Source organism: Segatella copri, from assembly GCF_009495355.1.
In the GTDB taxonomy this organism is placed as follows: domain Bacteria; phylum Bacteroidota; class Bacteroidia; order Bacteroidales; family Bacteroidaceae; genus Prevotella.
The window spans coordinates 1-57,671 of the sequence record NZ_VZAD01000018.1 but is presented as its reverse complement, the minus strand read 5'-3'; the positions used below and the strand labels follow the sequence as shown (position 1 = coordinate 57,671).

At 45.7% G+C, this 57,671-nt stretch carries 55 protein-coding genes, 2 tRNA genes and 3 pseudogenes (1 of these 60 running past the window's edge); 34 read left to right on the top strand and 26 right to left on the bottom strand.

Going from position 1 to position 57,671, the window contains the following annotated elements; translation table 11 throughout:
• Window positions 1-2,323, bottom strand: partial view of a substrate-binding domain-containing protein gene (locus tag F7D20_RS01900; protein ID WP_158462606.1) — the 5' portion only. It extends 422 nt beyond the left edge of the window; the window shows 2,323 of its 2,745 coding nt (coding positions 1-2,323); its start codon is at window positions 2,321-2,323; its stop codon lies off the left edge, out of view.
• Window positions 2,324-2,532: 209 nt separating this feature from the next.
• A tRNA-Met gene (locus F7D20_RS01895) sits at window positions 2,533-2,606 on the bottom strand.
• 671 nt (window positions 2,607-3,277) lie between these two features.
• Between F7D20_RS01895 and F7D20_RS01890 the strand changes: the two genes are divergently transcribed.
• The 9 genes from F7D20_RS01890 to F7D20_RS01850 all read left to right on the top strand — a co-directional run bounded on the left by F7D20_RS01890 (window position 3,278) and on the right by F7D20_RS01850 (window position 13,496).
• The gene (locus F7D20_RS01890; protein ID WP_158462604.1) at window positions 3,278-5,170 is read left to right on the top strand and encodes an LptF/LptG family permease; all 1,893 of its coding nucleotides are present in this window, start codon (window positions 3,278-3,280) and stop codon (window positions 5,168-5,170) included.
• A 30-nt stretch (window positions 5,171-5,200) separates the two neighbouring features.
• Window positions 5,201-6,412 (top strand): bifunctional 3,4-dihydroxy-2-butanone-4-phosphate synthase/GTP cyclohydrolase II, encoded by a 1,212-nt coding sequence (locus tag F7D20_RS01885; protein WP_158462602.1) that lies wholly within the window; start codon window positions 5,201-5,203, stop codon window positions 6,410-6,412.
• A gap of 114 nt (window positions 6,413-6,526) precedes the next feature.
• Window positions 6,527-7,720, top strand: coding sequence for a pyridoxal phosphate-dependent aminotransferase (locus F7D20_RS01880; RefSeq protein ID WP_022252350.1), 1,194 nt, complete (start codon window positions 6,527-6,529; stop codon window positions 7,718-7,720).
• Between the two features lie 273 nt (window positions 7,721-7,993).
• Window positions 7,994-8,830, top strand: a complete 837-nt coding sequence (locus F7D20_RS01875; protein ID WP_158462600.1) for a MotA/TolQ/ExbB proton channel family protein — start codon at window positions 7,994-7,996, stop codon at window positions 8,828-8,830.
• A 30-nt stretch (window positions 8,831-8,860) separates the two neighbouring features.
• Window positions 8,861-9,505, top strand: a complete 645-nt coding sequence (locus F7D20_RS01870; RefSeq protein ID WP_158462598.1) for an ExbD/TolR family protein — start codon at window positions 8,861-8,863, stop codon at window positions 9,503-9,505.
• Window positions 9,506-10,153 carry an ExbD/TolR family protein gene (locus F7D20_RS01865; RefSeq protein WP_158462597.1) on the top strand — a complete coding sequence of 216 codons (648 nt, stop codon included), beginning with the start codon at window positions 9,506-9,508 and terminating at the stop codon, window positions 10,151-10,153. It begins immediately after the preceding gene.
• 31 nt (window positions 10,154-10,184) lie between these two features.
• Window positions 10,185-11,033 carry an energy transducer TonB gene (locus tag F7D20_RS01860; protein ID WP_158462595.1) on the top strand — a complete coding sequence of 283 codons (849 nt, stop codon included), beginning with the start codon at window positions 10,185-10,187 and terminating at the stop codon, window positions 11,031-11,033.
• 4 nt (window positions 11,034-11,037) lie between these two features.
• A complete protein-coding gene (locus F7D20_RS01855; protein WP_158462593.1) occupies window positions 11,038-11,997 on the top strand; it encodes a PstS family phosphate ABC transporter substrate-binding protein in 960 nt (319 codons plus the stop codon).
• A gap of 77 nt (window positions 11,998-12,074) precedes the next feature.
• Window positions 12,075-13,496, top strand: coding sequence for a hypothetical protein (locus F7D20_RS01850; protein ID WP_158462591.1), 1,422 nt, complete (start codon window positions 12,075-12,077; stop codon window positions 13,494-13,496).
• 235 nt (window positions 13,497-13,731) lie between these two features.
• Here F7D20_RS01850 and F7D20_RS01845 read toward each other — a convergent pair whose 3' ends face one another.
• Window positions 13,732-13,899 (bottom strand): 4Fe-4S binding protein, encoded by a 168-nt coding sequence (locus tag F7D20_RS01845; RefSeq protein ID WP_022251564.1) that lies wholly within the window; start codon window positions 13,897-13,899, stop codon window positions 13,732-13,734.
• 184 nt (window positions 13,900-14,083) lie between these two features.
• Between F7D20_RS01845 and F7D20_RS01840 the strand changes: the two genes are divergently transcribed.
• A complete protein-coding gene (locus F7D20_RS01840) occupies window positions 14,084-14,833 on the top strand; it encodes a porin family protein (RefSeq protein WP_158462589.1) in 750 nt (249 codons plus the stop codon).
• Here the strand turns inward: F7D20_RS01840 and F7D20_RS01835 are convergent.
• Window positions 14,821-15,654 (bottom strand): bifunctional metallophosphatase/5'-nucleotidase, encoded by an 834-nt coding sequence (locus F7D20_RS01835; protein ID WP_158462617.1) that lies wholly within the window; start codon window positions 15,652-15,654, stop codon window positions 14,821-14,823. The genes F7D20_RS01840 and F7D20_RS01835 overlap by 13 nt on opposite strands.
• Window positions 15,655-15,662: 8 nt before the next feature.
• A complete protein-coding gene (locus F7D20_RS01830) occupies window positions 15,663-16,436 on the bottom strand; it encodes a 5'-nucleotidase C-terminal domain-containing protein (RefSeq protein WP_158462587.1) in 774 nt (257 codons plus the stop codon).
• Between the two features lie 220 nt (window positions 16,437-16,656).
• On the opposite strand from F7D20_RS01830, the gene rplS reads away from it, so the two are divergent.
• Complete coding sequence (rplS, locus tag F7D20_RS01825; RefSeq protein ID WP_022251568.1) at window positions 16,657-17,022, top strand: 50S ribosomal protein L19; 366 nt, start codon at window positions 16,657-16,659, stop codon at window positions 17,020-17,022.
• A 116-nt stretch (window positions 17,023-17,138) separates the two neighbouring features.
• Here rplS and F7D20_RS01820 read toward each other — a convergent pair whose 3' ends face one another.
• Window positions 17,139-17,468 (bottom strand): hypothetical protein, encoded by a 330-nt coding sequence (locus tag F7D20_RS01820; protein ID WP_022251569.1) that lies wholly within the window; start codon window positions 17,466-17,468, stop codon window positions 17,139-17,141.
• Between the two features lie 122 nt (window positions 17,469-17,590).
• Here F7D20_RS01820 and F7D20_RS01815 point away from each other — a divergent pair, with 122 nt between their 5' ends.
• Both F7D20_RS01815 and F7D20_RS01810 read left to right on the top strand, forming a co-directional pair.
• Window positions 17,591-18,775 carry a phosphoribosylaminoimidazolecarboxamide formyltransferase gene (locus F7D20_RS01815; RefSeq protein ID WP_158462585.1) on the top strand — a complete coding sequence of 395 codons (1,185 nt, stop codon included), beginning with the start codon at window positions 17,591-17,593 and terminating at the stop codon, window positions 18,773-18,775.
• A gap of 81 nt (window positions 18,776-18,856) precedes the next feature.
• Window positions 18,857-19,045: a hypothetical protein gene (locus F7D20_RS01810; RefSeq protein ID WP_022251571.1), complete on the top strand. Its 189-nt coding sequence runs from the start codon at window positions 18,857-18,859 to the stop codon at window positions 19,043-19,045.
• 122 nt (window positions 19,046-19,167) lie between these two features.
• Here the strand turns inward: F7D20_RS01810 and F7D20_RS01805 are convergent, their stop codons facing one another.
• The gene (locus tag F7D20_RS01805; RefSeq protein ID WP_158462583.1) at window positions 19,168-19,674 is read right to left on the bottom strand and encodes a hypothetical protein; all 507 of its coding nucleotides are present in this window, start codon (window positions 19,672-19,674) and stop codon (window positions 19,168-19,170) included.
• 467 nt (window positions 19,675-20,141) lie between these two features.
• On the opposite strand from F7D20_RS01805, the gene F7D20_RS01800 reads away from it, so the two are divergent.
• The 7 genes from F7D20_RS01800 (at window position 20,142) to tsaE (ending at window position 29,307) form a co-directional block, all read left to right on the top strand.
• The gene (locus tag F7D20_RS01800; RefSeq protein ID WP_158462581.1) at window positions 20,142-21,314 is read left to right on the top strand and encodes a zinc-dependent metalloproteinase lipoprotein; all 1,173 of its coding nucleotides are present in this window, start codon (window positions 20,142-20,144) and stop codon (window positions 21,312-21,314) included.
• 20 nt (window positions 21,315-21,334) lie between these two features.
• On the top strand, window positions 21,335-22,582 hold the full coding sequence (locus F7D20_RS01795; RefSeq protein ID WP_158462579.1) for a 3-phosphoshikimate 1-carboxyvinyltransferase: 1,248 nt from the start codon (window positions 21,335-21,337) through the stop codon (window positions 22,580-22,582).
• A 45-nt stretch (window positions 22,583-22,627) separates the two neighbouring features.
• Complete coding sequence (locus F7D20_RS01790) at window positions 22,628-23,026, top strand: hypothetical protein (RefSeq protein ID WP_022251576.1); 399 nt, start codon at window positions 22,628-22,630, stop codon at window positions 23,024-23,026.
• A complete protein-coding gene (locus F7D20_RS01785) occupies window positions 23,023-23,838 on the top strand; it encodes a metal ABC transporter permease (protein WP_158462577.1) in 816 nt (271 codons plus the stop codon). The genes F7D20_RS01790 and F7D20_RS01785 overlap by 4 nt, the downstream gene beginning before the upstream one ends.
• Before the next feature lie 31 nt (window positions 23,839-23,869).
• Window positions 23,870-27,208 carry a hypothetical protein gene (locus F7D20_RS01780; protein WP_367383902.1) on the top strand — a complete coding sequence of 1,113 codons (3,339 nt, stop codon included), beginning with the start codon at window positions 23,870-23,872 and terminating at the stop codon, window positions 27,206-27,208.
• A gap of 4 nt (window positions 27,209-27,212) precedes the next feature.
• A complete protein-coding gene (locus F7D20_RS01775) occupies window positions 27,213-28,781 on the top strand; it encodes a bifunctional response regulator/alkaline phosphatase family protein (RefSeq protein WP_158462575.1) in 1,569 nt (522 codons plus the stop codon).
• A gap of 115 nt (window positions 28,782-28,896) precedes the next feature.
• Window positions 28,897-29,307 carry a tRNA (adenosine(37)-N6)-threonylcarbamoyltransferase complex ATPase subunit type 1 TsaE gene (gene tsaE / locus F7D20_RS01770; protein ID WP_022251580.1) on the top strand — a complete coding sequence of 137 codons (411 nt, stop codon included), beginning with the start codon at window positions 28,897-28,899 and terminating at the stop codon, window positions 29,305-29,307.
• A 664-nt stretch (window positions 29,308-29,971) separates the two neighbouring features.
• On the opposite strand, the gene trxA is transcribed toward tsaE, so the two are convergent.
• Both trxA and dnaE read right to left on the bottom strand, forming a co-directional pair.
• Window positions 29,972-30,286, bottom strand: a complete 315-nt coding sequence (gene trxA / locus F7D20_RS01765; RefSeq protein WP_158462573.1) for a thioredoxin — start codon at window positions 30,284-30,286, stop codon at window positions 29,972-29,974.
• A 117-nt stretch (window positions 30,287-30,403) separates the two neighbouring features.
• Window positions 30,404-34,117, bottom strand: a complete 3,714-nt coding sequence (gene dnaE, locus F7D20_RS01760; protein ID WP_022252811.1) for a DNA polymerase III subunit alpha — start codon at window positions 34,115-34,117, stop codon at window positions 30,404-30,406.
• 134 nt (window positions 34,118-34,251) lie between these two features.
• Between dnaE and F7D20_RS01755 the strand changes: the two genes are divergently transcribed.
• Together F7D20_RS01755 and pssA are read left to right on the top strand one after the other, a co-directional pair.
• Entirely contained in the window at window positions 34,252-34,944 is a 693-nt protein-coding gene (locus tag F7D20_RS01755; RefSeq protein WP_022252810.1) for a phosphatidylserine decarboxylase family protein, read from the top strand.
• Complete coding sequence (gene pssA, locus F7D20_RS01750; RefSeq protein ID WP_158462571.1) at window positions 34,945-35,766, top strand: CDP-diacylglycerol--serine O-phosphatidyltransferase; 822 nt, start codon at window positions 34,945-34,947, stop codon at window positions 35,764-35,766.
• Between the two features lie 55 nt (window positions 35,767-35,821).
• Here pssA and pyrH read toward each other — a convergent pair whose 3' ends face one another.
• From pyrH to F7D20_RS01735, 3 genes are all read right to left on the bottom strand, one after another.
• The gene (gene pyrH / locus F7D20_RS01745; protein ID WP_158462569.1) at window positions 35,822-36,532 is read right to left on the bottom strand and encodes a UMP kinase; all 711 of its coding nucleotides are present in this window, start codon (window positions 36,530-36,532) and stop codon (window positions 35,822-35,824) included.
• Window positions 36,533-36,600: 68 nt separating this feature from the next.
• Complete coding sequence (locus tag F7D20_RS01740; protein WP_158462567.1) at window positions 36,601-37,332, bottom strand: biotin--[acetyl-CoA-carboxylase] ligase; 732 nt, start codon at window positions 37,330-37,332, stop codon at window positions 36,601-36,603.
• Between the two features lie 95 nt (window positions 37,333-37,427).
• A complete protein-coding gene (locus tag F7D20_RS01735; RefSeq protein WP_158462565.1) occupies window positions 37,428-37,805 on the bottom strand; it encodes a YraN family protein in 378 nt (125 codons plus the stop codon).
• Window positions 37,806-37,954: 149 nt separating this feature from the next.
• On the opposite strand from F7D20_RS01735, the gene F7D20_RS01730 reads away from it, so the two are divergent.
• Window positions 37,955-38,401: a nucleoside deaminase gene (locus tag F7D20_RS01730; protein ID WP_022252805.1), complete on the top strand. Its 447-nt coding sequence runs from the start codon at window positions 37,955-37,957 to the stop codon at window positions 38,399-38,401.
• Window positions 38,402-38,407: 6 nt separating this feature from the next.
• Here F7D20_RS01730 and F7D20_RS01725 read toward each other — a convergent pair whose 3' ends face one another.
• Window positions 38,408-39,259 (bottom strand): hypothetical protein, encoded by an 852-nt coding sequence (locus tag F7D20_RS01725; protein ID WP_022252804.1) that lies wholly within the window; start codon window positions 39,257-39,259, stop codon window positions 38,408-38,410.
• 2 nt (window positions 39,260-39,261) lie between these two features.
• Complete coding sequence (rsmI, locus tag F7D20_RS01720) at window positions 39,262-40,014, bottom strand: 16S rRNA (cytidine(1402)-2'-O)-methyltransferase (protein ID WP_158462563.1); 753 nt, start codon at window positions 40,012-40,014, stop codon at window positions 39,262-39,264.
• Between the two features lie 95 nt (window positions 40,015-40,109).
• Here rsmI and F7D20_RS01715 point away from each other — a divergent pair, with 95 nt between their 5' ends.
• From F7D20_RS01715 to F7D20_RS01700, 4 genes are all read left to right on the top strand, one after another.
• Window positions 40,110-40,721, top strand: coding sequence for a thymidine kinase (locus tag F7D20_RS01715; RefSeq protein ID WP_158462561.1), 612 nt, complete (start codon window positions 40,110-40,112; stop codon window positions 40,719-40,721).
• A gap of 48 nt (window positions 40,722-40,769) precedes the next feature.
• On the top strand, window positions 40,770-41,906 hold the full coding sequence (locus tag F7D20_RS01710; RefSeq protein WP_158462559.1) for an AI-2E family transporter: 1,137 nt from the start codon (window positions 40,770-40,772) through the stop codon (window positions 41,904-41,906).
• An 80-nt stretch (window positions 41,907-41,986) separates the two neighbouring features.
• A tRNA-Lys gene (locus F7D20_RS01705) sits at window positions 41,987-42,059 on the top strand.
• Between the two features lie 484 nt (window positions 42,060-42,543).
• Complete coding sequence (locus F7D20_RS01700) at window positions 42,544-43,269, top strand: DUF4595 domain-containing protein (protein WP_158462557.1); 726 nt, start codon at window positions 42,544-42,546, stop codon at window positions 43,267-43,269.
• Between the two features lie 127 nt (window positions 43,270-43,396).
• Here F7D20_RS01700 and F7D20_RS01695 read toward each other — a convergent pair whose 3' ends face one another.
• On the bottom strand, window positions 43,397-44,200 hold the full coding sequence (locus F7D20_RS01695) for an ATP-binding protein (protein ID WP_228114074.1): 804 nt from the start codon (window positions 44,198-44,200) through the stop codon (window positions 43,397-43,399).
• A gap of 656 nt (window positions 44,201-44,856) precedes the next feature.
• Window positions 44,857-45,048, bottom strand: coding sequence for a hypothetical protein (locus tag F7D20_RS01690; RefSeq protein WP_158462555.1), 192 nt, complete (start codon window positions 45,046-45,048; stop codon window positions 44,857-44,859).
• A 442-nt stretch (window positions 45,049-45,490) separates the two neighbouring features.
• Here F7D20_RS01690 and F7D20_RS01685 point away from each other — a divergent pair, with 442 nt between their 5' ends.
• Genes F7D20_RS01685 through F7D20_RS01670 form a run of 4 tightly spaced genes read left to right on the top strand, consistent with a single transcriptional unit; the run spans window position 45,491 to window position 47,681 of the window.
• Window positions 45,491-45,706 (top strand): hypothetical protein, encoded by a 216-nt coding sequence (locus F7D20_RS01685; protein WP_158462553.1) that lies wholly within the window; start codon window positions 45,491-45,493, stop codon window positions 45,704-45,706.
• A gap of 12 nt (window positions 45,707-45,718) precedes the next feature.
• Complete coding sequence (locus F7D20_RS01680; RefSeq protein WP_068856519.1) at window positions 45,719-45,958, top strand: DUF6926 domain-containing protein; 240 nt, start codon at window positions 45,719-45,721, stop codon at window positions 45,956-45,958.
• 23 nt (window positions 45,959-45,981) lie between these two features.
• Entirely contained in the window at window positions 45,982-46,407 is a 426-nt protein-coding gene (locus F7D20_RS01675; protein WP_004312216.1) for a PcfK-like family protein, read from the top strand.
• Window positions 46,404-47,681, top strand: a complete 1,278-nt coding sequence (locus tag F7D20_RS01670) for a PcfJ domain-containing protein (RefSeq protein WP_158462551.1) — start codon at window positions 46,404-46,406, stop codon at window positions 47,679-47,681. Before F7D20_RS01675 ends, F7D20_RS01670 begins: the two co-directional genes overlap by 4 nt.
• A gap of 318 nt (window positions 47,682-47,999) precedes the next feature.
• Here the strand turns inward: F7D20_RS01670 and F7D20_RS01665 are convergent, their stop codons facing one another.
• From F7D20_RS01665 to F7D20_RS01650, 5 genes are all read right to left on the bottom strand, one after another.
• A complete protein-coding gene (locus tag F7D20_RS01665) occupies window positions 48,000-48,497 on the bottom strand; it encodes a DUF3408 domain-containing protein (RefSeq protein ID WP_228114073.1) in 498 nt (165 codons plus the stop codon).
• A gap of 82 nt (window positions 48,498-48,579) precedes the next feature.
• The gene (locus tag F7D20_RS12880; protein WP_005823744.1) at window positions 48,580-48,747 is read right to left on the bottom strand and encodes a hypothetical protein; all 168 of its coding nucleotides are present in this window, start codon (window positions 48,745-48,747) and stop codon (window positions 48,580-48,582) included.
• Between the two features lie 19 nt (window positions 48,748-48,766).
• Window positions 48,767-49,411, bottom strand: coding sequence for a hypothetical protein (locus F7D20_RS01660; RefSeq protein WP_228114072.1), 645 nt, complete (start codon window positions 49,409-49,411; stop codon window positions 48,767-48,769).
• 21 nt (window positions 49,412-49,432) lie between these two features.
• Window positions 49,433-49,879, bottom strand: coding sequence for a DUF3408 domain-containing protein (locus F7D20_RS01655; RefSeq protein ID WP_120489994.1), 447 nt, complete (start codon window positions 49,877-49,879; stop codon window positions 49,433-49,435).
• Between the two features lie 4 nt (window positions 49,880-49,883).
• A complete protein-coding gene (locus F7D20_RS01650) occupies window positions 49,884-50,642 on the bottom strand; it encodes a ParA family protein (RefSeq protein ID WP_032856280.1) in 759 nt (252 codons plus the stop codon).
• A gap of 744 nt (window positions 50,643-51,386) precedes the next feature.
• Between F7D20_RS01650 and mobA the strand changes: the two genes are divergently transcribed.
• From mobA to F7D20_RS01635, 3 genes and pseudogenes are all read left to right on the top strand, one after another.
• Window positions 51,387-51,806, top strand: a complete 420-nt coding sequence (gene mobA / locus F7D20_RS01645) for a conjugal transfer protein MobA (RefSeq protein WP_158462549.1) — start codon at window positions 51,387-51,389, stop codon at window positions 51,804-51,806.
• Window positions 51,791-53,044: pseudogene (gene mobB / locus F7D20_RS01640) on the top strand (conjugal transfer protein MobB). Before mobA ends, mobB begins: the two are co-directional and overlap by 16 nt.
• A 37-nt stretch (window positions 53,045-53,081) precedes the next feature.
• Window positions 53,082-53,264: pseudogene (locus F7D20_RS01635) on the top strand (YWFCY domain-containing protein); the annotation flags it as partial.
• A gap of 48 nt (window positions 53,265-53,312) precedes the next feature.
• Here F7D20_RS01635 and F7D20_RS01630 read toward each other — a convergent pair.
• From F7D20_RS01630 to F7D20_RS12875, 5 genes and pseudogenes are all read right to left on the bottom strand, one after another.
• Entirely contained in the window at window positions 53,313-53,939 is a 627-nt protein-coding gene (locus F7D20_RS01630; RefSeq protein WP_153128636.1) for an endonuclease/exonuclease/phosphatase family protein, read from the bottom strand.
• A gap of 100 nt (window positions 53,940-54,039) precedes the next feature.
• The gene (locus tag F7D20_RS01625) at window positions 54,040-54,723 is read right to left on the bottom strand and encodes a DUF2589 domain-containing protein (RefSeq protein WP_118422901.1); all 684 of its coding nucleotides are present in this window, start codon (window positions 54,721-54,723) and stop codon (window positions 54,040-54,042) included.
• Between the two features lie 21 nt (window positions 54,724-54,744).
• Complete coding sequence (locus F7D20_RS01620; RefSeq protein WP_153128637.1) at window positions 54,745-55,242, bottom strand: DUF2589 domain-containing protein; 498 nt, start codon at window positions 55,240-55,242, stop codon at window positions 54,745-54,747.
• 227 nt (window positions 55,243-55,469) lie between these two features.
• Window positions 55,470-57,149: a fimbrillin family protein gene (locus F7D20_RS01615; protein WP_158462547.1), complete on the bottom strand. Its 1,680-nt coding sequence runs from the start codon at window positions 57,147-57,149 to the stop codon at window positions 55,470-55,472.
• Between the two features lie 63 nt (window positions 57,150-57,212).
• A pseudogene (locus tag F7D20_RS12875) lies at window positions 57,213-57,671 on the bottom strand (fimbrillin family protein); the annotation flags it as partial.

Below are 57,671 nucleotides of genomic sequence, written 5' to 3'. Positions count from 1 at the left end.
GAGCCAGAAGCACCTTGCTATGGAAAGGCTTGGTGATGTAAGAGTCGGCTCCCTGCTCATAACCTTCTGCACGATGCTCTTCCAGATTCTTTGCTGTGAGCATGATGACTGGAATGTGCGAGGTGGCGGTATTGGTCTTCAACTGCTGCGTAAACTCCAGTCCATCCATGACTGGCATCATCACATCGCATATCACCAGATCGGGCACTTCCTTGCGGGCTATCTCAAGTCCCTCCCTACCATCAGATGCCTCGAGCACAAAATAATAGTCCTGCAAGAGGGTTCGCTCATATTGTCGGATGTCGTTATTGTCGTCTATGATCAGTATGGTGGGCTTTTCGACATGCTCGCTGATAATTTGCTGCAATTTGCCGCCATGACGTTCTCCGTCGTCAATATACTGCAACGAGCCGTCATCGCTGAAAGAAGAAGACTTATCGGCAGCTTCCGACTGTGGTTCTTCCACAAAACCTTCTTGCTGTCGGGGCAGCAGGACGATAAAGCAAGTGCCTTTTCCTGGTTCACTCTCTACCCTCACCTCACCATGATGCAACTCTACGAACGACTTGACCAAAGCCAGTCCGATGCCCGTACCACTCGCCGCACCCTTGGCCTGGAAAAAGCGCTCGAACACCTTGGTGAGTTCTTCCTTGTCGATGCCTTTACCCGAATCCTTCACCTCTATGCGGAGCCGTTCTCCCTCATCCGCCAAAGACACATGAATAAAGCCACCTGCAGGGGTGTACTTCAAGGCATTGCTCAGAAGATTGAAGACTATACGGGCGAGTTTCTCCTCGTCGGCCACGACATCGGCAGAAGAGAAATGCGAGGTGTCCAAATGCATCTGTATCTTCTTACGCTGTGCGGTCATGGCAAAGTCGCCCGTCCACTGATGCAAGGCCTCTGGCAAATCGAAACGGCTCAAACTCAGTTCCATTTTGCCGTTCTGTATCTTACGGAAATCGAGTATAGAGCCTACCAACTGCTGCAACGACAAAGCATTGCGCTGCACCATCTGCAAAAGTTCCCTGCTCCTACCCTTGATGGAACGGTCGTCGAGCAACATCTCCACAGGGTCGGCAATAAGCGTCAAAGGTGTACGGAGTTCATGACTGATATTGGTGAAGAACACCAGTCGCGAATGTGTCAGTTCGAGCACCTCCTCGTTGAGTCGCTTCAACTCGTCATTGCTCTGGGCAAGCTGTTCGTTAAGACGGGTCTTGACAAGATAGCTGCGGAACATATAAATTGCCACTACTACGATGAGCACTACCAACAGAACAAGTCCCAAGGTAAAGAACCGCTGCACATGATAGGCCGAGTTGTATTGAGAAACCTTCCTGTGCAGCATGTCAAGACTGCTGCGCTGCCGTTCGCTGTCCTTCGCCTCCATCAGAATCAGTTCGGCATTATTCCGGGTTACAATCGATGTGGACAGATAGTTGTCGCGGGCAAATGGCTCATGACGCAAGATCTTCATAGCCAGAGCTATCACCTCGTCGCCCTTAGTAGGATAAAGCATGGAAGCCTCCAACACTCCTTGTCTTACCAACTCAAGTCCGCCATGCTTACCTGCCAAACCGTCTACGCCCACAAAACGACATTTGTCCTGCAAACCATGCTCACGGGCTACTTTATAGGCGCCATAAGCCATGCGGTCGTTCTGAGCAAACACATAATCGAAGTCCTGTGTCTTGGACAATACTCGTTTCATCACCTCCGAACCGCTCTGCTCCTTCCAGTCACCCGATTCAGAAGCCACAATCTGCAAATCGGGATAGGCATTCAAAGCATCCACAAAACCGCGATGACGGTCGATGGCTGGAGATGAAGCGTCGAGACCGCGTATCTCTACTATACGTCCCTTTCCTTTCAAGCGCTGGGCTATATAATTGCCTGCCAATTTACCCAACAGATAGTTGTTGCAACCGACAAAAGCTGTATACTTCTTCGATTGCGTCTTACGGTCAACAAGAATCACAGGAATGCCCTTCTGCTGTGCTCTTTCGAGGGCAGGCGAAATGGCATTCACCTGATTGGGAGAAACGATGAGCAGACTGACACCCTGGTCGATGAAGTAATTGATCTGCGACAGCTGGCTGGCATTGTCATCATCGGCAGAAGCCAGACGCACCTCTACAGAGTCGTTGAGATACTCGGCTGTCTTCAACTCGCTGTTCAGTTTTTCTCGCCAAGTATCCATAGAACATTGAGAAACGCCGATAATATACTTCTTGGGCTTGTTGCCACACGAGCAAAGCAGCAGACTGCATAATATAATAAGGTATAGAGAACCTATACGAAAGTTCCACTTAGTAGTCATATTTCTTAAGTTAATATAAGGTCATATTCGTTTTCATCCGCAAAAATACGAATATTTTTATGAAACTAAGGCATCTTTGCATTTTTTTAGATTTCCACAAAACAATCATGCAACAATTAGAAAGCCACAAGAAAGGCTTTCCTATTCTTCCTTTGACTTCCAAAAAACGAAGAAGCACTTGCGAACTACTGTTCACAAGTGCTTCTTCGTAGCGGGACCGGGCTACGATCCCGGGACCTCCGGATTATGAATCCGACGCTCTAACCAACTGAGCTATCCCGCCATCCGAGCAAACGTTTGCTTGTTTGCGGGTGCAAAGGTAATACAAAGTTTTGAACTGAGCAAATTATTTCGAAAGAATTTTGCAAAAAAGTAATATTTTTGCTTTTTATACTCTTCCAAAAGATACTACACCTTATTATATATAGCAGCATTATATATTCAACTTCCGCAAGTAAGCAACACACAACACGAAGGGACAGAAGCTCATAGACCAGGGCGTGCTACTTCCATATAAGCCTAAGACCTTCAGGGCGTGTGCTTCTGTAAACCTATGATCGTAAGTCTACGTGAATTATAAATAAGTAATAACTGAGTCAACTCATATTATCAATAACGAAAAAATAATTCGACCACAGGACAAATCTTCGTTCCATGATACGGAACGGCCGTTCCAAATCACGGAATGGCCGTTCCAAACTACGGAATGGCCATTCCGTATCACGGAACGGAGATTTTTGTTGCTAAAGCAAAACATTTATACAGCATAAGAGCAAGATTTCTCCAGTATGAAGCCAACATTTCATTGGGACTTAAGGCTGACAACACGAGTAAAGCAACTGAAACAATCAGTTCTCCCTATGGGTGCTGAGTAGCGGCAAACATGATTTAAATATATAAAAAAACAAAAAAAGAATGATTTTTGAGTTTTTTATGTTACTTTTGCAAGCTGAAATGAGAATCAAGAAATTAGATATATTCATCGCGAAGCAATTCGGACTGCTTTTCGTGGGAACATTCTTCATCTGCCAGTTTGTGCTGATGATGCAGTTCCTGTGGAGATACATCGACGAATTGATAGGTAAAGGTTTGTCGGTGGAAGTCATGGCGCAGTTCTTCTGGTACATGGGACTCATGCTTGTACCACAGGCCCTGCCTTTGGCCATCCTGCTCTCTTCGCTTATCACCTTCGGCAACCTGGGAGAAAGTTCTGAGCTGACAGCCATCAAGGCCGCAGGCATCTCGCTGATGCAGGCTTTCAGGTCGCTCATCATCATCACTGTCCTTGTGATGGTCAGCTCGTTCTACTTTCAGAACAACATCGGTCCCAGCTCCAACATGAAGCTGGCACAGCTTCTCATCTCGATGAAGCAAAAGAGTCCTGAGCTGGAAATCCCTGAGGGAATCTTCTATGACGGAATCCCCAACTGCAACCTCTACGTACAGAAGAAAGACCTCAAGACGGGTAAGCTGTATGGCATCATGATCTATCGCATGACCAACAGCTATGAGGATGCCGCCATTATCCTCGCCGACTCGGGTATGCTGCAGAGTACGGCCGAGAAGAAACACCTCGTACTGAGCCTGTACAGCGGAGAATGGTTTGAGAACATGCAGAGCAGCGAGCTTGCCAACAGCGCCGCAGTTCCCTACCGAAGAGAGACCTTCATCTCGAAGAAAATCGTGCTCGATTTCGACAACGACTTCAGCCTCACTGATGCCAGTTCGCTGTCAAACAATGCCAAGGCGAAGAGTCTTGCCAAAATAAGACACGACATCGACTCCATCAACCAGTCGTACGACTCGATAGGAAGAATGTACCTGGCTGATGCCAGAATAAGATACTATCACCAGCCATTCATGAGCAAGCAAGACTCGCTACAGGCTGTGAAAAAAGCTGCTGCAACAAAGGTGAATATCGACTCTCTGTTCGAGAAGATGCCTGCAGAGCGCAGGCTGTCGGTAGTAAACTACGCTTCATCCGACGTGCAGCAAGCCATGAACGACCTCGACTTCAAGAGTATGATCACCAATGTGGGCGACCGACTGATAAGAGACCACAAGATAGAGGCCATCAACAAGTTCACGCTGGCGTTGTCGTGCCTCATCTTCTTCTTCATCGGAGCACCTCTGGGTGCCATCATCCGAAAAGGAGGATTGGGATTCCCGGTCATCATCTCGGTACTGGTTTTCATCACATTCTTTATTCTCGACAACACAGGATACCGAATGAGCCGAAGCGGAATTTGGGCTATATGGTTTGGAAAAGGACTTGCCACTGCCGTACTGGGACCTTTAGCGGTATTCGTCACCTACAAGGCAACCAACGACTCGACGGTATTCAACATAGATATGTACAAAGAGTTTATATTCAAGCTTTTGGGAATACGACTCAAACGACATATCTTTGGCAAGGAGGTCATCATCAACGACCCAGCATACACTGAGGACGCCGTCAAGCTGAAACACATCAACGAAGATATCGAGGCATACAACAAGGAGCACAGACTCAAGAAATGGCCCAACTTCATCAATGTGTTCTTCAAATATCAGCCCGATCATGAGATAGAGCGCATCAGCAACGAATTGGAAGCAGTGATAGAAGACTTGTCGAATACAAAGAACAAATATATCCTGCACAACATCAACCAGTATCCCGTACTCTCGCCAAAGGCTCACACACGCCCATTCGAACGTAAATGGCTCAATATCCTGGCAGCCCTCATCGTTCCTTTAGGCACTGTGCTCTACCTTAGAATGTGGAGTTTCCGCCTGCGACTGTACAGAGACTTGAAAGTGGTGACGCAGGTGAGCAACGACATCATCATGAGAACTAAAGAAATGTAACTATATATATAATAAGGTATCAATTAGAAAATGGAAGACGTAAGATTGAATAGCATAGAAGAAGCCGTAGAAGACTTCAAAGAAGGAAAATTCGTTATCGTAGTAGACGATGAAGACCGAGAGAACGAGGGCGACCTCATCATAGCAGCAGAGAAGATTGATGCAGACAAGGTAAACTTCATGCTCAAGCATGCCCGCGGTGTACTCTGCGCACCTATCACCATCAGCAGATGCGATGAGCTGGATCTGCCCCACCAGGTTTCAGAGAACACATCCATGCTTGGAACTCCATTCACCGTCACCGTCGACAAACTCGAAGGATGCAGCACTGGAGTATCTGCACACGACAGAGCTGAGACCATCAAAGCCCTGGCCGACCCCAACTCCACATCCAAGACCTTTGGACGTCCAGGACATATCAACCCACTATATGCACAAGACAACGGAGTGCTGCGCAGAAGCGGACATACCGAGGCCGCCATCGACCTTTGCAAGATGGCAGGACTCTACCCTGCCGGCGCACTGATGGAAATCATGAACGAAGATGGCACCATGGCCCGCCTGCCACAACTCCTGAAGTTTGCTAAGGAATGGGGGTTGAAAGTCATCTCCATCAAAGACATGATAGAATACCGACTCAAGAAAGAGTCGCTGATAGAAATAGGTGAAGAGGTAGACCTGCCTACAGAATACGGTCACTTCCATCTCATTCCTTTCCGCCAGGCAAGCAACGGACTGGAGCACATGGCCCTCATCAAGGGAGAATGGAAAGAAGACGAGCCTATCCTCGTACGTGTTCACTCATCTTGCGCCACCGGCGACATCCTGGGAAGCAAGCGCTGCGACTGCGGCCAGCAGCTTCACAAAGCCATGGAGATGATCGAGAAAGAAGGCAAGGGAGTACTCATCTACATGCAGCAGGAAGGAAGAGGCATCGGTCTGATGAACAAGATTGCCGCCTATAAGCTTCAGGAAGAAGGCTACGACACCGTGGATGCCAACACCCATCTGGGTTTCAAACCCGATGAGCGCGACTATGGCTGTGGAGCACAGATGCTGCGCCATCTCGGTGTACACAAAATGCGCCTGATGACAAACAACCCAGTAAAACGTGTCGGACTGGAGGCCTACGGACTGGAAATCGTAGAGAATATCGCCATCGAGACCACTCCCAACAAATACAATGAGCGATACCTCAAAACTAAGAGAGACCGCATGGGACATGTGCTTCACCTGGGTTAAGCATGGCAGAATGTAACAATTTAGATACAAAAAGTTAAATAACAACATGTTTCTTTCCGCAAAAGAAATAAAATGATTACTTTTGCAGTCGAATTATAAACATTGATATAAATTATGGCACAATTATCAGATCGTCTTAACAGATTGGCACCATCAGCAACGCTGGCGATGTCGCAGAAAAGCAGTGAAATGAAGGCTCAGGGAATCGACGTGATCAACATGAGCGTGGGAGAACCCGATTTCAACACACCTGACAACATCAAAGAGGCAGCCAAAAAGGCTATCGACGAAAATTACTCTCGTTACTCTCCTGTTCCAGGATACCCTGACTTGAGAAAAGCAATTGTTGCCAAACTGAAAAACGAGAACAATCTCGACTATACTGCCAATGAGGTAATCGTAGGTACTGGCGGCAAGCAGTGCGTCTGCAACGCAGTTCTCGCCTTGGTAAATCCTGGTGATGAGGTCATCATCCCTGCACCTTACTGGGTAAGCTATCCACAGATGGTGAAACTGGCTGGCGGTGTACCTGTCATCGTAAACGCAGGTTTCGACCAGGACTTCAAAATGACAGCCGAGCAGTTGGAACAAGCCATCACTCCCAAGACCAAGATGCTCATCCTCTGCTCACCAAGCAACCCTACAGGTAGCGTCTATTCTAAGGAAGAGTTGGCAGCACTCGCTGATGTACTGAGAAGACACAAGGAAGTTTTCGTATTGGCTGATGAGATTTACGAACACATCAACTATATCGGCAAGCACCACAGCATCGCACAGGAACCTGACATGAAGGAACAGGTCATCATTGCCAACGGTGTATCAAAGGCTTATGCCATGACAGGTTGGCGTATCGGATTCCTCGCAGGTCCTGAGTGGATCATCAAGGGATGTAACAAACTGCAGGGACAGTACACCAGCGGTACATGTTCTGTGAGCCAGAAAGCAGCCGAGGCAGCCTACACACTCGACCAAAGTGCCGTAGAGAACATGCGTCAAGCTTTCGAACGCCGTCGCAACCTCATCGTAAAGTTGGCTAAAGAAGTACCAGGTCTTGAGGTGAACATGCCACAGGGAGCCTTCTATCTCTTCCCAAAATGCAGCAGCTTCTATGGCAAGAGCACAGGCAACCGTACCATCAACAATTCCACAGACCTGGCTATGTATCTCTTGGAAGAGGCTCACGTGGCCACAGTGGGAGGTGACGCTTTCGGAGACCCTGATTGTTTCCGTATGAGTTACGCCACAAGCGATGAGAATATCGTAGAGGCAATACGCCGAATCAAGGAGGCGTTGGGCAAGCTCAAGTAATCGAAAAGAAACAACAGCAAACGAATAAGAAATCGGTAAAAACGCACAATAAAAGTGTAGAAAACGACTTAAATAACGAGATATTGATTAAATACATTCAATATCTCGTTAAAACTTCTTAAATGCGTTTCGTGTTTTATTTTTAATTATTATCTTTGCCCTTAGTAACAGAAAAAAACCAAACTTTGTCTTGACACAAATAAGGTCTACAAAACATTAGAGAAAAAAACATTCAAATAATTTATTAACTAATAATTTAAAAAAAGTAAAATTATGGCAACTACAAAACAAGCAGCCCCTAAGAAAAAATCTGAGGGCTTTCAGGGAGTAAGAGGCGCATTCTGGATCATCGTGGTATGTGCTATCATCGCATTCACTTTGTTCTTCACATGGTTCGGAAACGACATGCACTTCCAGGATCCAGGTGTACAGGATCACCCAGCAGACATTTGGGGTACAATCTACAAAGGTGGTGTTATCGTACCTGTAATTCACACATTGTTGCTCACCGTATTGGCAATGACTATCGAGCGTTGGATGGCCCTCAAGACCGCTACTGGTAAAGGTGCTCTTCCTAAGTTCGTTGCAAACATCAAGGCAGCTTTGAACGCTAACGATTTCGCTAAGGCTGAGCAGCTCTGCAACAAGCAGCGCGGTACTGTAGCCAACGTTGTTATGGCTTCTTTGAACGCTTACAAGTCAATGGAGTCTGGCGCTAACGCTTCTTTGAAGAAGGCTCAGAAGGTAGCTAAGATCCAGCAGGCTCATGAGGAGGCTACTCAGTTGGAGATGCCTACTCTGACAATGAACTTGCCTATCATCGCTACAATCGTAACTCTTGGTACTCTTACTGGTCTTCTCGGTACTGTAACCGGTATGATCAAGTCATTCCAGGCCATGGGTGAAGGTGGTGGCGCTGACTCAGCAGCACTTTCTGTAGGTATTTCTGAGGCGTTGATCAACACCGCATTCGGTATTTTGACATCTTGGTGTGCTGTTGTATCTTACAACACATTCACCAACAAGGTTGATAAGTTGACATACGCACTCGACGAGGTAGGTTACTCAATTGCTCAGACATACGAAGCTAACCACGCAGAAGAGGCTTAATTTTTGCTAACCCTTTAAAATTTTATCGCTATGGGTAAAGTAAAAATTAAGAAGAGTGACATCTGGATCGATATGACACCTATGTCAGACGTTATGACCCTGTTGCTTACCTTCTTCATGCTCACCTCTACTTTCGTAAAGAATGAGCCTGTAAAGGTAAACACACCAGGTTCTGTGTCTGAAATCAAGGTGCCTGAGAACGGAGTCTTGACTATCTTGGTAAATCCTGAAAAGGACAAGGCTGGTAATCCTACCGGCGAGGGCCAAGTATTTATGAGTATTGATAATACTGATCAGCTGGGTGCTTCACTGAGCACTATGACTGGTGCTTTCGGTATTGAGCTGACACCTAAGATGATAGAGACATTCAAGAGTGAGGGTACGTTCGGTGTCCCAATGGGCGACCTGAAGACTTACTTGGCTATGAATGCTTCTAAGCGTCCACAGTATCTCCAGCAGAAAGGTATTCCTCTCGACAGTATTAATGGTGGTATGAGCGAGTTCCAGCAGTGGGTAAACGCTGCTCGCCAGACAAACGAGGACATCAAGATTGCCCTCAAGGCTGATGCTTCTACTCCATATAAGACAGTTAAGAGAGTGATGAACGAACTCCAGGATATGGACGAGAGTCATTACTATATGATTACACAGTTAAAACAACAGGGGGACGAATAAATGGCTAAGAAAGAAAGCAAACAAAAGAAAATGAATGTCCGCGTAGACTTTACGCCTATGGTGGATATGCTCATGCTTCTTATCACGTTCTTCATGCTGTGTACATCTTTGAGCAAACCTCAGACTATGGAGCTGACAATGCCAAGTAATGATGAGAACCAGAACGACGAGAACAAGAATGAGGCTAAAGCTTCTGAGACTGTGACACTCTATGTAACTGCAGACAACAAGATTTACTATGGTGCTGGTATCCCTAAGTACGACGATCCTACATGGATTAAGGAAACAACATGGGGCACCAATGGTATCCGTAAGGTCTTGAGAGAGCATGCTACAGAGAACGGTACACGTCCAGTAGAGAGAATCGCACTCGCTGTTAAGGAGTTAAACATGGAGCGTTCTAAGAATCCAAAACAATATCCTGACAGCATCTATCAGAAGAAATTGAGTGACTTGAAGGCAGGTAACTTGAAGGATGGTAAGATCCCAACCCTGACTATCGTCATCAAGCCTACTGACAATGCTTCGTACAAGAATATGGTTGACGCACTCGATGAAATGCAGATTTTGAACATTGGTACGTATGTCATCGACAAGATTAGCGCTGACGACGAGAAGCTTCTCAAGTCAAGAAACGTTAAGATGTAAGATGATTGCTAACAATTAAAACAAGAAAGAAATGGCAAAAATAGATCTATACGATCCTAAATGGGTCGAAATGGTTTTCGCCGGAAAGAACAAGGAGTATGGTGCTTACCAACTCCGTAAGGGTACTTCTGGCCGAAACATCAAGGCTCTTCTGATCTTGGTCATCGCTGCAGCTCTCGTAGGTGGATTCTTGGCTTGGAAGGTTATCGAACAGAAACAGGCCGAAGAACAGCAAGCATACATGGAAGCTATGCAGTTGGCTGAACTCCAGAAGCAAGCTAAGAAAGAAGAAAAGAAGAAAGAGCCAGCGAAGCCAAAGATTGAACCTAAAAAGGAGATACCTGTGGCTCGCGAGACTCAGAAGTTTACTGCACCTGTCATCAAGAAGGATGAACTCGTAAAAGAGGAAAACCAGGTAAAGCAAATGGATAAACTGGATGAGAAGGTGGCCGTAGGTACTGAGAACAAGGAAGGTACTAAAGACCGTCTGGCTGAAGCTGTAAGAAGCGATATCGCCGTAGCAGCTCCACCACCACCACCAGCTCCAAAGCCTGAGGTTTCTAACAAGGTGTTTGATGTTGTAGAAGAGATGCCTCACTTCCCTGGCGGCGCAGCTGCCTTGCAGGCTTTCCTCTCAAGCAACACAAAGTATCCTGTTGTCGCTCAGGAGAATGGTGTACAAGGTCGTGTAATCGTATCATTCGTTGTAGAGCGTGATGGCTCTATCACTGATGTAAGGGTTGTACGTTCTGTAGACCCATCACTCGACCGCGAGGCTTCTCGAGTTGTAAGAAGTATGCCAAGGTGGAGTCCAGGTAAGCAGAATGGTTCTGCCGTACGTGTGAAGTACACAGTTCCAGTTGTATTTAGATTGCAGTAATAGAATGAAAAAAACATCTTATATTTTTATAGGATTAATATCACTATCAATGGCTTTCTTCTCATCATGTGGTGAGAAGAAAGCCAAAGATGGTAGAACAGATACTCCTACGTCGGGCACTATTGAATTCTATGCAGACGAAAGTCTGAGCCCTATCATCGACGAGGAGAGAACACAGTTTGAGTTTGAATTTCCAAAGGCAAAACTCAAGCCTATTTATTCTGATGAAGTCACAGGACTTCAGATGCTCAAAGATTTCAAGACTACTCTTTTATTCACAACTCGTCATCTGAAAGATAGCGAGATTGCATACTTGAAATCGAAAAGCAATGTTATTCCTTCAGTCTTCCCTATCGGATACGATGGATTGGCTTTTATCGTCAACAAGAACAACCAAGATACTTGTATAACGGTAAACGACATCAAACGTGTCTTGACAGGAAAAGCCACAAAATGGAGCGACATTGTTCCTGGTTCTAAAAGAGGGGACATCGAAGTCATCTTCGACAACACTCGCTCGGCTACTACCAACTGGGTTGTTGACTCAGTATTGCATGGCGAAAAGATGGGTGCCAAAATCATGGCAGCCAAAACAAGCAAGCAGGTAATTGACTTCGTAGACGAGACTCCAGGCGCTATCGGTGTAATTGGTTCTAACTGGTTGAACGACCGTCGAGATTCCACCAACACCACCTTTAAGAAGAATATTCATGTCATGCGAGTGTCTATCAAAGACAATGCAACTCCATCGAACAGTTGGCAACCCTATCAGGCTTACCTTCTCGATGGAAGATATCCATTCGTAAGAACATTATATGCTATAGTAGTAGACCCACACAAGGCGCTCCCATGGAGCTTTGCCAACTACATCACGAACCCACGGGGACAGTTGATTGTATTCAAATCAGGTCTGCTTCCCTATAGAGGCGACATAACCTACAAGAAAGTAAATATTAAAAAATAAGAATCCGATTAAACTTTCTGAATGAAGGTGTCATCTAATGAATAAAAATAGTAATCACACAAATAAAAAATAAGATTATGAAAGCAATTAAATATTTAGTGGCTGCCGCATTGATGATGGGTTTGTCAATGCCAGCAATGGCTCAGGATGTCAACTATAAGGACATGCTGAAGTCGATAGAGGCAAACATCAAGTCTGGTAGAGCAACCTCAAAGGATTTCGATAAGTCCCTGAAGGAGTACCAGAAAGAGTTTAAGAAAGACCCGAAGGCTCTTGTAGCTTTGGGTAACATTCTTGCTATCAACAAGCAGTATGAAAAGGCTATGGCTGTAGCAGATGCTATCACCATGAAGTTTAAAAACTTTGGTGACGCCTATATCCTGAAAGGTGATATCTACGCATTGCAGGACAATGGTGGTGATGCTGCTGCAAGCTACAACGACTGTATAGTCATGGATCCTAAGAATCCTCAAGGATACATCAGCTATGCCAATGTATATCAAAAGATTGACCCTGCAAGAAGCGCAGAGACACTGAAGAAGCTGAAGGAAGTGAACCCAGAATATCCTTACGAGGCTATGGCTGGTTACACATTCTACAGCAATGGTAAGTACGACAAGGCTTACGATCTCTTCAAGCAGACCGATCCTAACAAGTTGGAGGAATATATCTATGTAGCTTACGCTATCACCGACTATATGGTCAACAAGAAGGATGAGGCATTGACACTCTCTGAAAGTGGATTGCAGAAGTTCCCTAAAGATCCTACCTTCCACAGAGTTGCTGTATGGTCTGCTGTAGATATCGAGAAATTCGATGTAGCTCTCCAGCATGCACAGGTCATCATGGGTACAGACTCTATCAAGAAGACATCAAGAGACTATACTTACTATGGTATGGCATTGGTAGGCAACAAACAGTACGATGAAGGTATCGCTCAGTATGAGAAGGCATTGCAGCTCAAGGCCGACGATCCTAAGCCATTGCAGTACATCTCTGAGGCATACAAGCAAAAGGGTGATGAGGACAAAGCGTTGGAATACAGCCAGCAGTATATGGACAAAAACCCAGATGCAGCTCCTACAGACTTCATGAAGTTGGCTGAAATCTATGTCAACAAGGCTAAGAAGAATGCAGAAACTAAAGTTCAGAACATAGAAAAAGCCATTAGTGTTTACGACAAACTTGCTGAGAAATATCCTTCATTGAAGGCATTCGCCAAACTACAGGAAGGTAACACTGCATTCCAAAGCGAGTTGGACGATATGGCTATCCCAGCATATGAGGAAGTAATCAAGGAGCTTGAGGCAAAGCAGTGTGACGCTGACGAAGTCGGCTACTTGAAGCAGGCTTATCAGTACATGGGCTTCATCTACAACTACGACAAGCAGGACTTTGAAAAGGCCAAACCATACTGGGAGAAGTTGCTCCAGTTGGATCCTGAAAACAAATATGCTAAGGATGCCATCGAAAAGGGCACAAAAGCTACAGCAGAATAATAAGAAACAAGAAATATTCAAGAGCGGAATTCCAGAAGGAGTTCCGCTTTTTTTATACTCGTTTGAGTGATAAGATTGAAGTGAAAATGTGTAATAATAAAATATACATCTACTTGTGAACCTTATAATAAAGGCAGGAATAAAAATTAGATTTCAAAACAAAAGAAACAAAAAAAGAGCGACTCAAAGAGCCGCTCAAGATGTTTTATGTAACTAAAGTATCTTTCCTTAATAATTAAGGAAGACTGATAGCCTCGTTAGGACAAACATCAGCGCAAGTGCCACACTCTGTGCAAGCATCTGGGTCGATAGAATACTTCTCGCCCTCAGAAATAGCACCTGATGGACACTCATCAATACATGTACCGCAAGCGATACAATCGTCACCAATTACGTAAGCCATAATAATAAAGTTTTAATATTAATAATGTTTTGTTCAATCTGTTTTAATCTATACCTATTAAGTATGGTGCAAAGATAACAATAATTTTTCAAATACCTACATGTAGGTATCATTTTTTTTGTAATTTATACTCTTTCGAAATAAGTTGAGGGCAATAAGAATCCATGTATTCCGTTATAAGAATATGAAAAAGAAGATATTTATCATCATATCCCTTATCGGATTAGTACTCTTCCAGGCACAGGCTCAGGAACGTACCGTAGAGAATCGTCCTTATACCGACCTTCGTACTTTCCACTTTGGTGTATTGGTAGGCACACACCTACAAGAATTAGAGTTGGTGAATACGGGTCATCTAACCTATATCAACGAGGAAGGTCAAGAAGTAGAATCATGCGTCACCGTCGATCAAGACAGATGGGATGCAGGATTCACCGTAGGCGTACTGGGTGAGCTTCGGCTCAACACCAACTTCCAACTACGAGTAGCTCCTGCCATGTATTTCGGCACCCGTCATCTTACCTATCGCAACCTGCTGGAGAAAGATGCCAACGACCGGCCTACCGAGAAGATGCAAGAGATGAAAACAGCCTATCTCTCTACAGCAGTAGACCTCATCTTTGCAGCTCCCCGCTTCAACAATCACCGACCATACATCATGGCGGGTATCAATCCGATGTTCAACCTGAACAACAGCAATGACGATTATATCAAACTAAAGAAAACAGACCTGTTCTTAGAAATCGGAGTAGGATGTGACTTATATCTTCCGTTCTTCAAATTAAGACCGGAACTGAAATTCATGTATGGAATCAGCAACACAGTTGACAAAGGGCACATTAATAATATAAAGGATAAAAATATGCTACCATATGCTATGGCTTCCCAGAAAGCACACAGCAAAATGATAGCATTGACATTTTATTTCGAGTAATCCAAGACTATCTTGCCCACCCAAATGGCATTCTTGCCATTTTGGTCGACAGGAACAAGCTTACCGTCCAAATCCTTCACATATCTCAATTCCTTGAAATAAGTATGTGAATGACCTCCCAATACCAAATCGATATAGCGAGTTCCGGGTATTGTCTGGACATCATCTGTATTCTCCACATTCCATCCCAAGTGCGAAATACAAATAATGATGTCGCATTTCTTCTTTTTCTTTAAGAAAGTAGCCGTTTCCAAAGCTGTTTTTATAGGGTCAAGATACTTAATCGGCCCATAATTGGCAGCAGTGACAAGTCCTTCCAACTGAGGTCCCAAACCAAAGACTCCGATTTTCACTCCCCCGCGTTTCAATACAACCCAAGGCTTAACAATGTCCTTCAAAGGCGTACCAGTGAAATCATAGTTGGAACAAACTATAGGAAACTTAGCCTTCTTGAAAAGCCGAACCATGTTATCAATACCAAAATCAAACTCATGATTACCTATCGTGGCAGCATCATATCCCATCTCATTCATCAGTCCCACCTCTACATCACCTTTAAAGAGTGTGTAATAAGGTGAACCTTGTGAGAAATCACCACTATCGAAAAGCAGAAGGTCTGGATTCTTCTGTCTTTCCTGCTTCACCATGTTCACCCTACGAAGGAAACCACCTCTGTCTGCAATAGCCGTATCAGCCAAATTAGGATTCAGAGGCATCACACAACTATGTGTATCATTCGTATGCAGCACCACCAACTGTTTCTGTGCCCAAGAACTGAAAGTAATGCAACACATTACCACAGCAAAAAAATATTTCTTCATCATAGATATTATTTGATAACTATACGACCTTCCATTTTAGATTCCACACACATTCCCTGTGCAGCCTGTTCACGAAAATAATTCATGATAATGAAGCGCACATTGTTCTCTCTCTGTTTGGGCGCAAAGACATCCGTTCCTTTCTTAAAGGCAGTCAACTGGTCGTTGCCTTCAGCCAGATAATCAAGCGTTGCCACCCGGTAAGAAGCCTTCTCGTCTATAGGTTGTCCGTTGAGTGTAGCATCCAAAAGCTTCCCATCTTTCGAGATATCCATTTTTACAGCATGACTTACACCCTCACCACCACGCATGGCAATCTGAGAAAAAAGTTCAAGCACATCCTTACCCGTCAAAGTAAGGAAACATATCTTGTTCTCGAAAGGAGCCATATCATTGACATCTCCAACCGTTTGTTTTCCCTTAGCCAAAGCTGCACGAATACCACCCATATTATAAACGGAGAACACAGGCTTCTCTTCGAAATCCTTACCAGCCCATACCAAAATATCACAAAGCAGGTTGCTCAATTCACTCTCTGGACGACCAGCAGCCATATAGTGAGCTGTCTCACCCACAACAGGACTCATAATACTGTCCACCTTATGCTTATAAGGCGCTATAAAGACAGCAGCCTGAGCATCAGGATTCTGATCAAATCTCTTATCCACCAAAATACGGGAACGCTGCACCTTTGTAACCTTGTACTTCTGAGCCACGCAAGGAGTAGATATACCCCAAGTAGCCAAAAGAAATGCAGTAATAACTAAACATTTATTTCTCATGATTCAACTTGTTTTATTTATTATTGCAAAGATACACTAAAAAAACAAGAAGAACAAAAAAAATATCATATAAAAAAGAAGAAAGTCTCTGAAAATTTTGAAGAAACAAGAAAAAGTTGTAACTTTGCACCCGCTTTTCGGCGTAACCGCTGGCATGGGCTGACGAGTGGCTCGACTATGTTGCGTTGGAACGACAAACAATATTTAATTATAAAACAAAATGGATTTAATTAAAGTTGCTGAAGAAGCATTTGCAACCGGCAAGAAGTTCCCTGAGTTCAAGGCAGGTGATACTATCACAGTCGCTTACAAAATCGTCGAGGGTTCTAAGGAGCGTATCCAGCTCTACCGTGGTGTAGTTATCAAGATTTCCGGCCATGGCGACAAGAAGCGTTTCACCGTTCGTAAGATGTCAGGTACAGTAGGTGTTGAGCGTATCTTCCCTATCGAGTCACCTGCTATCGATTCTATCGAGGTGAACAAGCATGGTAAAGTACGTCGTGCTAAGTTGTACTACCTCCGTGCCCTTACAGGTAAGAAGGCTCGTATCGCTGAGAAGAAGACTATTCAGAAGAACGCTGAATAATTTTACTCCGCTTACAATCCTAAGTAAAAAGATAAAGGAGACTCACAATACACATTGTCGAGTCTCCTTTATCTATATCCATACCTGCAAAGGTTTTTCTTCGGTAACATTCTGACTTAAATATCATCATAGTTGGAGGGATCCGATTTCTTCTCCTCCTCCACTTCGTAATTGAGATTTCCGTCATCATCTCCATGCAGAGCCTCATGGAAATCATCCCAACTCTGATACCCCACAAAAAGCGCCAACTTGTTCAGTGTTTTCTTGGTTGGTTTTTCCTTTCCACTCACATAGTTCCACACCTTATGAAGCGCATCAGCATTCAGTTTGATGTGATGCTTGATAGCAAAGAAAGAGGCCAATTTCTCAAAATCAGCTCCAACCGGAATCTTCTTACCAACCTTCTTTTCGATTTCACTTGTGAGATGAGTCAAATCATTTTTCATAACCTAACGTGTTTGAAATTCTCTATTTTGGTTGCAAAAGTACAAAAAAGTTCTTATGAATGGTACAAAAAGAGAGATTTTTTGTAACTTTGCAGCAAATTCTTAACAAACAGAACTTTGCAATGAAAGAATTAGCATTAAAGTACGGTTGTAATCCAAACCAAAAGCCATCTCGAATCTACATGGAGGATGGCAGTGAACTTCCCCTCGAAGTTATTAATGGCCGCCCTGGCTACATCAATTTTCTCGATGCTCTCAATTCATGGCAGCTCGTCAAAGAACTGAAGGCAGCTACAGGCATTCCAGCAGCAGCAAGTTTCAAACACGTTTCTCCTGCAGGAGCAGCCATTGGTCTTCCACTGAGCGACACACTGAAGAAAATCTATTTTGTCGATGACGTCAACATCGAACTGTCACCATTGGCTTGTGCCTATGCACGTGCACGCGGTGCCGACCGTATGTGTTCTTACGGCGACTTTGTTGCTTTGAGTGACACATGCGATGCTGCCACAGCCACCCTCATCAAACGAGAGGTTAGCGATGGCGTGATAGCTCCAGACTATACTCCTGAGGCAATAGAAATTCTGAAGGCAAAGCGCAAGGGCACGTACAATGTCATCAAGATAGACCCCGACTTTGTGCCAGCACCTATAGAGCACAAGCAGGTATTCGGCATTACCTTCGAGCAGGGCCGCAACGAGGTGAAACTCGACGATCCTGCCTTGTTTGAGGACATCCCTACCAAAAACAAGACATTCACAGCAGAGGCAAAGCGCGACCTCATCATCTCGCTCATCACGTTGAAATACACACAGAGCAACTCTGTATGCTATGTGAAAGACGGTCAGGCCATCGGTATCGGTGCTGGTCAGCAGAGCCGCATCCACTGCACACGTCTGGCAGGTTCCAAGGCAGACGAATGGTGGTTGCGTCAATGTCCCAAGGTGATGAATCTTCCTTTCAAAGAGGGAATCCGCCGTGCCGACCGCGACAACACCATCAACGTATATATCAGCGATGAATGGGAAGACGTGCTACAGGATGGTGTATGGCAGAACTTCTTCAGCGAGAAGCCAGAGCCATTGACCCGTGAGGAAAAGAAAGCATGGATTGCCCAGAACACAGGTGTATCTGTAGGCAGTGACGCCTTCTTCCCATTTGGTGACAATATCGAACGTGCCCACAAGAGTGGAGTAGAATATATTGCCCAGGCTGGTGGCAGTATCCGAGATGATAATGTTATCGAGACCTGCGACAAGTATGGCATAGCCATGGCATTCACCCACGTACGACTCTTCCACCACTAATCAGTGGTGGGAGTCTGTAACTACCGAGAGAAGAAAAGATTTTTAAAAAACAACATCAACACCATTTAAAGACAAAAGAATATGAATGATATTGATGATATTATCATGGGTGGCATGGTATTCAAAGCCGGAGGAGGCCCCAAGAAGGAGGACGACGGCAAGGTAAAGACCAAGGCCAAGAAAAAGAAATATATCACTGGCGCCCACGGTAGCGGATCTGCACGACAGAAAGCTAAGTATCGCCAGCAGCGAGCCAATCGCCACAAGTAGAATTTCTTCTTGAGATAAGACCAAAGAGAGAGGGCTACCTTCCTCACGGAGGATAGCCCTCATATAGGTCATATCAACATAAAATTATAATTTATATAAGAGAGATTCTATTTGATTCATCTTTACAACAAACCCTTGATTTCAGAAAGAGGTTTCTTTTCCATGTTACCGTCCTGATAAGTTACTGTAAAGAAGTCATGTACTGACTTACCTCCCTTAAACTGTACCACGGCTACACCGCCATCGCGAAGCTGCAATGTAAAGTAACCCTCACGTTTGCCATTGACATACTTTCCGTGCCACTTTTCCTTACCATTCTTGTAGTAAGAAATAACTTCTCCGTTGAAAACGGTGTTACGGTCATCACCCAAGTCGATGAAGCTATATCCGCCCTCGGCTCTGAGGTTTCCATTCATATAAAAGTCCTGGAAGACATTTTTCTTGGTGATACCACTTCCTGTTGTCATCAAAATACGATAATAAGCAGCCTGATCAGCATTTGCCACATTACTCATATTCTCAGCATAAAAAATGGTGTCAGCAACTACTGTTGCATTTTCCACGTGCTTACGACCAAAACTTGCGATGGTCACGAGCATCATAACTGACAAAAATATAATTCGTTTCATTGTTACTACGTTTTAAAGGTTTATATCTTTTTTCTGATGCTAAGATAGTAATAATTTGAGTAAGTTGTATTTTTCCTTAACGCAATTTTATCATATTTTTTGAGGCTATTTTATTTTGCAATTTGTAACGCACACAAAGTGAGAATTCAAAAGTTTTTCCACGTTTTACTTACACTTTGTCAATTACGGCTCCACACATTCATCTTTACACCCCCTATTTACTAACATTTTGTAAACATCAATTAATCCTCCAGCAAAAATCAAGCAGGAAGATTACAAGCAGCATAAACAAAACAGAAATGATAAGCGAGTAAGTCCCCAGCCATATATTATACTGCGGAGCCTGCACTTATCTGCATCAAGCAGGATACGCCCTTACTGTTTTTAGAAAAATATATCCTCTTTTATGTATGAATCTACGATATTTTTTGTAATTTTGCAACATTATAATAAATAAGTACGCACGCATGAAACATTATATATATAGCATCCTGTTATGCATAATAGGCGCCACCCTCACTTGCTGTAACAGCAGCACAGAAGAATTCTATGCTGATATAGAGCAAGACCGCGACAACGATGAGATAACAAGCGACGACTATGAATACCAGATACCCGTGATATTCCACGTACTCTATCAAGACCGTCAGGACAGGAAACAGTATGTAGACTATACCAGAATCAAAGAACTCGTTGCCCATGTCAATGAGCTCTATCAAGGCGACGTCTATACATATCAGGAATACGACAACAGCGAGAATATCCACATCCGTTTTGTCCTTGCCGAGAAGAACGAGCAAAATCAAACCTTAGCACAACCAGGAGTTGAATATATCAAATGGACTGGCACCTACCCCATTGACTGCGAAAAGTTCATGGGCGACAACTCACGCCGATACACCAAATATGTATGGGATCCCAACGAATACATCAACGTGATGGTATACCCCTTCAACCAGACAAAAGACGAATCTTCTATCACTTTGGGCATCAGCGTGATGCCCTATCAGGGAGCAGGCTATCCCCAGATAGAAGGTCTCAATAACACCAAGCGTACCAAACTGTCCAAGAGTAATCTGAAATACGCTCACTGCCTCTGCATCAACAGTAAGTACATCTACTATGAGAGCAACCGATACAAAGGCATAACTTCTGAATCCGAGAACACCGAAAATCTCATCTACGATGCCAATGCCACACTTGCCCACGAGTTAGGACATTATCTTGGTCTGCATCATGTCTTTGCTGAAAAATACAACAAACCCATCGAGTCGTATGCCGATACCGATTATTGCACCGACACAAAGAGTTATAACCGACCAGCCTACAACACGTGGCTTTCCCAATATATAGAAAACAAACGACAAGAAGCCGAGTCGGCAGGTAAAGATGTCATCGTCCTCCTGTCTGATATGATTTCTCGTCAAAACGACACAGGCGATACTTGGAGTTCCATCAACCTGATGGACTATTCCATGAGCCTGAACTATCAGTTCACAGCCCAACAGCGTGAGCGCATACGCCAGGTACTCTACTACAGTCCCCTCATTCCTGGCCCCAAAAAAGAGCGTCCTAACACTCGCTCCACAGAGACAGCTACCGATGAGCCTCTCGACTTACCAGTAATCATCGTCAAATAACGCAGAAAACAAAACATAACATGACATATATCATTCAAGCACCCCAACAGATCAACAGTACTATCCAGTTGCCAGCCTCCAAGAGTATCTGCAACCGCGCCCTTGTCATCCATGCTATGGCAGGCTGCACCTTTCCTCTTAGCCATCTGAGCGACTGCGATGATACAGAAGTAATAGTAGCCGCACTTCGTGACATGCCCGAGACCATCAACATCAAGGCAGCAGGCACCGCCATGCGTTTTATGACCGCCTATCTGGCAAGCACACCAGGCTCGCATACCATCACGGGAACCGAGCGCATGAAGAACCGTCCTATAGCCATTCTTGTAGATGCACTCCGCCGTTTGGGAGCCGACATCGAGTATGTAGAGAAAGAAGGCTTTCCCCCACTCCGCATCGAAGGCAAACCTCTCGAGGGTGGCCAGATAGAGGTAGTAGGCAGTATCAGCTCGCAGTATATCTCTGCCCTGCTGATGATAGGTCCGGTGTTGCAGAAAGGTCTCGAGCTGAAACTCACAGGCGAGATAGCCTCCCGTCCTTATATAGACCTTACCCTGTGGACCATGCGTCAGTTTGGTGCCGATGCCAAATGGACTGATATCGACACCATTACCATAGCACCCCAACCCTATGCCAAGATAGAAGACTACACTATAGAGAGCGACTGGAGTGCATCGTCCTACTGGTACGAGATCATGGCCCTCAATGCCAATCGTGACTCGGAACTGCAGTTGGATGGTCTGTCAGACTGCACCAAGCAGGGCGACTCTGTGGTGAAATACATCTTCAGCCTGTTGGGAGTGAAGAGCGATTTTGAGTTACGCGACCGTATAGCCCCACTCAAGCTGAAGGCCCACCGCTGTACATTACCACGCCTTGACTACGATTTCACGGGTTCTCCAGACCTGGCACAAACCATCGTAGTAGCCTGTTGTGCGATGGGAGTACATTTCCGTTTCACCGGTCTTGCCACATTGAAGATCAAAGAGACCGACCGTATAGAGGCATTGAAGCGAGAGCTCAGAAAAGTGGGTTATGTCATTCGCGACGAGAATGACAACACCCTCATCTGGGAAGGCGAGACCTGCGAGCCTACCCATGAGCCTATCGACACCTATGAAGACCATCGCATGGCAATGGCCTTCGCACCTCTGGCATTCAAGTTTCCACAGTTGCAGATCAATCATCCCGAGGTCGTCACCAAGTCATATCCCCACTTCTGGGAAGATCTCCGCTCTGTAGGTTTCATTATCACCGAGAAGGCATAATTCCCTTGTCTTCTCACAAACAGTAAGAATCTATCCGTACATCCCATGCTATATCTCATCATATCCCTCGTGGTCTTGGGCATCATCTCTGCTCTATTAGGCATCTTGAGCCATCGCAATGGTCCCGAATCACCTATTCAGGAAGGAGTTTCCTGCAACACCTGCAATGGCGATAATGCCAAATGCGAGCAAGAATGCCTGATGGAAGCATCGGTCAAAGAAATCGAATATTTCGACGATGAGGAGTTGGACCGTTTTCGAGGTCGCGAGTCCCATGACTATACACCCCAGGAAGTAGAAGAATTCTCCGAAGTCCTCTATACCATGCATCCCGAGGAAGTGGCAGCCTGGAACAGAAGCCTCATTCTCCGGGGCATCAACCTTCCCGACACGCTGAAGGACGAAGTCATAGCATTTATACAGGAAAGCCACGTAGCCTCATGAACATACTCGAATATACATTTTTCCAGAACGCCCTTGCAGGAGCTTTTCTGGCAAGCATCCTTTGCGGTTTCATAGGAACCTACATCGTAACCCGCCGCCTTGTCTTTATCAGTGGCGGTATCACCCATGCCTCGTTTGGAGGCATAGGCATAGGAGTGTTTGCCGGCATCAACCCCATCCTGTCTGCAATGATATTTGCCATACTCAGCGCTTTCGGCGTACAATGGACTTCCTCACGCAAGGACATACGTCAGGACTCCGCCATTGCCATGTTCTGGACTCTGGGCATGAGTGTGGGTATCATCTGCTGTTTCCTTACTCCAGGTTTCATGCCCGACCTGCCCTCTTTTCTCTTCGGCAGCATTCTCACCATCGGCACAGGCGATCTCTGGCTGTTGGGCATTCTCACGGCATTTGTCTGCATACTCTTTACTCTTTTTCTACGACCCATCCAAAGTGTGGCATTCGACCGCACCTTTTCTCTTTCGCAGCATCTTCCCGTCGCCCTGATAGAATATACGATGATGGCACTCATCGCCATGACCATCGTCGCCACCCTCAAGATGGTGGGTATAGTCCTTGCCATCAGTCTGCTTACCATTCCACAGATGACGGCCAGTATCTTCACCTACAGTTACAGGCGGCTTATCCTCTACAGCATCATCGTGGGCTGGTTCGACTGCCTCATCGGGCTCCTCGTCAGCTATCAGTTCAATGTTCCCTCAGGAGCCACCATCATCTTTGTAAGTATCCTCACTTTTGCCCTCTGCAAGACAATAAAAGCAGGCATATCTCAGTTTTATAAGAAATAAAAAACATTTATAAGAAACAAAAGCCATCAACGTGAAACAGCATTCTGCCCTTCATATTATCCTCATCCTCGTCATAGCCCTCATCGCCGTGACAGGTTGTTCTACGCAGAAAAATACTGCGCGCAACAGATGGCTGCATGCCTTCCACTCCAAGTACAATATATACTATAATGGCACCTTGGCTTATATCGATGCCTCGCTCGAGAAAGAGCAGGGCAACAAGGACAACTATACCGAAATCATCCCCCTTTATACCGTAGGCAACAAGAACAGCCGCGAATTGGGCAAGGGCAACTACGACCGTGCCATCGAGAAATGTCAGAAAGCCATCCAGCGCCACAGCATCAAGCAGCGCCCCGAATGGAACAAGAGTCGCCGAAAGACAGCCAAGGACATCGAGTGGCTCAACCGCAGAGAGTACAATCCCTTCATCTGGAAGGCTTGGATGCTGATGGGCCGTTCGCAGTTCTATCAAGGCGACTTCGAGAATGCCGCTTCCACCTTTGCCTATATGAGCCGGCTCTTCGAGACCCAACCTGCCATCTACGGCCGTGCAAAGGCATGGTTGGCTAAATGCTATATCGAACAGAACTGGATGTACGATGCCGAAGACATCATCCGCAATATGCAGCGCGACTCCATCCACTGGCGTGCCCAGAAAGAATGGGACTACACCTATACGGATTATTACATCCACACCCAGCAGTTCGACAAGGCCATCCCCTACCTGCGCAAAGTCATCAAGCATGAGATGCGCCGCAAACAGAAAGCCCGCGAGTGGTATCTCATGGGCCAGCTGCAGGCTGCATTGGGTCGTAAGACCGAAGCCTACAAGGCCTTCAAACACGTGATACGCCTCAACCCACCCTACGAGTTAGAGTTCAATGCCCGCATCTCTATGAGCGAGGTGATGGCATCCACCAATACCAAGCAGGTTCTTTCCCGTCTGCGCCGAATGGCTGCCTCCGATAAGAATAAGGAGTATCTCGACCAACTCTATTATGCCATGGGTAATATCTACCTGCTGAAACGTGACACCCTCAATGCTATCTCCTCTTACGAGAAAGGCAACACAAAGTCAACACGCAACGGTATAGAGAAAGGTGTACTGCTCCTCCACTTGGGCGACCTATATTGGACCAAGGAACTCTATTCAGATGCACGCCGCTGTTATGGTGAGGCCATCGGCCTGTTGGACAAAGACCGCAAGGACTACAAACAACTGTCCGAGCGTTCCAAAGTACTCGACGAACTCGTACCCTATACCGAGGCTGTCCACTTGCAGGATTCTCTCCAGCAACTTGCCACCATGAGTGAGTCCGACCGCAATGCCGCCATCGACCGAGTGATAACCCTTCTGAAGAAGAAGGAAAAAGAAGAACGCAACCAGCAGGCCGAAGAGAATGCCCAGCGCCAGTTGGCTCAGAATGGAGGAATGGGCAATACCTCTGCCAACAAACGTCCGTCACAAACATCATCGCCAGCAGCATCGAAGGCCAACAGTGCCTGGTATTTCTACAACCCCATAGCTGTAAGTCAGGGTAAGACATCCTTCCAGCGTCAGTGGGGCAAGCGCGAGAATGTAGACAACTGGCAGCGTATCAACAAGACCGTTGTAGCCTCAGCTCAGGGAGCAGAGGAGATGACCGACGAGATGCGCGACTCCTTGGCGCAGGCATCCATACAGGAAGACTCCATCAAGCAGATAGCCGACAGTGCCCAGAACGATCCTCACAAACGCGAATACTATCTGGCACAAATCCCCTTCACCGCTGAACAGTTGCAGGCAAGCAACGCCTTGCTCACCGATGGTCTGTATCACTCTGGAGTCATCTTCAAGGACAAGCTCGACAACCTGCCACTGAGCGAGAAAGCCCTGCGACGCATTGAGGAACATTTCAAGGATTATGAACACATGGACGATGTGCTCTATCATCTCTATCTGCTCTACTCACGCAAGCACATGCCTTCTACAGCCAACACCTATGTAGAGCGACTCAAGCAGGAATACCCAGAGAGTAAGTGGACCACACTTCTTACCGACCCCTACTATGCCGACAATGCCAAGTTTGGTGTCCACATAGAAGACTCGCTCTATGCTGCGTCCTACGAGGCTTTCAAACTGGGGAAATACCAGACGGTACTGTCCAACTCAGATATATCATCCACCCGTTTCCCCATGGGCGCCAACCGTGACAAGTTTATCTTTATCAGCGCTCTGAGCAAGTTGAACCAGGGCGATGCGCAAGGATGCGTGGCAGATATGAAGACCCTGGTCGAGAAATATCCTGAGGGAAGACTCAGCGAGATGGCTGGTATGATAGTCAATGGAGTCAATGCCGGGAAACGTCTCCATGGCGGCAAGTTCGACCTGGAGAACGTATGGGAGCGACGCAGCACCGTACTCAATGAGAACGAGCGGACTGCACAGAAGGCCTTCAGCCCAGAGCGACAGACCGACTTCGTGTTCCTCTTTGCCTATCAACCCGACTCTGTCAACGAGAACCAACTGCTCTTCGAGATGGCGAAGTTCAACTTCACAACCTATCTTGTCCGCAACTTTGATATCAACATCGAAGAACGCGACGGCATCCATCTCATGCAGATCACAGGTTTCCGTAACTACGACGAGGCACGCCTCTATGCCCACGACGTACTGCATCAGACACAAATTGTGCGCCTTCTGAGTAAGTCGCGCACCTATCTCATCAGCCAAGAGAACCTCTCGCTGTTGGGCACCCAGTATGCCTATAGCGACTACGACAAGTTCTATCTGAAGCACTTCGCCCCAGTGAAGCCTATCCAGACAGACTTGCTGGACGAGCCGGCAGAGATCATCACCGAAAAGGAAGAGTCCTCAGCATCCTCTGACGAAAAGGAAACCGATGAGAACCCAGAACTGGAAGAGCCGAACACCTCGACAACCATCGTCGTTACAGAGGAGAAGACTGACAACCAGGCACCTTCCGATAATACGATGACTATACCCGAAGAGCCTCAGCAACAACAGAATGCTCAGGGCACAACCATCATCAAGGAGGAAACGCAGCCTGCCCAAAACAGCAATATCATCAAGGAGAAAGCGCAGCCTGCCCAGCCTGCTTCAGGCACTACTGTCATCAAGGAGGAACCCCAACCTGTCAATACAGCAAAGACGAATCAGCCTGCAAAGACAAGCCAACCTGCAAAGACTGGCAAGACTGCAAAGACAGACAAGACTGCCCCGTCAAAGGCAGCCAATAAGAACACAGCAGCCCCCAAGGCTAAAGACAACAAGACAGAAGAAAAGAAAAATCAGAAAGACAACAAGGAGAAAAAAGAAGACTCCTATGATCTGGAAGACGAATATTTTGAATTAGAAGGATTTTAGAAATATGAACAACGGACTATTATTATGGGTAGATGATGAGGTGGAACTTCTCAAGGCCCACATCATCTTCCTCGAGAAAAAAGGTTACCAAGTTGTCACAGTAAGCAACGGAGCCGACGCCATCGAGCAGTGCCGCCAGCAGACCTTCGACCTCATCTTGCTCGACGAGATGATGCCAGGACTCAGCGGTCTGGAGACCCTACAGCAAATCAAGGACATACAACCTGCCACACCTGTGGTAATGTGTACCAAGAGCGAGGAAGAAGACATCATGAACCAGGCCATCGGCTCCAAGATAGCCGACTATCTCATCAAGCCCGTCAACCCCAACCAGATTCTCCTGTCGCTCAAGAAGAACATCCATCAGCGCGAGATTGTCAGCGAGGTAACCCAAAGCAGCTACCAGCAAGAGTACCAGCAGTTGGCAATGCAGATCATGGACAGCCGCACCTGGAAAGACTGGATGGATATCTACCGTCGACTCGTGAAGTGGGAACTGGAGCTCAGCAGCACGAACAGCCCGATGACCGAGATGCTGCAGATGCAGAAGGAAGAGGCCAACTTAGGCTTTGCCAAGTATGTTTCCAAGAACTATCTCGACTGGATGCAGCAGCTCGCATCCCTCAACCAGAACGAAGAACGCCCCTGCATGAGTCCCGATGTCTTCAAGACCAAGATATTCCCTCAACTCAACCAGGGCGAGAAAGTTTTCCTCATCGTTATCGACAATTTCCGCTACGACCAGTGGAAAGTGTTGGCACATGACATCGGTGACCTCTTCGACATCGAGGAAGATATGTATATGAGCATTCTCCCCACTGCCACCCAGTATGCACGCAATGCCATCTTCAGTGGACTGATGCCAGACAAGATAGCCCAGATGTTTCCAGACCTGTGGGTAGACGAGGAAGAGGAAGAAGGCAAGAACCTCAACGAGGCACCCCTCATACAGACTCAGTTCGACCGATATCGTCGTCACAACACCTTCAGCTATCATAAGATCAACGACTCCATGGGAGCCGACAAATTTCTTGACAAGTATAATGAGCTGAAAAACTACGACCTGAATGTGGTAGTCATCAACTTCATAGACATGCTCTCCCATGCCCGCACCGAGTCGAAGATGGTCCGCGAGTTAGCCAACAACGAGTCTGCCTATCGCAGCATTACTCAGAGCTGGCTTCACCACTCTGTGCTGTCCGAACTCTTCAAGCTCCTGTCGCAAAGCAATTATAAAGTCATTATCACCACCGACCATGGCAGCATAAGAGCCACCAAGCCTCTGAAGATAGTAGGCGACCGCAACACCAACACAAACCTGCGCTACAAGTTAGGCAAGAACCTTGCCTATAGTGCCAAGGACGTATTTGTCATCAAAGACCCACACAAGGCACTGCTTCCTGCGCCCAACATCAGCACCTCGTATGTGTTTGCCTATGGCGATTCCTTCTTCGCCTATCCGAACAATTACAACTATTACGTTTCCTACTATAAGGACACCTTCCAGCATGGAGGCATCTCCATGGAAGAGATGCTCATCCCTATGATTACCCTCTCACCCCGAAAGCGATAGATGACAGAAGGTTTCATGACCATCGGTCAAGGAGAGAACTCAAGAACAGAACAAATAACACAAAGCCCAACAAGACATAGTCCAAAGGGCACAACTTAATAAAAAATATAGCAATATGGAAATAAAAATCAACTCATTAGAGAACATACACAACGCTGCAAAGGCGTTTATCTCGAACATGGGTGACAGCAAAGTCTTCGCCTTTTACGGCAAGATGGGAGCTGGCAAAACTACCTTCATCAAGGCATTGTGTGAAGAATTAGGAGTAGAAGACGTCATCACCTCCCCCACCTTTGCACTCGTCAACGAATACACCTCAGGCAATGGCGACCCTATATATCACTTCGACTTCTACCGCATCAAGAAGATAGACGAAGTGTACGACATGGGCTACGAAGACTACTTCTATGGTGGCAACCTCTGCTTTTTAGAGTGGCCAGAACTCATAGAGTCCCTTCTACCAGAAGATGTCACCAAAGTTCACATCACCACAGAAGCAGACGGCTCCCGCACCATCTCCTTCTAACCCTGCACAAAAGCAGGAAAACCAATCGCATATATAATATTTATGCTCACGTTCGCACGCGTACATTATATTATATATGCGTTTTTTCATTTTGCAACATCTCAAGGATGATGTATTCCTCACATTCTGTTCTTCTGACTTTCTCCAGCACCCATAGCCTTATACTTGCTACGAGTGACATAAGTAATTAACTATAAGTATGACTAAAATATAAGTAAGTCAACGTGAATTAATAATAAGCAATTACGGAGTCAACTCATAGTATCAATAACACTTAGAGTGGTCAACTAAAATCGTTAAACCACTGCGAAAGTTTCGTTGAACCACAGTATATTCTCCGTTCAAAGGCTCTGAACGCACATTCAAAGGCTTTGAACGGACATTCAAAGGCTCTGAACGGACATTCAAAGGCTCTGAACGGACATTCGAAGGCTCTGAACAGAACTTTCATAGGCTAAAAAAAAGAGTTTTATAGTATAAGAGCAAGATTTCTCTCAGTATGAAGTGAAAGTATTATTGGAATTCAAGGGCGATAACTCAAGTATCGCATTCGTTATTCATCTATCGTTAATGGGAATGTGAGAGGAGATTTTAGCACAATTTCTATCATAGTCAAAAAAAAAGCATGGCGGAAAGCCATGCTTTTGTATGAAGCGATTAGGGATTAGAGGAGTGCCTGGAACTTCTCGACAAGGGCTGGCTTTTTAGCAGAACCAACAAACTTGTCAACGAGCTTACCATCCTTGAAGAAGAGAAGGGTAGGGATATTACGAACACCAAACTCCATGGCGATATCCTCGTTCTCTTCCACATCACATTTACCAACTACTATCTTGCCATCATACTCTGAAGCAAGCTCAGACACGATGGGTGCCAACATACGGCAAGGACCGCACCATGTTGCCCAAAGGTCAACTACCAAAGGCAGCGAACCATTCTTATAACTCTCGAAATTCTCGGTTGTAATTGTAACTTCCATTTTTTCTTATTTTTAATTGTTTGTATTGTTCATATAATTACTGCAAATAATATGCCAAAGCTCATATCCCATACAGCAGTTGAGACAACACCCAAAAGGCTATGACTTTTCGAGACATCAGTTAATGCTATACGACATTTTGGGATTGTCCTCGATGAACTGGATGAGGTTCTTGTCTACATTCACCGTCTTGTCTTGGGCCCTCATAAGGATGTAGTCGTTGCTCTCCACTTCGTGTATGCGGAGGAAGAGCTGGGTACGACTTTCCTCATTGTCGCGGGCAAGGAGTGTGCTCAAGTCGCTCACCAACGTATCGTTGATGATATCACTATCTATCGTGATGGTGAGTTTGTCCAACTTTTTCTCCTTTACCGTCTGGAGATACTCCACACTCGAAACCTTGAAGTCGAGATACTGGTCGTTGCCATAACGTGACTGACACTTCGCTGTAACAAAAACGGTACAGCCCTCGGTGAACATACCCTTCCACTGTCCCCAGTCCTCACCAAAGAGAGCCAACTCGCCGGAGCCTTCGAAATCTTCTATCGTGACGAAGCCGCAGGGATTTCCCTTCTTGGTGAACTTCGACTTCACTCCGGTGATGATGCCGCCAAAGACTATATTCTCTTTCTTGGCAAGCGAGGGCTTGTCGCCTAACTCAGCGCAATGGGTGTTGCACATAGAGTTCAGCACCACACTATAGTCGTCCAAAGGATGAGCCGAGAGATAAATACCCACCAAGTCGCGCTCCTTGTTCAGTCGTTCGATGGTACTCCATCCTTCGGCATGAGGAATGGGAGGTGTGGCTATCTCTATGGCGTCGAGTCCTCCAAAGAGAGAGGTGACAGCCTCGTGCTGCTCGCGCTGATAAAGCTGACCATATCTTACCAAGGTGTCGAGGAACATCTCGTTCTTGTTATTGACACCAAAGAAGTTCTCGCGGGGTATTCCGAAACTGTCGAAGCCACCACTCAGCGCCAGGCTTTCGAATGCCTTTCGGTTGACATTGCTGAAGTCGACACGCTGGGCAAAATCAAAGATATCTTTGTAAGGTCCGTTCTTCTCGCGTTCTGCCACAATGGCATCGGCTGCAGGAGTTCCCATACCCTTGATGGCAGAAAGACCAAAACGTATCTCGCCATGCTCGTTCACACCGAATGCACGATAACTCTCATTGACATCAGGTCCCAGGGTCTTGATATTCATCGACTGGCACTCCTCCATGAGTTTGGTAATCTCGGTAATCTGAGAGAAGCGGCGGGTCATCAGCGCAGCCATGTATTCGGCAGGATAATGTGCCTTGAGATAGGCTGTCTGATAAGCTACCCATGAATAGCAGGTGGCATGCGACTTGTTGAAGGCATAGGAGGCGAACTTTTCCCAATCGCCCCATATCTTCTCGAGCACCTTAGGGTCGTGGCCGTTCTCCTGTCCCTGCTTGATGAACTTAGGTTTCATCGCGTCTACAATGTCCTTCTTCTTCTTACCCATCGCCTTACGAAGGGCATCACTCTCACCTCGGGTGAAGTTTGCCAACTGGCGTGAGAGAAGCATCACCTGCTCCTGATATACAGTAATGCCATACGTGTCCTTGAGGTATTTCTCCATGCAGGGGATATCGTACTCGATAGGTTCCTTTCCGTTCTTACGGGCAATGAACGAGGGGATATAGTCCATAGGACCCGGACGGTAGAGAGCATTCATGGCGATGAGGTCCTCGAAGACGGTAGGCTTCAGCTCACGGAGATACTTCTGCATACCGGGCGACTCAAACTGGAAGGTTCCGATGGTCTGTCCCCGCTGATAAAGCTGATAGGTCAGTTCATCATCGATGGGCAACGTATCAAGATCGATGACATCACCAGTGGTCTGCTTGATAACCTTGCAAGCCTCCTTCATCTCTGACAGGGTCTTAAGACCCAGGAAGTCCATCTTGATAAGTCCCGTGGTCTCGATGACATGGCCATCATACTGGGTCACGGCTGTCTTCAGACCAGGGAAGTCTGGGTCGTCGGCAGTAGATACCGGTACCCAGTTGCTGATAGGGTCACGACAAATAATGAAGCCACAGGCATGAATACCTGTTCCTCGCACAGTACCCTCGAGCATCTTGGCATATTTGATGGTGTTGCTCTCGCGTATATCAGAAGAGAATTCTGCCTGCTGCAGTTCGGGGGTGTACTTGATGGCATTGGTCAGATTCATCTTCGCTCCATCAGGCAGTCGGTCAGGAATCGCCTTACAAAGGGCATTCGCCCTGTCGAGTGGCAGTTTCTCCACACGCGCCACATCCTTGATGGAGTTCTTGGTGGCCATACTGCCATAGGTGATGATATGGGCACAATTCTCGTGTCCATACTTATCCATCACCCATCGCAGCACCTTGCCTCGACCATCGTCATCGAAGTCGGTATCAATATCAGGCAGGTTGACACGGTCAGGATTCAAGAAACGCTCAAACAGCAAGTCATATTTCAAAGGGTCAATCTTGGTAATGCCCAAGCAATAAGCCACGACAGAACCTGCCGCCGAACCACGGCCAGGACCTACCATGACACCCAACTCCTCGCGGGCAGCCCTGATAAAGTCGGACACGATGAGGAAGTAGCCAGGGAAACCCATGGTCTTCATCACATGAAGCTCGAAGTTGACATGCTCGTCGACATTGGCAGGAAGCGGGTCGCCATAGAGTTTCTTGGCTCCCTCGTAAGCAAGGTAGCGCAGGTACTCTGCCTCAAACTTGATGCGGTATATTTTGTCGTAGCCTCCCAGACGGTCGATTACTTTCTGTCCTTCCTCGGGCGAGAGTGGATTCTGCCCATTCTCATCGGTGGTGAACTCATGATAGAGTTCCTCCTCGGAAACTCGCTCACGCAACTGCTCCTCGGTACCGAAGCTCTCCGGAATGGGGAAGAAAGGCATAATGGGGCCATGGTCGATGCTATAGACCTCCACCTTGTCGAGCACCTCCAAGGTATTGGAAAGTGCCTCGGGAACATCAGAGAAGATGGCGTTCATCTCCTCACGGGTCTTGAACCACTCCTGCTTGGAGTAGCGCATACGGTTAGGATCATCAAGGTCCTTGCCCGTTGCCAGACAGAGCAGATGGTCGTGAGCCTCTGCTGTCTCCTTGTCCTCGAAGTGGCAGTCGTTGGTACAAACCAACTTGATGCCATACTCCTTTGACATCTCTATAAGTACCTTGTTGGCCCGTTGCTGCATGGGGAAGGCCTCGCGGTTGGCAAGGACAGAAGGGTCGGTCACCTCGTGGCGTTGCAACTCCAGATAATAATCATCGCCAAAGACACGATGATACCACTCGCATGCCTCACGGGCTCCTTCGATATCGCCGTTCAGTATCTTGCGTGGCACTTCTCCTGCGATACAGGCCGAACAGACAATGAGGTCTTCATGATACTTTTCCAAATCAGCACGGTCGGTACGTGGACGCATATAATATCCGTCCACCCACGAGTTGCTCACCAGCTTGATGAGGTTCTTATATCCATTATAATTCTTTGCCAGCACGATGAGGTGATAACCACTCATATCGCCTTTATCCTTCTCACGGTCTTCCTTGCGGCGATGGGCTACATACATCTCACAGCCTATGATGGGCTTGAAAGGTTCCAATCCCTCTTTCTTTCTGCCTTTGTTCACCTTGGCGCAATAGTCGCAAAGCTCCTTGATGCCGAACATCACGCCATGGTCGGTAATGGCCATACCCTTCATGCCATCAGCAATAGCCTTGTCCACAAGACGGGGAATCCTGGACTGACCATCGAGAATGGAATACTGGGTATGAACATGTAAATGAATGAAATCTTCCATTTTTATGCGTAAAACTCAAAATTTGAGTTCAAAGTTACGGGTAAAAGTTGACATAACCAAAAGAAAAAGGAGAAAAATTTGCAAAAACGACAAAAATGGTGTACCTTTGCAGCATAAAAACTCAATCCTACCTTATGGGACAAAGAATAAAGAAACTAAAGAAAATTAGATTACACCGTGAAGGTACAGACCAACTCGTGTATGGGATGATAGCAATAGTAGCAATCGCCGCAATCTTATGGAGCACCATTGACAACAAGATTCCTTTCTGGATTTTCGTAGTAGTCTTTGGTACGGTATATGGTATCGTACTCAACTTCTACAGATGTCCAATAAGATACTTGAATATCGAAGACACCGACAACTTGGTGGTGGCACCGGCAGATGGCAAGATCGTAGTTATTGAAGAGGTGGACAATGCGCCCTACTTCAACGACCGCCGACTGATGATTTCCATCTTCATGAGTCTTTGGAACGTACACGCCAACTGGTTCCCCGTTGACGGAAAGGTGAAATTCGTGAAGCACGTAGACGGCAACTACCACAAAGCCTGGTTGCCAAAGGCAAGCGAGGAGAACGAGCATGCCGACACAATGATTACCACACCCAAGGGGGTGGATGTGTTGTGCCGACAGATTGCTGGTGCCGTAGCACGCCGTATCGTAACCTATGCCAAGGAGGGCGAGGAGTGCTATATTGATGAGCACCTGGGATTCATCAAGTTGGGCTCACGTGTGGATGTATACTTGCCTTTGGGCTCTGAGGTATGCGTAAAGATGGGACAATCAACTACTGGTGATCAGACAATCATCGCAAAACTGAAATAAATGAGTATTAAGAAACATATTCCAAACACGATAACTTGCTGCAACCTGATTTCGGGCTGCATCGCGACATCGTTTGCCTTTGGCGGTTCACCAAAGCTGGCTTTATTGTGGATTATCATTGGTGCCATGTTCGATTTCTTCGACGGCATGAGCGCCCGACTGCTGCATGTATCATCGCCTATCGGCAAGGAGCTGGATAGCTTGGCGGATGACGTGACGTTTGGTGTGGCACCAGCCACCATCGTCTTCTCACAACTCTTCGTGATGAACTACCCTAGCTTCCTAGAGCCATTGCGAGAATACTTGCCATACGCCGCTTTCATCATTGCGGCATTCTCGGCATTGAGATTGGCGAAGTTCAACTTGGACGAACGCCAGACCACTTCCTTCATTGGTGTTCCGACACCAGCCAATGCCCTCTTCTGGGGGTCGCTGATTGTCTTCGACCCATTCTGGCTCAGTGGTTATACTTGGTCTATATGGGTAGTATTGGCACTTATCCTCGTCACCAGCTATCTCTTGGTATGCGAGATGCCGCTCTTCGCATTGAAGTTTAAGCAATGGACATACAAGGGAAATGAAATCAAATGGTGGTTCGCCGCCTTTGCCTTGGCAGTGATAGTAGTTTCTATCATTGAGGACGGTTTGATGGGATTCCTCGAGGGATGGTGGATTGTCATCGTGGCATATGTGCTCACCTCTGTCATCAAGTACTTGGTGGAGAACAAAAAGGGGACATCCCTAAAGAGAAATGAAAAAGCAGACACTACGACGTGGTTACACATTGATATTAAATACTTCAAAAGGCGTATCAACAAGTGATACGCCTTTTTATTGTTTACAATCTTCTATAGGGAAGATGAATAGAGGAAAATGATTAGTTGTGAACGAGCGTTCCAATCTCCTCGCCTTCCATCACTTTCTTCAGATTACCCACTACATCCATATTGAACACGTAGATAGGGAGATTGTTCTCCTTGCACATAGTGGTGGCGGTGAGATCCATCACCTTCAAGCCCTTTGTGTAGATTTCGTCGTAGGTAATCTCACTAAACTTCGTGGCAGTTGGGTCTTTCTCCGGATCGGCGGTATAGATGCCGTCTACTCGGGTTCCCTTGAGCATCACGTCGGCCTCGATCTCGATGCCACGCAATGAAGAACCAGTATCTGTGGTGAAATATGGACTGCCGGTACCTGCAGAGAAGATACAGATATAGCCAGCCTCCATTGCCTCGATGGCTTTCCACTTGCTATAGAACTCGCCAATTGGCTCCATACGAATGGCTGTAAGCACTTTGTTCTTTACGCCAATAGCGCCTAAGGCACTACTCAGAGCCAAGGAATTGATGACGGTAGCGCACATTCCCATCTGGTCGCCCTTTACACGGTCGAAACCCTTCTGACTTCCGCTGAGTCCTCTGAATATGTTGCCTCCGCCTATCACGATACCAATCTGTACACCCATCTCGTGCACTTCCTTGATTTGGCGTGCATAGTCGCTCAATCGTTCCGGGTCGATGCCATAGCTCTGGCTTCCCATCAAACTTTCTCCACTCAACTTCAGGAGAATTCTCTTAAATTTTGCCATATTCGTTGAATATTTTAATTAATAATGTTTTCTTTTTTTGTGTGGACAGAAATAATCTCTTGCCCTGCTTACAACTTGATCTTGATTTCGCCAAAAGAATAGGAGCGGATGTGGCCTTGCTTATCGTGCAGAATGAGATGTCCATCATCCTCTACCTCTACGATGGCACCCTCGAACTCACCATCCTTGTCCTCATACCAATGATAACCCTTACGGCGATAAAGCGACTGATGGTAAATACCGGAAACATCCATATAGTCAGCACGACGCAGAAATTCGTAATAACCGGCAAAGGCATCCAAGATCTTCTGCAACAATTCTTCGCGGTCTACATCATGTCCCAAAATCTGACGCAGCGACACAGGATTGGGAGCATCACTCACAAACTCTTCTTGGTTCACATTGAGTCCTATGCCAAAGACGCATCGCTTGATGCCCTGCGAACATATCGAAGTCTCTATCAGCGTTCCACTTATCTTTTTGTCATACCAGTATACGTCGTTGGGCCATTTCAAGGTAATGCCCTCGGTATAGGTATCAAGAACATCTTTCAAGGCTATGGCTCCTGCCATAGACAAAAGAAACTGACGGGTTACCGGCACCCACACCGGACGCACCAAGATACTGAAGAGGAGGTTCTTTCCGCGTTCACTCTCCCATGCATGTGTGCCTTGACCGCGACCAGCAGTCTGGTAGTCGGCTACAGCGACCACCATCTCCTCTTCATCTGAAGGAGAATAGTTCTTCAAATATGTATTGGTAGAGTCTGTCTCCTCTAACTTGATTATCTTTGTATTCATTATAATAATATGTATATATAAGTTTCAAAAATCACTCAGTTCAGCCAGCAACAGGGAAGCCCCCTGTCAAAAAGGAACTGACTGTTCACCCACTGCTATAAGACCAGTAATGGATTGAAGGCATCAACCAGATGGTCGATGCGCTCTATCTTAGAGGGAGAGCCCACAATAGAGATGATGTCGAAACGCAACTCCTGTGCTACTGCATGTCCCTTGACATAAGCATTGGCTGCCACGGCAAGATTACGCATTTTACGTATATCAACAGCCTCTTCGGGAGCCCTCATATCATCAGAGGCACGAGTCTTCACCTCTACGACCACCATGGTGCAAGCATCCTCCGAAAGAGCTACGATATCCAGGTCGCGCTTGCCGAAATGCCAGTCACGATCCAATATCGCATAGCCCTTCGACTCTAAGTATCGCGAAGCCTCAGCCTCGCCCCACTTCCCCAAATCGTTATGTTCCGCCATGCTGTCCTAACTTCTTCACCGCCTTTTGTGCCTGCGGCTATCTTGTGCAAAAATAACACTTTTATCTCTAAACTCAAACTTTTTCATCCATATTTTCTTTTCACTCTCATTTTTTTATAGTACTTTTGTACCAAAGCAATAAAGATACAATGAACGAGACAGAAAAGAAAGACGAAGAGTTTATGCGGAAAGCGCTGGCAGAGGCCCAGGCTGCATTCGACGAGGACGAGATACCTGTGGGAGCCGTCATCGTATGTCAGGGAAGAATCATATCAAGAGCTCACAACCTGACGGAGATGCTGCACGATGTTACCGCCCATGCAGAGATGCAGGCCATCACAGCTGGTGCCAATATGTTGGGAGGAAAATATCTGAAAGACTGTACACTCTATGTCACCGTAGAGCCATGCACCATGTGTGCCGGAGCCATAGGATGGGCACAGATAAGCAGGGTGGTTTATGGAGCAGGCGACGAGAAGAGGGGATATACAAAATATGCGCCCGAAGCACTGCATCCTAAGACTACAGTCACTTCGGGCGTATTGGAAGATGAGTGCCGGGCACTCATGATAAACTTCTTTGAGCGTAAAAGATAGACCGGATTACTTGACGAGTACTACCAAATACTTGCTGGTGCTCCAGAATATCTGTGGATTGGTGATGCGCAAAACATACTGCTTGCTGGCATCATGAGTAAGCGAATAGCTGCTTGCAGGATGTGCTGTGAGCAACTTGGCAGACTTGGAATAGAGCTTGATCTCTGTAGTGTTGCGAATATCAACCTTGGTAAAATAGTTCTTATTGAAGTTGCCATTCATCACCTTGCCACCTTCCAGGATATGCTGACCCTTAAGTTCCTTCTTGGTACCAAAAACATACCATGCAGTATTGAGTTGCTTATCTTGAGCGTTGATGGTCTCTGCCTTCTGCTGATTGTCGGCAGAAAGATTACTTACATTAGTATTCAAGTTGCCAATAGTTTCATCGAGTTCTGAGATATGGATATCTTTTTTGTCCAACTCCTCACGCAAAGCCAGCAACTGCTTGTCTTTTTCTTCCAACTGAGCAGTGAGGTTATCGATGGTCTTCTTGAGTTGTCCACCCTTCAAGGTACTGCTTTCCAACTGTTTCTGCAACTTGGCAATCAGCTCTCTGTTCTGCTTCATGCGCTCGGCAATAAACTGGATGTTTTCCTTGAGATTCTGTTTTTTGCTTGTACCCTCGCCATTCTTCAACAAGGCGACACGATTTTCTGCCTCATTAATCAAGCGGAATCCTTCTTCGATGTCATTCAGCGTGCCCATCATTTCATTGATTTCACTGTCTTTCTGAGCGATGACATCGTTCAGCGAGTCTGTCTGTTGAACACTCGCCAGTCCGGGAGCATTCTTGCCGTCCTTACAACCTGTCATCAACAAGGCTGCGCAGCAAACCATAAAAAATAACTTTTTCATAATTATTCTCCTTTATCACTTTGTTTATAATGCTTTTTCTTTTCCTCGCGCTTGCGCTCTTTCATTTCCTCCTTCAGCTGCTTGGGATCCTTGCCTGCCAAGACAATGACAAACTCGCCACGCGGCTCCGTCTCCATGAAATGAGAGATGACTTCCGACAAAGTGCCACGTACACTCTCCTCGTGAAGCTTGGAAATCTCACGACAACAACTCACCTGGCGGTCTTCACCGAAAACCTCAGCAAACTGCTGCAAGGTCTTCACCACACGGTAAGGCGACTCATAGAATATCATCGTGCGAGTCTCGTCCTTGAGTGACTCCATATAGGTTTGGCGTCCTTTCTTCTGTGGCAGGAAGCCCTCGAAACAGAAACGGTCACAGGGCAGTCCTGACGACACGATAGCAGGGATGCAAGCTGTGGCTCCCGGTAAAGTCTGCACGGTGACGCCTGCCTGAGCAGCCTCACGGGCCAGATAGAAACCAGGGTCGCTGATACCTGGCGTACCAGCATCGCTGATGAGTGCGATGGTCTCGCCTGCTTTCAACCGGTCGACTATGGCAGCCGTTGTTCCATGTTCATTAAACTTATGATGCGCCATCAAGCGATTGCGGATATCGAAATGCTTCAGCAGGACACTCGATGTACGAGTGTCCTCCGCAAGCACCAAATCAGCTTCTTTCAGAACTCTGATGGCTCGCATTGTCATGTCCTCCATATTACCTACTGGAGTCGGTACTATATATAATGTGCCCATACAGCGTACAAATGTAGTTAATAAATCTTTCTTAGCAAAAAAAAAAGGATTTTCTTTGCAATTTTTAAAACCTTATTGTTAATTTTGTCACCGAAATGACAGAATACCTAATTGGGGAGACACACCGCCCCGGAAGAATTGAAGTGGTGTGCGGGTCGATGTTCTCTGGAAAAACAGAGGAACTCATCCGTAGAATGAAGCGAGCTAAGTTCGCCAAGCAGAAGGTTGAGATCTTCAAGCCTTCGCTCGACACACGCTATTCGGAAGAAGATGTAGTGAGCCACGACAAGAATACAATCAGGTCGACTCCTATTGATTCTTCTGGAGCCATCCTCCTGTTGGCTTCCGACATCGACGTAGTGGGTATCGACGAGGCGCAGTTTTTCGACGATGGACTGGTTGAGGTTTGTAATCAACTGGCAAATAATGGTGTACGAGTCATCGTGGCAGGACTCGACATGGACTACAAGGGAATTCCCTTCGGACCCATACCTGCCCTGTGCGCCATTGCCGACGAAGTGACAAAGGTGCACGCCATCTGTGTCAAGTGCGGCGCATTGGCTTATGTGAGCCACCGACTTATCCACAACGACAAGCGTGTGCTGCTTGGAGAGAAAGACGAATATGAACCTCTCTGCAGGGAATGCTACCAAAGAAGTATCGACATAGAGATGAAGGCTGAAGCAGCTGAGAATCTCAAACTATAATTTACTCAACTTTCGCAAATAGGGAAGTAAAAGAATTCAAATATCACTATGGCCAAGGAAATTACATTCGACAAGTTCGTACGTTGGGCTGGTATTATCATCCTGATATTAGGAATACTCTACGTCACTAATTATCTGAGCAGTGTACTGTTGCCATTCTTCATTGCATGGTTCTTTGCATACCTGCTCTACCCCGTCGTGCTGTTTATAGAAAACAAAATGCATGTTCGCATCAGAGCCTTGTCCATCATCATCGCCATGCTGACCATGATAGCCGTCATTGGTGGTGTGATATGGCTCATCATTCCTCCGATGATAGACCAGTTTGACAAACTGGGAGATGTGCTGACAAAATGGCTCCATCAAACGACACATACCAATAACCTCACGGCATTGATCAAGGAATGGATGCAAAACAACCAGGACCAGATAGAGCGGTTCTTGAGAAGCAAGGATTTCTCGGATACCATGAAGTCAACCATGCCCAAGCTGTTTGCCGTAGTGGGACAGACTGCCAACGTACTGCTGAGCATCATCGCCTCGATGATTACCTTATTATACATGTTCTTCATCCTGCTCGATTATGAAACACTTACAGCCAACTGGGTGCGTATCTTCCCTAAGAAGAACCGTCCATTCTGGCAGGCGCTGATGAACGATGTGAAAAGGGAACTCAACAACTACATACGCGGTCAGGGTATGGTGGCGCTTTGCATGGGTATCATGTTCTGTATAGGTTTCACCATCATCGGTTTCCCGATGGCCATCGGATTGGGTATACTGATAGGTATTCTCGACCTTGTACCCTATCTGCATACCTTTGCCCTAATTCCTACAGCTTTCCTCGCTATGCTGAAAGCTGCCGATACAGGACAGAGTTTCTGGTTAGTCTTCGGTCTTGCATTCCTGGTGTTCTGCGTGGTTCAGGTGATTACCGATATGGTGGTTACACCTAAGATTATGGGTAAAGCGATGGGACTGAATCCAGCCATATTGTTGCTCAGTCTTTCGGTATGGGGCGCTCTGTTGGGCTTCTTAGGTCTTATCGTTGCCCTGCCGCTGACCACTCTTCTCATCGCTTACTGGCAGAGGTATGTGACAAGAGAAAAGCCTCATTATCTTGGCAAAGAACCACAAGATACGGAAAAAGCAATAGCAGAAAGTTCCGAAAATAAAGAAAAATAGCAAAAAATAAGATAAATATTTGGTAAATTCAAAAAAACATCGTACCTTTGCACTCGCTTTCGTACAGAAGGTTGGAGATTGACTCGCTAGCTCAGCTGGTAGAGCACAACACTTTTAATGTTGGGGTCATGGGTTCGAGCCCCATGCGAGTCACTTGAATAATTAAGCAGTTATCTAGTTTAGATAACTGCTTTTTGTTTATGACACTTAGCCAACAGGGAGTACCCTATCAGGGGTTGCACCAACAAATCTCAATATACATTAGAAGAAAAACAGACAATTCCTTGGTCAATCAAACAATTATTGCTAAATTTGCACCAATTCTACAAGGAGTAGAAGTACATATTTAGAATGAGCGTTTGACGTTATCTCGACATAGAATCTGGACAATTCGATGCAAAATGAGATGGCAGTTCAAGGTGCTCATGCTTTCATGTTGCATATATATACCCATATATATAACACATGGAGCATGGGCTATTGTCTGTTATACTATTTTGCAAGCAGTCCAGAGCTTTATGTCAGTAAACACCAATAGTCCCCATGCTCCTTTCTTTATGTGTTAAACAATTTACCTAGCAACAAACGCCTATTGGGGACGTTGGCATATTTATTAATTATCTTAATTTTACAAATCATGAAACAGTTCAGATTATTAGGAATGGGGTTATTAGCCTTAGCAATGTCTATCGGTTTCGTTGCTTGTAGCAGCGACGATGACAGCAATGGTAGTAGCGGAAACAAATCCAAGAAATTGGCTCAAATCACCTTCAGTGGAGATGGTAAAGAAAATGTCTATCTATTCTCATATGACAGCAATGGCAAATTAAAATTGTACAATGATGGCTATGATACCTATACATTCAATTGGTCAAATGATATAGTTACGATTACCGACACTGAGGGAAAAACAGAAACTTGCTACCTATTGAATAACCTTATTAGAAATTCAACTGTTTACAAGACAAAATTTACATATAATGATAACAATAAGCTAAAAGAAGTCAGAGCACAAATGGCAAACTATTTAAATTATTATACCATATCCCTCAAATGGGATGGAGACAAAATAACAGAATGTGGATATAGCTATAGCTATAGCGGTAAAACTTGTAAAGGATTCAACCCTGTAATTTTTGTATCAGACATATTCTATGGGAATGAGTGGCTCATCGCTTGTCCAGAACTTCTTGGAGTAAAAAGCAATCAACTTCCAGATGGTTTAAATGATGAAGAAGCTAAGATTACATATACATTTGACTCTGATGGATACGTTACAGAATTTACCATTCAATTCTATAAAAATGGAGTACCATCAACTAATGAATGGGAAACTTGGAAATATAAGCTAACTTGGAAATAATACATTCTCATAATATATGAAATTACAGAGGGTGCGTCATAAGTCTGTGACGCACCCTCTTTTTATTTATGGTATCCACGAAATAATTTCTTAGGTATTGGGGATGCCAAGCACGTCCCCAATCTCTCTATTCAGTAAATGAAAGATCAAGCAAGAAGTCGTAGATACTGACGATTTGTATGCCGTTTTCATCACTCCAAGGTTTAGTGTGTTCACCAACAACAATCAGTTTATGGAAAGAATCATCGACCAATTTGAGTGAACGTTTTTCTTGCTCCATCTTTTCTGCATCCGGCATCTTGTATGCAGATTGGATGTAGATTCGTTTACTGCCCTTATTGCAGACAAAATCAACTTCAAGAGTGATGCGTTGTTGCTGCCCTTCTGTATTTCTTACCCTGTTGAAAATATTTCCGACATCAACAAGCCATCCACGCATACGCATTTCATTATAAATGACGTTTTCCATAATATGAGTCACCTCATTTTGCCGGAATGACAGAATAGCGTTGCGTAAGCCGACATCTTGATAATAATACTTAGACAATGATCCAATATATTTGCGCCCTTTAATATCATAACGTTCGGACTTCTCTATAAGAAAAGCATCCTGCATATATCCCATGTACAAAGCAACTGTCTTATCAGCAATGTTTTGTACCTTGGCTACAGATTTGAATGTATCAGCAATTTTTCTGGCACTGACTGGTGCACCAATACTTGATGCAATAGTTTTGGAAAGTTCTTCAAATTCCTGTTTCAAGTCAATACCGTTGCGCTCATAAATATCGCGTAGATAAACTGTGCGATAAAGATGAAGTAAGAAATCCGTTTTCTTGTCATCACCAACTTGTGATAAAAGTTGCGGTAAACCTCCATACATTCTATATTCCGCCCATCCTTTTTCCACTGAACCATCATAAACAGACATATATTCCTTGAAAGAAAGTACGTATTTTTTATAAGTGATTGAGAATGAGATAAGTTTTTATCTCATAAAAAGAAGAGGTTACGAATTAGAAATAAACAGAATGTAGCATCCTGCTGTGATTTGCATAACCATCCAAAGAACTCTTTCGGTTGCAAAGGTACGATATTTAATCGGGGATAAAGAATGTTTTAAGATTTTTTATCCTCGATTTTTTGCTTGGATAAATCTGTTTTTATTAACCATATTCTTCTCTATTCTTTGCTATTGCCATTTCAATCCATTCAAACATATGTGGTAAGGGTTCCTGTTTTGAATGGTCTATTTCGTTTGCATATACCCATCCTTTCGTGTGTTTTGTATAAAAGTCAGCCGTCGTCGAAGAAAGACAGTCCTCGTACCTCAGACTAACTTCCTCCGACTATGGCACGGCAAAAAAAATCCTTGGCGGTATGCCTTGAAATACTTCAAGACTATACTGCCAAGGACTTTTCTTTGTTTGCCGTGCTGACAACGGCTGATTTTTATAGCCACAACTCGCAGTTCCATTTTTTATCGCACAATCCAAACGACATGAAACAGTGGCACGCCACCCTTTCATGTCTCAGTAGTACGGCATGAGGAAAAGTGTTTCTTTTTGTCGGTTGCAGGCTAACCGATCAAAAGAAACACCATTCCTTGATTTGCCGTACCATTTTGTTTGCATACTCCACCGCAAGAAAGAAGTCATTGATGTAAACCTCAACGACCACTTTCATGCTTGACTGCACAGCCTTGGAGAAAACCCGATGCAAGAAGCATGGACAAGCCATTCTCTTCTTTCGTCGGAATTTCTCTGATGGATGTGCCATTTTTGTATGCGATTTCCATTTTTCAAGACGTTTGTAAGACGAAGTTGTATCCATTTCTCAGAAATGAGTATGCGATAATCGTGCAGTCCAAAAACTTCCGTGAAGTTTCTATTTTCATTTGCCGCTCTGATTTTCTTTCCTCCACATGGTCTTTCCTTTTGGCATCAACCGTTATCGTGCAGGTGCAAAGGTATGGCAGCGGGCTTTGGAAATAAAAGGTCGAGCCTTCGGTTTTCGAAAAAATCTCCACACCGTTGGGTAGTATTTTTCCGAAAAACCTTGTATTTCCAGCCTCGCCGCCCTTGAAAGGCACCTGAAACGAAACGACCGATGCGACAGGAAGACGCAAAAAAAATGTCGGAAAAGGGAGCGACAAAAAGGTGAAGAAACGAGAACTTCCCTTCAGTTCCTGGAACCGCAAATAAATTTAATTCAAGGCTATATGCCAACAAACATCAACATAACACAGACTTGGTGGAGATTACTCTCCGCAGTCGGCTCAACCCTCATCACTTTGGTGGCTTGGTTGGGATATATGGCTCTCTGCATGGTCGGTGAAGTCATATTGGGAATTGTGAAGTTCATCTTCGGCATCATCATTTCCATTCTTTCTATGGTGGTACTGATTGGAACATTCATTTGGTTATTAACACTTTAAAGTACAAGCGATATGAACAGAAGCATTGAAGCGATACCTACATGGGCACTCTGCTACATCATCAATGGCGATGCAAGCGGACTGACTGACGAGGAAATCCGTATGGTGGACGAAGCCATGCGCAAGAACAATATTGAGATAGTAAGTCCAAGATACAACGAGGACATGTGCACAGAACCTTACTTCAGCCGTTATCCGTTTTTCGGACTGCCTACAGAAGTTGAGGACTGCGACATCATCTATCATGAGTAACAACCCCTTTAACAACATCAGATATGAACACTACAGAATATTTCAAGAGAACCATACAAGCCTATTTGGAGGAGCGAGCAATGGAGGACGAACTCTTTGCAGCCAAGTATGACAACCCCGACAAGAACATAGACGATTGCGTCACCTATATCCTTAATTGGGTACAGAAGAGCGGTTGCAACGGCTTTTGCGATGACGAGATATATGGGCAAGCCATCCACTACTACGAGGAGAAGGACATCGAGGTAGGAAAACCATTGAACTGCCAAGTGTCTGTTAACCATCACATTGAACTCACAGAGGAGGAGAAGGCACAAGCAAGACAGGAAGCCATCCGCCAATATCAGCAAGAGCAGATGAACAAGATGCGTAACAGAGATACCGCCAAGCGCACCTCACAGAGAACGGAAACAGAAGTACACCAACCATCATTATTCGACACGTTATGAAACCAAGAACGAAATATCAGAAGCAAGTCGTAACCTCAAACAAGGGGTTACGACCTATCAAGGGAGCGCAAATGCAATGGGCATTCCGTGAGTGTCTTGACCACTATGCCTTTCAGTTGAAGCACGGACTGACCACCTGCATGGACTGCGGACACACTTGGACTACGGACGAGGATGCGGACAGATGTGTCTGCCCGAAGTGTAAGGCAAAGTTGGAAGTGCAGCGCACCAAGCGACAGAAGGCAATGTCTTCTACCTATTTCAGCGTACTCACCGAGCGTAAGGGACTGCAACTTATGCGAGCATATCAGATGAAAGCCTATTACCGCAAGGGACAAAAGGCAGACATCTATTGTTGGGAGGTGGCACGCTATTGGATGAACGAGAAAGGCAAGGTGGAGGTTATGGCACGCAAGCGCACAATGGGTATCTATATGGACACGTTCTGCTACGACTCCGACATTGAACTGCGCAGGGACAACACCACCTATCAGCATATTGCTTCATTTCCGGTCTGCCCCGATATGAAAGTTATTCCTCAGATATGGCGCAACGGCTTTGACGGAGCGTTTCACGGCATCGAACCGCTTACATTGTTCAAGGCGATGCTGACAGACCACCGCATCGAAACAATGATGAAGCAATATCGTTACGGACACGTCCGCCACTTCATAGACCACCCACGGCACTTGGAAACTTGTTGGAATGCCTACAAGATAGCCAACCGCAACCATTACCTTATTACAGACATCGGCAAATGGGCGGACTACATCTGTATGTTGGTAGAAATGGGCAAGGACATCAGAAGTCCACATTACATTTGTCCCGACGACCTTGAAGCCGAGCACGACAGAATATCCGAGAAAATCAGAGCAAAGAAAGAAAAGGAGCGCACCGAGGAGGAGATACGCAAGGCATTGAAGAACGAGGACAAGTTCAAGGAAATGAAGAGCCGTTTCTTCGGTTTGATATTCACGGACGGCAATATCGTGGTGAGAATGCTTGAAAGCGTCAGGGAGCACGTTCTTGAGGGCAAGGCGATGCATCATTGCGTAGGCAGCGGTACAAACTATTCACTCAATCCCGACTGCATCATCTTCTCTGCAAGAATAGCCGAACAAAGGGTTGAGACCGTGGAGTTTTCTCTCGAACAGATGAAAGTCGTACAATGCCACGGACTACAGAACAAGGACACCGAGCACCATGCCGACATCATCAACTTAGTGAACAGCAATGCAAGACTTATAGAGCAGCGTATGGTTGCAACAACATAACACCACATTATTATAATTTAGGCGGAGCGATGAAAATTCGTTCCGCCACTTTCTTCATGAGCCGAGGAGCGGAAAGAAAGTGGCAAAGAACCGTTTTTTCCTTATCTGCGATGCTTGCAGAATAACAAAGGACAGCCCAAATCAAAAGGACTGTCCTTTATTCATAAATCGTTTTTTTCTGTTCCTTGGGAGATAGTCCCATCTGGCGATTGACACTTTTGCTTACTAATGCGGCATGATGCCGTCCTATGGATTCAGTGGCAAGCTGAGATTTTAGCCGTAGTCTTTCTTTTTCATTAGCGTACTCTTAATTTATTGTCAGAGGCGATACGATTTGAGACATTCATCGAATGCAGCCTTGATTTCGGCTGCATAGGCATTGAAGTGTTCGTTGATGATGTTATCCACATAACTTGCAATGGAAATCTTTCCCTTGCCTACGATACTGACAAATTTAGTCACACGCTCATGAATGTCCTCGCTGATGCCAACATGTCTGCCATATCTTGCGGTAAAACCTGCATTTGCCATGAACTTACCGACATACTGCTCAGCACGCTCTTTCTCCATTCTGTCGATTGGCTCAAATTCTCCCACATCATAATTCTCATATGCTGCATCTTCATCAAAACACTCCTCCTTGTCGGAAATAGTTGACGATGTACGGTCTTGAAATGTCTCTTCAAGACAAGCGTCAATCTGTTTACCAACTTCCTCCATTGTCTCTTCATAATTTCTCATGAAAGCCTCATACAACTCCTTGGCATCTGTCGAAGTGAGTTGTCCTTTACCACAGTTTTTTGTTTTGTCTGCCATAATCATTTTTTTAATTGTTATACAAATTCTCTGCTATTGAAATACTTGTTGACTATTGAAAATCCAACCTCAACAGTTTTTGTCAGATACCTGACATATGCAATTCCATCAACGCATCTATTTTGCGTTTAATAATCTTTGAGCGTTCTGCGATTTCAGCTTGTAGCTTTTCGCTGTCCATTTCCGAGAATATTTTGCCCACATGCGCAAATCTATCCTTTGTTGCATTGTTCTCTTCTGTTCTTTCCATAATTCTCCTTATTAAATTGTTATACAAAGTCGAGGATATTGAAGTCCTCTATACTGTCTGACACCTTAAACTCTTTCTTTGGCTTGGAAATCTCTACAATCTTGTGAGTTTGCAAGTAGAAGGTGACGTAATCATGGATGTTCTTCTTGCACTCCTCGCTGTTCTCCATGAATTTCTCATAGAATTGGTTGCCATCCATCTCATGGAAAACCTTGCCTGCATGTCTTTTCTCCTTGTCCGTTGCTTTCGGTGCCTTGATGGTATTCACAGCTGCGTCAATTTCCTCAAAACTTGACCCTTTGGCTTGTGGCACATCGGAATCTTTCTTATTGTCAGAATATTTCACACCAATATCTTCTATGCGAACATTCGTAAACACGTCATCAAGCTGTTCGTCAGAAATCCGTGCCGTACTCTTTGGAGAATCGTCAAATGTCACGTCATTATCCGATACGGATATGGATTCTGTTTGTTTTTGTTCCGTTTCTTCTTTCTTCCGCAGTTGGGACACTTTGAAAAGACTTTTGCCTACAAGTGCCATCGGGTCGATAAGCGGTTTTTTCTCCTTTTCCTTGTCGTTCGCAACTTCAAGAAGCAACTTGTTGTAAAAATAGATAGTCCAAACATTGAATGCAGCCAAGACTATCAAGAATATAGTTTCCATTGTCATGCTTGTTCCTTTTTGTTACACATTCCAATCGTCAATCTCTTTTCTCAGCAAGCCGTTGATTTCTTCCTGGTTCTCTTCAAGATGTCTCTCAAGAATAAGGTCGATGTAACCACCGACTGTCAACTCATGCTTTGCGAGCACACTGACTATTCTTGAAATTCTCCTGTGTATCTCACGGCTGATATAAACGCATTGACGAGTCTTTATCTCGTTTCGTTTGAAGAATGCCGAATCGTAACTTTCCGAAGAAGCCTTGGGAGGCTTGCGTGAAATTGGCGACTTATCGGTCTGCGAGCATTGGGACTTCCAGCCAACCTCTTCTTTCTCTTCGGTATCTTTCACTTGGGATTGGGAAGCTCCGTCAAGAATGGATGCCGTTGTCGTGCCAATCTTGCTCTTGCCAATAGAGGCAATGAGCAGATTTTCATCTATTGCGTCAGTGTTGATTTTTCTGCTTACCATAGGCTCATGTCTTTATGATTTCACAAATCTCGTCGGACAACTCCTTGATGCCACTCCCTCGCAACAGGTTTGGGTCTGATGGAAAGATGGTGGAACGGAACACTGCCTTTCTGTTCTCCGACAGCTCTCTTCTGAAACGTTTGCTGTCTGGCAGTCGTGTGTTGAGAACCGAATAGTCGAGAGACTTGAACATACCTTCATATACATCATACAAACTCGTTCGTTCTCGTTTGTCAACCATTGTCCAAAAGAAAGCAAGTTTCTTGGTGACCGACCAACCCTGTGTCAAAAAGTTGTCGTGGAACAACTGCATGAAGCTCATTGCGCTTTCTACAACAAAGCGGTCTGCGCTGACGGGTACAAAGATGTAATCCATCTGAGACAAGGTCTTCATGACGCCCTCACTTTTGATAGTCCCAGGCATGTCAAAGAAGATGAAGTCAAGTTTAACCTCTGTTTCATTCAACACTGTCTCTGCGTCGTCAAGCGCATTGACAGCATTGCTTCTCGTTACGCTGAAGGACTTCTTGCCCAGCTTTTTGAAATGCTCACAGGCTTGCGCCTTGAAATAGTCGCTGCTTTTGATGAGTTCCAGTTCCTCGTCTCGCAGGTCTGCAAGGTTGTATTGTGGCTCGTCACAGTCTATGACCGCCACATTGTAACCCTTGACATTGTGAAAGTAGTTGGCTACAAGAGCCGTGATGGTGGACTTTCCTATTCCGCCTTTCTGTGTTGCGAACGCAACAAATCTTGTCTTACTCATATCGTTAACTTTTTAAATTGTTGATTACTCGTTTCTATGATTTCCTGCCAATTCAAAGATATGAACACTTTGATGTCCATGTCTATCGGTCATTGCTCCATTATGGAGACCTTGAACTGTTGCAATGCTTCATCATTTCCATACGACAGTACGACAGTGAATCAGTAAGTCTGTACGTCAGTGGAGCATCATGGATGCAAAGAGACGCTGCAATAGTGACAGGCTTATTCGTTGCTGCAAATGCTTGTTTCATCATATTTTCAAATCATTGGTTCAATGTTTCGGCTGCAAAATAACAACGAAATTTCCAAAAAACAATGGTTTTCAAATCCTGTGGCAGCATGTTGCCGATAGTTGCAGTGGTTGTCTGGGGTAGCATCGTACAGGGCGTATTTTTAGCCGTAATTTTGCACCCGGAAGGCAAAGCAATGGATAGCGCATCCATATCGTTCCGACAAGAACAAGGCTTGATGCTCCGCAAAGGACAAGATTTCCCGAACAGCTTCCATTCGGGATGGGACAGCTTCTTACGAAGGCTAACTTCAATCCACCCTAAGCGGATTTTTATGTCCTCAAAGACATAGCAAGGTATGTTTTGAGTTACTCAAAACCGTTCGGGTTACTCCCTCCCGACCTTGCCCTGCCAGGTTGGTAGCCTCTCCGAAGTCGGGCTCCCCATGTTCCAATCTGCCGATATGTTGTATGGTTCCATCATAGCTATATGCACCACTTAATCCATTTTATATGAACACAGAAAGAAAACGAGGGGGACGAATCCCCAAACAGAATCCGAAGTCGCACCATGTGATGCTTCGGTTCGATGATGACGAGTGGATGAAATTCCTCGTCATGTATGAGCAGACTGACGTGAAGGCGAAGGCTGTTTTTGCCAAGGCACGCATCTTCGGCGAGCCGTTCAAGGTGTTGCGTAAAGACAAGACTTTGGTGGAATACTACACCAAGCTTTCTTCTTTTCACTCGCAGTACCGAATGATTGGCAACAACTACAACCAGGTTGTCAAGGAACTCCGTTGTCATTTCTCAGAGAAAAAGGCGATGGCTTTGCTCTATAAGCTGGAGAACTGCACCAGGGAACTGGTCTCTCTTACCCGTGAGATAGTTGAACTAAACCGTAAGTTTGAGGAAAGATGGTCGCAAAGATAAGTTTCGGAAGTTCATTGTATGGTGCACTGGCATACAATGGTGAGAAGATTAACAAGGAAGAGGGAAAGTTGTTGGCTACAAACAAGATCTTCGATGATTGTTCGGGAAAAACAAGCATCACCAACGCCTTGCGTGATTTCCAGCGATACATTTCTCCGCATATAAGAACAGAAAAGCCTGTCGTGCATATCTCCCTGAATCCGCATCCTGATGATGTGCTGACGGATATGGAGATGGAGAATATCGCACGGGAATACTTGGAGCGCATGGGATATGGCAACCAGCCATACATGGTTTACAAGCATGAGGACATCGACCGTCATCACATGCACATCGTGACCATCCGGGTGGATGAGAACGGCAAATGCTTGGACAGTTGATATAATTACCACAGGAGCAAGGCTATCACCCGTGACTTGGAGGAGAAGTACAATCTCCACAAGGCGGACCGCAAGCAACGCCAGGCAGACAATCCACTTCGTAAGGTGGATGTAAGCCAAGGCAATGTGAAGAAGCAGGTTGCCAACACCGTGAAATCACTCTGTACTACCTACAGGTTCAAGTCCTTAGGCGAATACCGTGCACTTCTTTCCTTATATAATATATCCTTGGAGGAGGTCAGAGGCGAAGTTGGCGGTCGTGAGTATCATGGTTTTGTCTATTCTGCCACGGACGGACATGGCAATAAGGTTGGAAATCCTTTCAAGGCTTCCAAGATTGACAAATCTGTCGGTGTGGAGGCAATAGAAAAACGGTTCGCTTATTCTACCAAGAAGTTTAAGGAGGAAAAGAAACTATCCGAGATGACCCGTCATAGCGTGGAAGCTGTCTTGAAGCAGACGTACCATAAGGATAAGTTCGTTGAGTTGCTGAAAGCAAAGGGCATTGATGTTGTTTTCCGCCATACAGCTGACGGCCGTATCTACGGAGCAACATTCATTGACCACCGCACTCAAAGCGTTTTCAATGGTTCAAGGCTTGGAGCGAATCTTTCTGCCAATGCCATACAGGAGCACTTCACCTTACCTTACGAGAATGAGCAGCCAATACCGCTTACCATCCCGAAGGAAGATGGCACAATGCCGGAACAGGAATATCATGGTTCTGGCTTGTTCGATGAGTATGGCAGCGGTCTTGGGTTCATGGCTGGAGGAGGTCATTCAAATGAGGCACAGGAGGTTGCATTTGATATAGAACTACGCAGAAAGAAAAAGAAGCGAAAAGGGCGAAACCTTTAATCGTATTATCAAGGTATAACTTCAAAACTGAAAAACAATGGCACAAGAAGATGATTTGAAAGCATTGGGAAAAATTATGGATTTTCTCCGTGCCGTGAGTATCATACTCGCAATTATGAATGTGTATTGGTATTGCTATGAGGCAATGCACATGTGGGGAGTGACAATCGGGGTTGTTGACAGAATCCTTATCAACTTCAACCGTACAGGTGGAAAATATTTTATATCGCAGTGACACTGTTTGTTTATGAAAAATATAATTGGTTAACTAAATCTCCAATATCACAGGATAGTGATCCCCACCCTTCATATGATATCTTCGTACAGATGTTTTTAGCTGTAATCTGCTATCGATAAGGAAATAATCTAATTCTCGACCTGAAATATGTGTTGGCATACCACAACAGGCAAAATAAGCACTATTTCCCGGCCTACTTCTGGTACCTGTGGTCATTATTCTTAAATTATCTGATAATTCGCTTGGCGTTGAATTCATATCTCCGCCAATGATGAAAGGAGATACTGCATGGCGTACTAAATCTCTTATATCTCCTACAGCACCAGACCCAGATTCGCAATGAAGGGTATAAATGTTACATCCATTATAATTTAAACAAATTGCGGATCGGCCTGTTCCTGATATCAGATAATGTATTGATGCTACAAAATTCAAATCCGCAATGATACAAGTATTACATCTCTGATTATAAGCGCCTGCATGTCCTACCACAACATAGTGGTATCTACCACTATGTTGTGCAGGCAGTATGAATTGACCACATTCTTGTATCATAACAACATTACATTGTTCTATTGTTAATAGATGATTCAATATATTTAATTTAATAGCATCATTAAGAGGATTTCCTTGGGAATTCCATGTACAAATTTTCATATGGCTATTTTTAGATGTTTGATGCATTTATTATGTTTTCATAATAATTGTTATCAAATTTGAACGGGACTTTATCCATCCCGTTCTATATGTTTATACTCTATTTACTGCTTTCTGTATTTATAGGCTCGATACATGATGCCATTATATCCATCAGTTTAGACAGACCTTCGGTCTGCGGCTGCTGGCTGGCAGAAACATGTATCTGGTATTTTGCCGTTTGGTTGGTCATGCGGGTGTTCTCGCGGGCGGTTGTGACTTTGCCGCTGATTTCCGCATTTATAAACCAATGTTTTGCAGAAGCTTTTGTCTCTACTTCTGCGTTGGTAGTGCTTTTTACGTTTGATGTATCGGTAACCTCCATCTGGAAATCGACATCCACGCGATCTATGAGCAGGGAAGGAATAGGCACCAATCCTATAAACGGAGCCTTGACACTTTGTGACATTGTTGTCATTTTTCCATCCTGCTGTATCGGTCTTTTAATATCGAATTCCAATACACGAGCTGTTTTACCGTCTTCATCAAAAGCAATTTTCTGGTAGAAATTCCATGCTGTCGCTGCCAATTCCTGTTGAGCTTCGGCTGCTGCAATAAGCGGTGCTGCAATCAGTTCCCGCATGGGAAGCCCCTTAAAATTGTCAGTCACATTCGGATCTCCAAGTACAGGGGATGTACCGTTATTTTTAGTCTCTTCCAATGCAGCGGAAATAATCTCTTTCGCTTGCCCGCTTATATTTTCTGCATATTCTTGTTGCCCTTGGTTCTTTATTTCTTCTGCCATAACATTTGAATTTTGAAATTGTTATATGTTTTTTACAAAATCGTCAATGATTCGGGAAATACTCTCCGGAGTCTCCTGAACTTTAAAATTGACGCAAACCTCCATGATATCATCTGTATCTGGTTTTATGTTGCTCATCTGCATCTGGAGATTGGCTCTGTGCGGACTGGATAACAGCAAGTTGTTTTCCGGAATCTGTGATTCCACGCTTCCGACCTTCGCCTTGAACTTTATCTGCACATTATCCATTGCAAGATAATGATGGGATATCAAGGCTATAAGTGGAATATCAATAGTCTTGTCTCCAACCATGATTTTTTTTGATCGGAACGTATTTGCGTTATTTGCATTTGTTCCTTCAAAAAGTCTGGTCAGATTTTGTATCTGATGATTCTGTAATGTATCTTGTGCACAGTTTACGGCGTACTGCAAACCATTCATAATATCAGAGAATGAATTGGTTTGAACACTGTCCGGCTCATCGTCATTATTTTTCTTGCCTCTGTGAAAAAGTCCCATGTTTTTAATTTAAATACTTGATTTGTTGTCTTTAATGAGCACCAATCTTGACAATGTCCGGCTTACAGCTTCCATATTTACACTGGAGACTATATTATTATTGACAATGCCTTGATGCCAAAACCAATATGGTGGATTCTCCGTGTGTTCCATCACGTCCTCCTTTCTTTATTGGGGTTATACTTCGGTTCTTTCCGTTGCGGGCGGAACTTTTTCCGCCCGACGGTTTACTGCTTCCTCAAGGTAGGCAATGCTCCATTAAGTTCGTAACGCCACTCTGAGCCTGCGTTCTGCAAGGCGGTGTTCATGGCATCGACGGCTTTCTGCCAGGTAACGTAAGTGCCGTCCACCTTCGTGGATTCGGGGGCGGTCTTATAGCCTCGTTCCTGATTGTTCTTCCAATAGCAGGCGGTCACGGTGGTGTAGCTATCTCCAAACAAGCCGCCGATATGCACATTGCCGGTGCTGCTACCCGTACTGGTTACGTTGCCCGTGGCATAGCAGGCAAGGACGCGGCTTCCTCCGTTTAATCCCACTACACCGCCGCCAAAGTTATTCTTTTGGGAAGCTATTTCTAAGGTCACGTTGCCTGTGGCATAGCAAGCTGTCATGGTGCCCCATTTTTCTCCTGCCACTCCGCCGACATAGTGCTTTCCCTTCACAGTGGCAGAGGAGCTGCATCCGATGATGGAACCGGCCTTTTGTGAACCCACCACACCGCCGACACAATCTGTGCCGCTGACGCTACCCGACACCGAGCAGTTTTCAATGGTGCCCCAGCTATATCCTACCACGCCGCCAGTACAGCCAAACATGTGATTGCTTGTTATCTGTATGCCTTCCATCACCACGTTCTTCACCATACCAGCTCTATTGAGATAGCCGAACAGACCCACAAATTGGTCATTTGTCGTAACGGTCAACCCCGTGATGGTATGGCCGCCGCCGTCGAAAGTGCCTTTGTATGAGTTATCGAAGCTTGTGCCTATCGGCGTCCAGCCTTTGCCCGTCAGATCAATGTTTTTGTCGAGGGTAATGTTAATGTCGGTCTTACCTCCGTTCACTAATTCGGCTACATTCATCAGGCCGTCGGCGGAGGTAACGGTGTAGCTGCCGTTGCCCTCTATGGTATATCCCGGGTCTTTTGCCGCAGCGAGGGAGACAGTGTAGGTATATTCACCGCCCGCCTGCCAGTCGGTAGCATTCTTCATCTTATAAACGAAGGTCTTGCCGTTAGTGAAGGTGCACGTAATGAAGGTCGTGCCAGCTGCCACACTTTGCGGGGCTACGATGGCGGTGTAGGTGTTGCTGCCCTTGTCATACGGGGTGATTATATCCGGGTTGCCGCCTTCGGTGGAGAGACCCGTCAGCTGCACGCCCATCGACTCCTCGGTATAGTCCGTCAGAACGATGGTCACCCGCGCCGTGCGGTGGGTGAAGCGGAGCGTGGGGCTGCCGTAGGTCACCGTCTGCCCGTCGGCTACGATGAGGTCGCTGCCCTCAAAGTCTTTCCGGGCACTTTGGTTGGCTTTTACCTTCACCGCAGGCGGGGATGTCTCACCAGCGGTGTAGGGCCACCACGCCGTGACGGTGATGTCTTTGTGGTTGGTCCAGTAGTGCGGGTCGGTGGAGGTCAGCGTGGCGCTGGTGTTGTCGACGGTGGAGGGCGTCACGTCGTATGCCTTCACCGTGCCGTCCATCAGGACTGCCACGCTCTGCACACCCTTCCAATTGCCATCCGCGGGGGCACGGGTGCCGATGGTGGCTGTCGCGGCGGGATTCAGTCCCGTGGCGGTGAAGACGATGGGTGTGCCTTCCGCCCCTTCTGGTAGGAAGCCCGCTTCGTCCTGTGTGCAGGCGCCCAATAAGAGGGCGAGCGCTGCAAGTGCAAAAAATCTTATCCTCATAATATCTGTTATTTTATTACTCTGGTTCTTTCCGTTGCGGGCGTAACTTTTCCCCCCGACGGTTTACTGCTTCCTCAAGGTGGGCAATGCTCCTTTAAGTTCGTAACGCCACTCTGAGCCTTTGTCCTGCAAGGCGGTGTTCATGGCATCAACGGCTTTCTGCCAGGTAACGACAGTGCCGTCCACCTTCGTGGCTCCGGTGCTTTCCCTATTGTAGCCGATGCCTTGTTCATGATTGTTCTTCCAATAGCAGGCGGTCATCACGTTGGCGTAGTTATTTCCCAAAAAACCGCCGATATGCATATAGCCAGTGCTACTACCCGTACTGGTTACGTTGCCCGTGGCATAGCAGGCAAGGAGGCTGCTTCCTGCGTTCATTCCCACCAGACTGCCGCCAGCGATATTCTTATTGGGGGCCATTTCTATGATCACGTTGCCCGTGGCATAGCAAGCGGTCAGGGTGGCACTCGAATTCGTCTGACCTGCCACGCCGCCGACATCGACCATTCCCTTCACTGTGGC

Coding starts and splice junctions, on each gene's coding strand:
- F7D20_RS01890 (WP_158462604.1), top strand. CDS start 3,278: ATGAGAATCAAGAAATTAGATATATTCATCGCGAAGCAATTCGGACTG.
- F7D20_RS01885 (WP_158462602.1), top strand. CDS start 5,201: ATGGAAGACGTAAGATTGAATAGCATAGAAGAAGCCGTAGAAGACTTC.
- F7D20_RS01880 (WP_022252350.1), top strand. CDS start 6,527: ATGGCACAATTATCAGATCGTCTTAACAGATTGGCACCATCAGCAACG.
- F7D20_RS01875 (WP_158462600.1), top strand. CDS start 7,994: ATGGCAACTACAAAACAAGCAGCCCCTAAGAAAAAATCTGAGGGCTTT.
- F7D20_RS01870 (WP_158462598.1), top strand. CDS start 8,861: ATGGGTAAAGTAAAAATTAAGAAGAGTGACATCTGGATCGATATGACA.
- F7D20_RS01865 (WP_158462597.1), top strand. CDS start 9,506: ATGGCTAAGAAAGAAAGCAAACAAAAGAAAATGAATGTCCGCGTAGAC.
- F7D20_RS01860 (WP_158462595.1), top strand. CDS start 10,185: ATGGCAAAAATAGATCTATACGATCCTAAATGGGTCGAAATGGTTTTC.
- F7D20_RS01855 (WP_158462593.1), top strand. CDS start 11,038: ATGAAAAAAACATCTTATATTTTTATAGGATTAATATCACTATCAATG.
- F7D20_RS01850 (WP_158462591.1), top strand. CDS start 12,075: ATGAAAGCAATTAAATATTTAGTGGCTGCCGCATTGATGATGGGTTTG.
- F7D20_RS01845 (WP_022251564.1), bottom strand. CDS start 13,899: ATGGCTTACGTAATTGGTGACGATTGTATCGCTTGCGGTACATGTATT.
- F7D20_RS01840 (WP_158462589.1), top strand. CDS start 14,084: ATGAAAAAGAAGATATTTATCATCATATCCCTTATCGGATTAGTACTC.
- F7D20_RS01835 (WP_158462617.1), bottom strand. CDS start 15,654: ATGAAGAAATATTTTTTTGCTGTGGTAATGTGTTGCATTACTTTCAGT.
- F7D20_RS01830 (WP_158462587.1), bottom strand. CDS start 16,436: ATGAGAAATAAATGTTTAGTTATTACTGCATTTCTTTTGGCTACTTGG.
- rplS (WP_022251568.1), top strand. CDS start 16,657: ATGGATTTAATTAAAGTTGCTGAAGAAGCATTTGCAACCGGCAAGAAG.
- F7D20_RS01820 (WP_022251569.1), bottom strand. CDS start 17,468: ATGAAAAATGATTTGACTCATCTCACAAGTGAAATCGAAAAGAAGGTT.
- F7D20_RS01815 (WP_158462585.1), top strand. CDS start 17,591: ATGAAAGAATTAGCATTAAAGTACGGTTGTAATCCAAACCAAAAGCCA.
- F7D20_RS01810 (WP_022251571.1), top strand. CDS start 18,857: ATGAATGATATTGATGATATTATCATGGGTGGCATGGTATTCAAAGCC.
- F7D20_RS01805 (WP_158462583.1), bottom strand. CDS start 19,674: ATGAAACGAATTATATTTTTGTCAGTTATGATGCTCGTGACCATCGCA.
- F7D20_RS01800 (WP_158462581.1), top strand. CDS start 20,142: ATGAAACATTATATATATAGCATCCTGTTATGCATAATAGGCGCCACC.
- F7D20_RS01795 (WP_158462579.1), top strand. CDS start 21,335: ATGACATATATCATTCAAGCACCCCAACAGATCAACAGTACTATCCAG.
- F7D20_RS01790 (WP_022251576.1), top strand. CDS start 22,628: ATGCTATATCTCATCATATCCCTCGTGGTCTTGGGCATCATCTCTGCT.
- F7D20_RS01785 (WP_158462577.1), top strand. CDS start 23,023: ATGAACATACTCGAATATACATTTTTCCAGAACGCCCTTGCAGGAGCT.
- F7D20_RS01775 (WP_158462575.1), top strand. CDS start 27,213: ATGAACAACGGACTATTATTATGGGTAGATGATGAGGTGGAACTTCTC.
- tsaE (WP_022251580.1), top strand. CDS start 28,897: ATGGAAATAAAAATCAACTCATTAGAGAACATACACAACGCTGCAAAG.
- trxA (WP_158462573.1), bottom strand. CDS start 30,286: ATGGAAGTTACAATTACAACCGAGAATTTCGAGAGTTATAAGAATGGT.
- dnaE (WP_022252811.1), bottom strand. CDS start 34,117: ATGGAAGATTTCATTCATTTACATGTTCATACCCAGTATTCCATTCTC.
- F7D20_RS01755 (WP_022252810.1), top strand. CDS start 34,252: ATGGGACAAAGAATAAAGAAACTAAAGAAAATTAGATTACACCGTGAA.
- pssA (WP_158462571.1), top strand. CDS start 34,945: ATGAGTATTAAGAAACATATTCCAAACACGATAACTTGCTGCAACCTG.
- pyrH (WP_158462569.1), bottom strand. CDS start 36,532: ATGGCAAAATTTAAGAGAATTCTCCTGAAGTTGAGTGGAGAAAGTTTG.
- F7D20_RS01740 (WP_158462567.1), bottom strand. CDS start 37,332: ATGAATACAAAGATAATCAAGTTAGAGGAGACAGACTCTACCAATACA.
- F7D20_RS01735 (WP_158462565.1), bottom strand. CDS start 37,805: ATGGCGGAACATAACGATTTGGGGAAGTGGGGCGAGGCTGAGGCTTCG.
- F7D20_RS01730 (WP_022252805.1), top strand. CDS start 37,955: ATGAACGAGACAGAAAAGAAAGACGAAGAGTTTATGCGGAAAGCGCTG.
- F7D20_RS01725 (WP_022252804.1), bottom strand. CDS start 39,259: ATGAAAAAGTTATTTTTTATGGTTTGCTGCGCAGCCTTGTTGATGACA.
- rsmI (WP_158462563.1), bottom strand. CDS start 40,014: ATGGGCACATTATATATAGTACCGACTCCAGTAGGTAATATGGAGGAC.
- F7D20_RS01715 (WP_158462561.1), top strand. CDS start 40,110: ATGACAGAATACCTAATTGGGGAGACACACCGCCCCGGAAGAATTGAA.
- F7D20_RS01710 (WP_158462559.1), top strand. CDS start 40,770: ATGGCCAAGGAAATTACATTCGACAAGTTCGTACGTTGGGCTGGTATT.
- F7D20_RS01700 (WP_158462557.1), top strand. CDS start 42,544: ATGAAACAGTTCAGATTATTAGGAATGGGGTTATTAGCCTTAGCAATG.
- F7D20_RS01695 (WP_228114074.1), bottom strand. CDS start 44,200: ATGTCTGTTTATGATGGTTCAGTGGAAAAAGGATGGGCGGAATATAGA.
- F7D20_RS01690 (WP_158462555.1), bottom strand. CDS start 45,048: ATGGCACATCCATCAGAGAAATTCCGACGAAAGAAGAGAATGGCTTGT.
- F7D20_RS01685 (WP_158462553.1), top strand. CDS start 45,491: ATGCCAACAAACATCAACATAACACAGACTTGGTGGAGATTACTCTCC.
- F7D20_RS01680 (WP_068856519.1), top strand. CDS start 45,719: ATGAACAGAAGCATTGAAGCGATACCTACATGGGCACTCTGCTACATC.
- F7D20_RS01675 (WP_004312216.1), top strand. CDS start 45,982: ATGAACACTACAGAATATTTCAAGAGAACCATACAAGCCTATTTGGAG.
- F7D20_RS01670 (WP_158462551.1), top strand. CDS start 46,404: ATGAAACCAAGAACGAAATATCAGAAGCAAGTCGTAACCTCAAACAAG.
- F7D20_RS01665 (WP_228114073.1), bottom strand. CDS start 48,497: ATGGCAGACAAAACAAAAAACTGTGGTAAAGGACAACTCACTTCGACA.
- F7D20_RS12880 (WP_005823744.1), bottom strand. CDS start 48,747: ATGGAAAGAACAGAAGAGAACAATGCAACAAAGGATAGATTTGCGCAT.
- F7D20_RS01660 (WP_228114072.1), bottom strand. CDS start 49,411: ATGGAAACTATATTCTTGATAGTCTTGGCTGCATTCAATGTTTGGACT.
- F7D20_RS01655 (WP_120489994.1), bottom strand. CDS start 49,879: ATGGTAAGCAGAAAAATCAACACTGACGCAATAGATGAAAATCTGCTC.
- F7D20_RS01650 (WP_032856280.1), bottom strand. CDS start 50,642: ATGAGTAAGACAAGATTTGTTGCGTTCGCAACACAGAAAGGCGGAATA.
- mobA (WP_158462549.1), top strand. CDS start 51,387: ATGAACACAGAAAGAAAACGAGGGGGACGAATCCCCAAACAGAATCCG.
- F7D20_RS01630 (WP_153128636.1), bottom strand. CDS start 53,939: ATGAAAATTTGTACATGGAATTCCCAAGGAAATCCTCTTAATGATGCT.
- F7D20_RS01625 (WP_118422901.1), bottom strand. CDS start 54,723: ATGGCAGAAGAAATAAAGAACCAAGGGCAACAAGAATATGCAGAAAAT.
- F7D20_RS01620 (WP_153128637.1), bottom strand. CDS start 55,242: ATGGGACTTTTTCACAGAGGCAAGAAAAATAATGACGATGAGCCGGAC.
- F7D20_RS01615 (WP_158462547.1), bottom strand. CDS start 57,149: ATGAGGATAAGATTTTTTGCACTTGCAGCGCTCGCCCTCTTATTGGGC.